General features: G+C 62.5%; 47 protein-coding genes, 2 tRNA genes, 2 rRNA genes and 2 pseudogenes (2 of these 53 cut by a window edge). 22 read left to right on the forward strand and 31 right to left on the reverse strand.

The features are described from left to right. The 4 genes from AC5QPF_RS11280 to rrf all read left to right on the forward strand — a co-directional run. Positions 1-5 (forward strand) — tRNA-Ile (locus tag AC5QPF_RS11280) (it extends 72 nt beyond the left edge of the window). Positions 6-28: 23 nt separating this feature from the next. Beyond that, positions 29-104: transfer RNA gene (locus AC5QPF_RS11285), tRNA-Ala, on the forward strand. A gap of 235 nt (positions 105-339) precedes the next feature. Next, a 23S ribosomal RNA gene (locus tag AC5QPF_RS11290) occupies positions 340-3230 on the forward strand. Between the two features lie 142 nt (positions 3231-3372). Then, positions 3373-3488: ribosomal RNA gene (rrf, locus tag AC5QPF_RS11295) — 5S ribosomal RNA — on the forward strand. A gap of 294 nt (positions 3489-3782) precedes the next feature. On the opposite strand, the gene AC5QPF_RS11300 is transcribed toward rrf, so the two are convergent. From AC5QPF_RS11300 to AC5QPF_RS11345, 10 genes are all read right to left on the reverse strand, one after another. Next, positions 3783-5135, reverse strand: coding sequence for a formyl transferase (locus AC5QPF_RS11300; protein ID WP_494963288.1), 1353 nt, complete (start codon positions 5133-5135; stop codon positions 3783-3785). Positions 5136-5141: 6 nt separating this feature from the next. Continuing rightward, positions 5142-6716, reverse strand: a complete 1575-nt coding sequence (locus AC5QPF_RS11305) for a membrane protein insertase YidC (RefSeq protein ID WP_494963289.1) — start codon at positions 6714-6716, stop codon at positions 5142-5144. A 120-nt stretch (positions 6717-6836) separates the two neighbouring features. Then, positions 6837-7064, reverse strand: a complete 228-nt coding sequence (locus tag AC5QPF_RS11310; RefSeq protein ID WP_494963290.1) for a hypothetical protein — start codon at positions 7062-7064, stop codon at positions 6837-6839. 11 nt (positions 7065-7075) lie between these two features. Further along, the gene (locus tag AC5QPF_RS11315) at positions 7076-8224 is read right to left on the reverse strand and encodes a CDP-glycerol glycerophosphotransferase family protein (RefSeq protein ID WP_494963291.1); all 1149 of its coding nucleotides are present in this window, start codon (positions 8222-8224) and stop codon (positions 7076-7078) included. A gap of 2 nt (positions 8225-8226) precedes the next feature. Then, entirely contained in the window at positions 8227-9006 is a 780-nt protein-coding gene (locus AC5QPF_RS11320; protein ID WP_494963292.1) for an NTP transferase domain-containing protein, read from the reverse strand. Next, on the reverse strand, positions 8997-9647 hold the full coding sequence (locus AC5QPF_RS11325) for a gamma-glutamyl-gamma-aminobutyrate hydrolase family protein (protein WP_494963293.1): 651 nt from the start codon (positions 9645-9647) through the stop codon (positions 8997-8999). Before AC5QPF_RS11325 ends, AC5QPF_RS11320 begins: the two co-directional genes overlap by 10 nt. After that, positions 9644-12700 carry a PEP/pyruvate-binding domain-containing protein gene (locus tag AC5QPF_RS11330; protein WP_494963294.1) on the reverse strand — a complete coding sequence of 1019 codons (3057 nt, stop codon included), beginning with the start codon at positions 12698-12700 and terminating at the stop codon, positions 9644-9646. Before AC5QPF_RS11330 ends, AC5QPF_RS11325 begins: the two co-directional genes overlap by 4 nt. Positions 12701-12768: 68 nt before the next feature. Continuing rightward, complete coding sequence (locus AC5QPF_RS11335) at positions 12769-14865, reverse strand: sulfatase-like hydrolase/transferase (RefSeq protein WP_494963295.1); 2097 nt, start codon at positions 14863-14865, stop codon at positions 12769-12771. A 528-nt stretch (positions 14866-15393) separates the two neighbouring features. After that, entirely contained in the window at positions 15394-15750 is a 357-nt protein-coding gene (queD, locus tag AC5QPF_RS11340; protein WP_494963296.1) for a 6-carboxytetrahydropterin synthase QueD, read from the reverse strand. A gap of 53 nt (positions 15751-15803) precedes the next feature. Continuing rightward, positions 15804-16883, reverse strand: coding sequence for a patatin-like phospholipase family protein (locus tag AC5QPF_RS11345; protein WP_494963297.1), 1080 nt, complete (start codon positions 16881-16883; stop codon positions 15804-15806). A 113-nt stretch (positions 16884-16996) separates the two neighbouring features. Here AC5QPF_RS11345 and AC5QPF_RS11350 point away from each other — a divergent pair, with 113 nt between their 5' ends. The 4 genes from AC5QPF_RS11350 to AC5QPF_RS11365 are packed head-to-tail and all read left to right on the forward strand — an operon-like array spanning position 16997 to position 19606. Then, positions 16997-17305 (forward strand): PepSY domain-containing protein, encoded by a 309-nt coding sequence (locus tag AC5QPF_RS11350; RefSeq protein ID WP_494963298.1) that lies wholly within the window; start codon positions 16997-16999, stop codon positions 17303-17305. Beyond that, a complete protein-coding gene (locus AC5QPF_RS11355; protein ID WP_494963299.1) occupies positions 17305-17619 on the forward strand; it encodes a PepSY domain-containing protein in 315 nt (104 codons plus the stop codon). Before AC5QPF_RS11350 ends, AC5QPF_RS11355 begins: the two co-directional genes overlap by 1 nt. Next, the gene (locus AC5QPF_RS11360; RefSeq protein WP_494963300.1) at positions 17619-18287 is read left to right on the forward strand and encodes a response regulator; all 669 of its coding nucleotides are present in this window, start codon (positions 17619-17621) and stop codon (positions 18285-18287) included. Before AC5QPF_RS11355 ends, AC5QPF_RS11360 begins: the two co-directional genes overlap by 1 nt. Beyond that, entirely contained in the window at positions 18284-19606 is a 1323-nt protein-coding gene (locus AC5QPF_RS11365; protein WP_494963301.1) for an ATP-binding protein, read from the forward strand. The genes AC5QPF_RS11360 and AC5QPF_RS11365 overlap by 4 nt, the downstream gene beginning before the upstream one ends. A gap of 99 nt (positions 19607-19705) precedes the next feature. On the opposite strand, the gene AC5QPF_RS11370 is transcribed toward AC5QPF_RS11365, so the two are convergent. Both AC5QPF_RS11370 and AC5QPF_RS11375 read right to left on the reverse strand, forming a co-directional pair. Beyond that, positions 19706-20461, reverse strand: coding sequence for a methyl-accepting chemotaxis protein (locus tag AC5QPF_RS11370; protein WP_494964158.1), 756 nt, complete (start codon positions 20459-20461; stop codon positions 19706-19708). Between the two features lie 150 nt (positions 20462-20611). Then, positions 20612-21853: pseudogene (locus AC5QPF_RS11375) on the reverse strand (cache domain-containing protein); the annotation flags it as partial. Positions 21854-22127: 274 nt separating this feature from the next. On the opposite strand from AC5QPF_RS11375, the gene AC5QPF_RS11380 reads away from it, so the two are divergent. Continuing rightward, entirely contained in the window at positions 22128-23447 is a 1320-nt protein-coding gene (locus AC5QPF_RS11380) for a Na+/H+ antiporter NhaC family protein (protein ID WP_494963302.1), read from the forward strand. Between the two features lie 79 nt (positions 23448-23526). Here the strand turns inward: AC5QPF_RS11380 and AC5QPF_RS11385 are convergent, their stop codons facing one another. The 3 genes from AC5QPF_RS11385 to AC5QPF_RS11395 form a co-directional block, all read right to left on the reverse strand. Continuing rightward, positions 23527-24546: a FecR domain-containing protein gene (locus AC5QPF_RS11385; protein WP_494963303.1), complete on the reverse strand. Its 1020-nt coding sequence runs from the start codon at positions 24544-24546 to the stop codon at positions 23527-23529. 188 nt (positions 24547-24734) lie between these two features. Beyond that, complete coding sequence (locus AC5QPF_RS11390; RefSeq protein WP_494963304.1) at positions 24735-26504, reverse strand: acyl-CoA dehydrogenase C-terminal domain-containing protein; 1770 nt, start codon at positions 26502-26504, stop codon at positions 24735-24737. Positions 26505-26531: 27 nt separating this feature from the next. Beyond that, positions 26532-28154 carry an AMP-binding protein gene (locus AC5QPF_RS11395; RefSeq protein WP_494963305.1) on the reverse strand — a complete coding sequence of 541 codons (1623 nt, stop codon included), beginning with the start codon at positions 28152-28154 and terminating at the stop codon, positions 26532-26534. 209 nt (positions 28155-28363) lie between these two features. Between AC5QPF_RS11395 and AC5QPF_RS11400 the strand changes: the two genes are divergently transcribed. Beyond that, complete coding sequence (locus tag AC5QPF_RS11400; protein WP_494963306.1) at positions 28364-30160, forward strand: PAS domain S-box protein; 1797 nt, start codon at positions 28364-28366, stop codon at positions 30158-30160. Between the two features lie 14 nt (positions 30161-30174). Further along, positions 30175-30801, forward strand: a complete 627-nt coding sequence (locus AC5QPF_RS11405; protein ID WP_494963307.1) for a response regulator — start codon at positions 30175-30177, stop codon at positions 30799-30801. Positions 30802-30859: 58 nt separating this feature from the next. Here AC5QPF_RS11405 and AC5QPF_RS11410 read toward each other — a convergent pair whose 3' ends face one another. Beyond that, on the reverse strand, positions 30860-31180 hold the full coding sequence (locus AC5QPF_RS11410; RefSeq protein WP_494963308.1) for a DUF883 family protein: 321 nt from the start codon (positions 31178-31180) through the stop codon (positions 30860-30862). A gap of 134 nt (positions 31181-31314) precedes the next feature. Between AC5QPF_RS11410 and AC5QPF_RS11415 the strand changes: the two genes are divergently transcribed. Beyond that, positions 31315-31581 (forward strand): hypothetical protein, encoded by a 267-nt coding sequence (locus AC5QPF_RS11415; RefSeq protein WP_494963309.1) that lies wholly within the window; start codon positions 31315-31317, stop codon positions 31579-31581. Positions 31582-31584: 3 nt separating this feature from the next. Here AC5QPF_RS11415 and AC5QPF_RS11420 read toward each other — a convergent pair whose 3' ends face one another. Next, positions 31585-32055, reverse strand: coding sequence for an LEA type 2 family protein (locus AC5QPF_RS11420; protein ID WP_494963310.1), 471 nt, complete (start codon positions 32053-32055; stop codon positions 31585-31587). Between the two features lie 125 nt (positions 32056-32180). Here AC5QPF_RS11420 and AC5QPF_RS11425 point away from each other — a divergent pair. From AC5QPF_RS11425 to zapE, 6 genes and pseudogenes are all read left to right on the forward strand, one after another. Continuing rightward, positions 32181-32687: pseudogene (locus tag AC5QPF_RS11425) on the forward strand (RNA polymerase sigma factor); the annotation flags it as partial. 4 nt (positions 32688-32691) lie between these two features. Continuing rightward, a complete protein-coding gene (locus tag AC5QPF_RS11430; RefSeq protein WP_494963311.1) occupies positions 32692-33567 on the forward strand; it encodes a FecR domain-containing protein in 876 nt (291 codons plus the stop codon). A 147-nt stretch (positions 33568-33714) separates the two neighbouring features. Beyond that, a complete protein-coding gene (locus tag AC5QPF_RS11435) occupies positions 33715-36156 on the forward strand; it encodes a TonB-dependent siderophore receptor (protein ID WP_494963312.1) in 2442 nt (813 codons plus the stop codon). A 126-nt stretch (positions 36157-36282) separates the two neighbouring features. Next, positions 36283-36582 (forward strand): hypothetical protein, encoded by a 300-nt coding sequence (locus tag AC5QPF_RS11440; RefSeq protein WP_494963313.1) that lies wholly within the window; start codon positions 36283-36285, stop codon positions 36580-36582. A 25-nt stretch (positions 36583-36607) separates the two neighbouring features. Next, entirely contained in the window at positions 36608-37756 is a 1149-nt protein-coding gene (locus tag AC5QPF_RS11445; RefSeq protein WP_494963314.1) for a PQQ-dependent sugar dehydrogenase, read from the forward strand. 173 nt (positions 37757-37929) lie between these two features. Further along, a complete protein-coding gene (gene zapE, locus AC5QPF_RS11450; RefSeq protein ID WP_494963315.1) occupies positions 37930-39039 on the forward strand; it encodes a cell division protein ZapE in 1110 nt (369 codons plus the stop codon). On the opposite strand, the gene AC5QPF_RS11455 is transcribed toward zapE, so the two are convergent. From AC5QPF_RS11455 to AC5QPF_RS11485, 7 genes are all read right to left on the reverse strand, one after another. After that, complete coding sequence (locus AC5QPF_RS11455) at positions 39036-39467, reverse strand: VTT domain-containing protein (RefSeq protein WP_494963316.1); 432 nt, start codon at positions 39465-39467, stop codon at positions 39036-39038. The two genes, zapE and AC5QPF_RS11455, sit on opposite strands and share 4 nt — an antisense overlap. 13 nt (positions 39468-39480) lie before the next feature. Continuing rightward, positions 39481-39849 (reverse strand): helix-turn-helix domain-containing protein, encoded by a 369-nt coding sequence (locus AC5QPF_RS11460; RefSeq protein ID WP_494963317.1) that lies wholly within the window; start codon positions 39847-39849, stop codon positions 39481-39483. Positions 39850-39931: 82 nt separating this feature from the next. Then, positions 39932-41173 (reverse strand): OprD family outer membrane porin, encoded by a 1242-nt coding sequence (locus AC5QPF_RS11465; RefSeq protein ID WP_494963318.1) that lies wholly within the window; start codon positions 41171-41173, stop codon positions 39932-39934. A gap of 115 nt (positions 41174-41288) precedes the next feature. After that, positions 41289-43076 (reverse strand): monovalent cation:proton antiporter-2 (CPA2) family protein, encoded by a 1788-nt coding sequence (locus AC5QPF_RS11470; protein WP_494963319.1) that lies wholly within the window; start codon positions 43074-43076, stop codon positions 41289-41291. Positions 43077-43209: 133 nt separating this feature from the next. Beyond that, positions 43210-43638: a DUF411 domain-containing protein gene (locus tag AC5QPF_RS11475; protein ID WP_494963320.1), complete on the reverse strand. Its 429-nt coding sequence runs from the start codon at positions 43636-43638 to the stop codon at positions 43210-43212. A gap of 149 nt (positions 43639-43787) precedes the next feature. After that, on the reverse strand, positions 43788-44648 hold the full coding sequence (locus tag AC5QPF_RS11480; protein ID WP_494963321.1) for a copper resistance protein B: 861 nt from the start codon (positions 44646-44648) through the stop codon (positions 43788-43790). Further along, the gene (locus tag AC5QPF_RS11485) at positions 44641-46362 is read right to left on the reverse strand and encodes a copper resistance system multicopper oxidase (protein ID WP_494963322.1); all 1722 of its coding nucleotides are present in this window, start codon (positions 46360-46362) and stop codon (positions 44641-44643) included. The genes AC5QPF_RS11480 and AC5QPF_RS11485 overlap by 8 nt, the downstream gene beginning before the upstream one ends. A 172-nt stretch (positions 46363-46534) precedes the next feature. Here AC5QPF_RS11485 and AC5QPF_RS11490 point away from each other — a divergent pair, with 172 nt between their 5' ends. Further along, positions 46535-47281: an SDR family oxidoreductase gene (locus tag AC5QPF_RS11490; RefSeq protein WP_494963323.1), complete on the forward strand. Its 747-nt coding sequence runs from the start codon at positions 46535-46537 to the stop codon at positions 47279-47281. Positions 47282-47296: 15 nt separating this feature from the next. On the opposite strand, the gene AC5QPF_RS11495 is transcribed toward AC5QPF_RS11490, so the two are convergent. The 4 genes from AC5QPF_RS11495 to AC5QPF_RS11510 all read right to left on the reverse strand — a co-directional run bounded on the left by AC5QPF_RS11495 (position 47297) and on the right by AC5QPF_RS11510 (position 52765). Next, entirely contained in the window at positions 47297-49375 is a 2079-nt protein-coding gene (locus AC5QPF_RS11495; protein WP_494963324.1) for a PAS domain-containing protein, read from the reverse strand. 56 nt (positions 49376-49431) lie between these two features. After that, positions 49432-50841: a GntR family transcriptional regulator MpaR gene (gene mapR, locus AC5QPF_RS11500; protein ID WP_494963325.1), complete on the reverse strand. Its 1410-nt coding sequence runs from the start codon at positions 50839-50841 to the stop codon at positions 49432-49434. Positions 50842-50970: 129 nt separating this feature from the next. Next, positions 50971-52404 carry a cytochrome c oxidase accessory protein CcoG gene (gene ccoG / locus AC5QPF_RS11505; RefSeq protein ID WP_494963326.1) on the reverse strand — a complete coding sequence of 478 codons (1434 nt, stop codon included), beginning with the start codon at positions 52402-52404 and terminating at the stop codon, positions 50971-50973. 121 nt (positions 52405-52525) lie between these two features. Beyond that, positions 52526-52765 carry a DUF3203 family protein gene (locus AC5QPF_RS11510; protein ID WP_494963327.1) on the reverse strand — a complete coding sequence of 80 codons (240 nt, stop codon included), beginning with the start codon at positions 52763-52765 and terminating at the stop codon, positions 52526-52528. A gap of 142 nt (positions 52766-52907) precedes the next feature. Here AC5QPF_RS11510 and AC5QPF_RS11515 point away from each other — a divergent pair, with 142 nt between their 5' ends. Beyond that, positions 52908-53450 carry an MgtC/SapB family protein gene (locus tag AC5QPF_RS11515; protein WP_494963328.1) on the forward strand — a complete coding sequence of 181 codons (543 nt, stop codon included), beginning with the start codon at positions 52908-52910 and terminating at the stop codon, positions 53448-53450. 557 nt (positions 53451-54007) lie between these two features. Here the strand turns inward: AC5QPF_RS11515 and AC5QPF_RS11520 are convergent. The 3 genes from AC5QPF_RS11520 to AC5QPF_RS11530 form a co-directional block, all read right to left on the reverse strand. Beyond that, entirely contained in the window at positions 54008-54907 is a 900-nt protein-coding gene (locus tag AC5QPF_RS11520) for a hydroxymethylglutaryl-CoA lyase (RefSeq protein ID WP_494963329.1), read from the reverse strand. Positions 54908-54929: 22 nt separating this feature from the next. Then, positions 54930-55328, reverse strand: a complete 399-nt coding sequence (locus tag AC5QPF_RS11525; protein ID WP_494963330.1) for a MerR family DNA-binding protein — start codon at positions 55326-55328, stop codon at positions 54930-54932. A gap of 197 nt (positions 55329-55525) precedes the next feature. Next, positions 55526-56176 (reverse strand): HAD-IA family hydrolase, encoded by a 651-nt coding sequence (locus AC5QPF_RS11530; RefSeq protein ID WP_494963331.1) that lies wholly within the window; start codon positions 56174-56176, stop codon positions 55526-55528. An 81-nt stretch (positions 56177-56257) separates the two neighbouring features. Between AC5QPF_RS11530 and lexA the strand changes: the two genes are divergently transcribed. Together lexA and imuA are read left to right on the forward strand one after the other, a co-directional pair. After that, positions 56258-56875: a transcriptional repressor LexA gene (gene lexA, locus AC5QPF_RS11535; protein ID WP_494963332.1), complete on the forward strand. Its 618-nt coding sequence runs from the start codon at positions 56258-56260 to the stop codon at positions 56873-56875. Then, positions 56875-57247: the 5' portion of a translesion DNA synthesis-associated protein ImuA gene (gene imuA, locus AC5QPF_RS11540; RefSeq protein ID WP_494963333.1), read on the forward strand. 245 nt of this gene lie beyond the right edge of the window; only the first 373 of its 618 coding nucleotides appear in the window; its start codon is at positions 56875-56877; its stop codon lies off the right edge, out of view. Before lexA ends, imuA begins: the two co-directional genes overlap by 1 nt.

The raw sequence follows: 57247 nt of genomic DNA on the forward strand, positions 1-57247 counted from the left end.
CACCAATTAAGTTACACCGCCTCAGTCTGGGGCCATAGCTCAGCTGGGAGAGCGCCTGCCTTGCACGCAGGAGGTCAGCGGTTCGATCCCGCTTGGCTCCACCATAATCTGCATCCTGTTGAAAGCTTAGAAATGAGCATTCGGTTCGAATGTTGATTTCTAGTCTTTATAGACTGGTCCGTTCTTTAAAAATTTGGGTATGTGATAGAAATAGACTGAACGACACTTTCACTGGTGTTGATTCAGGCTAAGGTAAAATTTGTGAGTGACTCTTAAGAGTTTTGCAAATTTTCGGCGAATGTCGTCTTCACAGTATAACCAGATTGCTTGGGGTTATATGGTCAAGTGAAGAAGCGCATACGGTGGATGCCTTGGCAGTCAGAGGCGATGAAAGACGTGGTAGCCTGCGATAAGCTCCGGGGAGTCGGCAAACAGACTTTGATCCGGAGATCTCTGAATGGGGGAACCCACTCAGCACAAGCTGAGTATCTTGCACTGAATACATAGGTGCAAGAGGCGAACCAGGGGAACTGAAACATCTAAGTACCCTGAGGAAAAGAAATCAACCGAGATTCCCTTAGTAGTGGCGAGCGAACGGGGACTAGCCCTTAAGTTGATTTGAGATTAGTGGAAGGCTCTGGAAAGTGCCGCCATAGTGGGTGATAGCCCCGTACACGAAAATCTCTTGTCAATGAAATCGAGTAGGACGGAGCACGAGAAACTTTGTCTGAATATGGGGGGACCATCCTCCAAGGCTAAATACTACTGACTGACCGATAGTGAACCAGTACCGTGAGGGAAAGGCGAAAAGAACCCCGGAGAGGGGAGTGAAATAGAACCTGAAACCGTATGCGTACAAGCAGTGGGAGCCTACTTTGTTAGGTGACTGCGTACCTTTTGTATAATGGGTCAGCGACTTATATTCAGTGGCGAGCTTAACCGAATAGGGGAGGCGTAGCGAAAGCGAGTCTTAATAGGGCGCTTAGTCGCTGGGTATAGACCCGAAACCGGGCGATCTATCCATGGGCAGGTTGAAGGTTAGGTAACACTGACTGGAGGACCGAACCGACTACCGTTGAAAAGTTAGCGGATGACCTGTGGATCGGAGTGAAAGGCTAATCAAGCTCGGAGATAGCTGGTTCTCCTCGAAAGCTATTTAGGTAGCGCCTCATGTATCACTGTAGGGGGTAGAGCACTGTTTCGGCTAGGGGGTCATCCCGACTTACCAAACCGATGCAAACTCCGAATACCTACAAGTGCCGAGCATGGGAGACACACGGCGGGTGCTAACGTCCGTCGTGAAAAGGGAAACAACCCAGACCGTCAGCTAAGGTCCCAAAGTCATGGTTAAGTGGGAAACGATGTGGGAAGGCTTAGACAGCTAGGAGGTTGGCTTAGAAGCAGCCACCCTTTAAAGAAAGCGTAATAGCTCACTAGTCGAGTCGGCCTGCGCGGAAGATGTAACGGGGCTCAAACCATGCACCGAAGCTACGGGTATCACTTAGGTGATGCGGTAGAGGAGCGTTCTGTAAGCCTGTGAAGGTGAGTTGAGAAGCTTGCTGGAGGTATCAGAAGTGCGAATGCTGACATGAGTAACGACAATGGGAGTGAAAAACTCCCACGCCGAAAGACCAAGGTTTCCTGCGCAACGTTAATCGACGCAGGGTTAGTCGGTCCCTAAGGCGAGGCTGAAAAGCGTAGTCGATGGAAAACAGGTTAATATTCCTGTACTTCCGGTTATTGCGATGGAGGGACGGAGAAGGCTAGGCCAGCTTGGCGTTGGTTGTCCAAGTTTAAGGTGGTAGGCTGGAATCTTAGGTAAATCCGGGATTTCAAGGCCGAGAGCTGATGACGAGTTGCCTTTAGGCGACGAAGTGGTTGATGCCATGCTTCCAAGAAAAGCTTCTAAGCTTCAGATAACCGGGAACCGTACCCCAAACCGACACAGGTGGTTGGGTAGAGAATACCAAGGCGCTTGAGAGAACTCGGGTGAAGGAACTAGGCAAAATGGCACCGTAACTTCGGGAGAAGGTGCGCCGGCGAGGGTGAAGGACTTGCTCCGTAAGCCCATGCCGGTCGAAGATACCAGGCCGCTGCGACTGTTTATTAAAAACACAGCACTCTGCAAACACGAAAGTGGACGTATAGGGTGTGACGCCTGCCCGGTGCCGGAAGGTTAATTGATGGGGTTAGCTAACGCGAAGCTCTTGATCGAAGCCCCGGTAAACGGCGGCCGTAACTATAACGGTCCTAAGGTAGCGAAATTCCTTGTCGGGTAAGTTCCGACCTGCACGAATGGCGTAACGATGGCGGCGCTGTCTCCACCCGAGACTCAGTGAAATTGAAATCGCTGTGAAGATGCAGTGTATCCGCGGCTAGACGGAAAGACCCCGTGAACCTTTACTATAGCTTTGCACTGGACTTTGAATTTGCTTGTGTAGGATAGGTGGGAGGCTTTGAAGCGTGGACGCCAGTTCGCGTGGAGCCATCCTTGAAATACCACCCTGGCAACTTTGAGGTTCTAACTCAGGTCCGTTATCCGGATCGAGGACAGTGTATGGTGGGTAGTTTGACTGGGGCGGTCTCCTCCTAAAGAGTAACGGAGGAGTACGAAGGTGCGCTCAGACCGGTCGGAAATCGGTCGTAGAGTATAAAGGCAAAAGCGCGCTTGACTGCGAGACAGACACGTCGAGCAGGTACGAAAGTAGGTCTTAGTGATCCGGTGGTTCTGTATGGAAGGGCCATCGCTCAACGGATAAAAGGTACTCCGGGGATAACAGGCTGATACCGCCCAAGAGTTCATATCGACGGCGGTGTTTGGCACCTCGATGTCGGCTCATCACATCCTGGGGCTGAAGCCGGTCCCAAGGGTATGGCTGTTCGCCATTTAAAGTGGTACGCGAGCTGGGTTTAGAACGTCGTGAGACAGTTCGGTCCCTATCTGCCGTGGACGTTTGAGATTTGAGAGGGGCTGCTCCTAGTACGAGAGGACCGGAGTGGACGAACCTCTGGTGTTCCGGTTGTCACGCCAGTGGCATTGCCGGGTAGCTATGTTCGGAAGAGATAACCGCTGAAAGCATCTAAGCGGGAAACTTGCCTCAAGATGAGATCTCACTGGAGCCTTGAGCTCCCTGAAGGGCCGTCGAAGACTACGACGTTGATAGGTTGGGTGTGTAAGCGCTGTGAGGCGTTGAGCTAACCAATACTAATTGCCCGTGAGGCTTGACCATATAACACCCAAGCAATTTGAGTGAGGCCGGAAGGCGCGCCAGATTGCGGTGTTGTGAAGACGAAATGACCGAAAGTTTGCGACTCACACATCACATACCCGATTTGTCGTAGCGTTGAAAGACGAGACGACAGCCAGAATTTCTTGACGACCATAGAGCGTTGGAACCACCTGATCCCATCCCGAACTCAGCAGTGAAACGACGCATCGCCGATGGTAGTGTGGAGCTTCTCCATGTGAGAGTAGGTCATCGTCAAGATTAAATTCCGAAACCCCTATCTGCTAATGCAGGTAGGGGTTTTGTTTTTTTGGGGAAAAAAGCTCGGCGTGAGACTTTGATCGATTTCCATTTGTGCCAAATCAGCGGCTGCCGGTTTCTATGCAATCAGCGTGTCGAGAGACCCTGCGTGCAGGTGTCCTGACAGCGACCATGGCCGTTTCCGTAGCGTGTTCCAGCTCAAGTACGCCGAGGAAGTGCAAATTGGGGATCTCTCATCGTCAGTGCTGGTTTGCCAGGACGCCTGCACGACGTCCGGCACCGCGATGGTTTTACTTAAAGGAATAGTGTTTCGAACGCGGCAAGCTGGATGCGTTCGTGCATGAAATGGTAGGTAACACTGTGTTCTTCGGCTTGGGGGCGGGCTTCAACGGTGGTAAAGCCCTTAGTCAGTTCGATTGCCTGACGAAGCACCGTAGCGCGTATCCACGGATCGAAGAATGCGTAGATGGCGCGGTAAAGTGATTTTGCGTGGATAGCTTTGCTATCCAGTCCGAACCTCAATGCTGGCAACCAGGCGGGGTGGATCACGTCTCCGTCATCGATGCCGGGCGCCATGTAGAAGCAGGTCGCCGATGTGCAGCCTTTCATCAACTGCGACCAGAGGGCGCAATCGGCACCACGCACTTCTGGCAGAAAGCCTGGATGCACATGAATGAACTTCAGGTGTTGCAACTCCAGCAAGCGTGCCGGCACGATACCGCCACCTGTGAAGAGGATCTGAGTTTCGGCCAGTGCTGTCAGTCGCTGATAAAGACGTTCATCGCTCAGGTCATCCACCAGCAATGGCTCAACGTCTGGGGAGTATTCGCGCAGGTCATGCAAGGCAAGAGCATCGTCGATGGCTTTCGGGGTAACACCGAACACGCCTTCTACTTCATTGCGAATGCAGCGATACAGAAACGTTTCGGTACGCTGGAGAACGTTGGACCAGTAATGGATGCTTTTTCGCTGCCTGGACTCTGCATAGGCCAGACGCATCGCTCCAGGTAAGAGTCGCCCTACAGGTTTTTTACTTGCAAGGTCTCGGGCGGAGATTAACTGGATGATTTTTTCCGGCTTCAGTCCCATGTCTTTAAGGGTCGCCAGGTAGGCGCGGGCGATAGGTCCTTCCCAGAACAACACAGTAATCGGGATGATGCCTTCGTTCGGAGCGGTAGTGGTGCTCTGGCGAGTCGCAGCAGGAGCCCCGTCACAAGTGTATTGTTCGAAAAGTGCTTGGGTGTAATGCTGCACCAAGGAATCCAGTTCCCCATAGTCCTCTATCTTTCGAGCCTTCAGTGAGTCCAGCAGCTTGAGTACGGCGTTGATCCGCTTGATTGCGCTGGAAAACTCCTGCGCTTGTAGCAGGCGTTTCATGTCCTTCAGCAGCAGTAGTAGCGCGAGTGCCGACGGCTCGGCTGCCAGGACATTGGTGCTGGCCCTTCCACCGCTGGCGAGGTAGCTGTCATAGAGGCAGCGTGAGATTTCCACGCGTCGAGAAAGAAAGGCCAGCAGTTCGAAATCCTCTATAGCCCACTCGGAGCGGCGTGCGCAGGCAATCACCTTCGCTTGCGTGTCGAAGTAAGTACCCTCGATCGGAGTCGTAGCTGCGCTGGGGAGATAGCGGCTGATATAGCTGTCGATCATTTTGCTTCAGGCCTTGGCTATTTTCTGATGAACAACCTGGAGGATGTTGGCGATGGTCCAGTACAGCACCATCCCGGACGGGAACGAGTAGAACAGCACGAAGAACCCGAGACCCATCAAGCTGGACGAAATGGCCTGCCGGGTTGCTGACTGGCCGTCGGGCACCGAAGCCAGCTTGATACTCAGCAGAGTGGTGAAGGCCATCAGCACCGGCAGAAGATTGAAATATGCGCCGAACAAAGGCAGGTCTACGCCAAGAGGGAAGAGTTGGTCGGGTTCGGCAAGCGTCCTGATCCACAGGAATGATGCATCGCGCAGTTCGAAGGTCTGTCCAAGCAAGTGGAACAGGGCGACGAACACGGGTACTTGAACCAAGACGATGAGCAAAGGCTTCAGACCGGCCAGCGGGCTGACCTGATGACTTTCGTAAAGCTGGAGGATGCGCTCGCTTTGTTCGCCCCCCTTGTAGTTTCTGCGGATTTCTTGAAGCTCGGGCTGGATTCGAGCCTGGATGGCTGCGAACTTTTTCTGCGAAGAGATGGTTTTCTTCGCCATGGGATACATGACGAGGCGAATCAGGAACGCCAGCAGGATGATGGATACCCCCCAACTGCCGACGAAGTGCTGGATGAACGTCAGTACATGCATGATGCCCAGGGTCAGTCCGCGCATCCAGTTCCACAGGCTTGAAAACAGGAGGCCGCCAAGGTCGGGTTCGCTGCTGATGAGTGCCTCGTAGGCTTTGCCTCCGCCGAACACGTTCCACTGGAAACGTTGCGGCGAGCTCGTCGCGCTGACAGGCAGGCGGATGCTGATAGAGGTGAGGAAGGAGGCAATCGGGGTTTCTTCTTCAGTCAACTGCGGCGCGCTGGCCTGCCAGGGTGCACCTCTGGCGTTATCGTTTGCGGCGCTGAGGATCATGGCCAGGTAGCGGCTCTGCAGGCCTGCCCAGGCGATATGGGGAGCTTGCGCGGAGGTGAAGCTCAGGACTTCTGCATCGCCCAGTCGATGAGTCTGTACACCGTCGCTGTCACGATAGGCCAGTTCCGTGAACGAATAGATGCTCTGGCCCATGCCAAGACCACGCGCGGGAACCTCACCGACGCCGGGTCCGACCTGAAGTTCAAGCAGGCTGTCTCTGCCAGCCTCGGCATTTTCCAGTTGCAACTCGACCGTAAGATCGGCCCGCCAGGCTTGTTCTCGCAGATGCCAGGTCTTGATCAGGGTAAAGGGTTGCCCTGGGTGTTCCAGCGCCAAAACTACCGTGTCCGAAGACCTTGAGCGTACTTGCCAGCCACCGGCCAATGTTTCCCACTCGTGCAGGTCCTTGCCGGCAAGTTTGCCAGTCAGGGCAAAAAGATGCCCATCGGCTGCCGCCATGTCCTGTATCTGTCCAGTGTGGTCGTGCAGTTGCGGCAGGCGCCATTGCTGCACGCTGGCGTCTGTGAGGTCGAAATGCAGGTCGAGACTGGCGTTGCCAAGGGTAACAGGCGTTGAGGCCGAAGCACCTGTCACGGGCAGGCACAGGAGGAGAAGCCATCCCAGCCATCGCGCCGGACTGGAGGTCTTGAACTTGAACATAAAGGGCTATCGACTCGGATCAGCGCCATGCTGAAAGGAAGGATGGAACAACGTCAGGCATCCATGCCCTGAGAAACTGTCCACTATGCCAGGAAGGCCTGGAGGACAGGCGCCGCCGACTCACTTCTTGTCGGCGTGCTCTTCTTTTTTCGCGACGTCTTTGCGAAGGCCGAGCAGGCGCAGCAAGCGATGCCAATAGAGCTTGAGAACCATGGCGACTGCAGCCAAAGCGCCCAAGATGCCTTGCAGCATGGCGCTACCAGTGCCCGGATCGAGGTAGGCGAATGCGTTGATCGGCAGGAGGATCAAGCAGGCCAGGGCAATCAGTGAAAAGTTGTTTTTATGCATGGAAGCGCTCCTTATCTATTTACGAGTGATGCCAGGTAGGCTGCGGCAATATCGCCGCTCCTGCCCGGATTGAAAATCCAGCGTTGGCGCGCCTCGCGCAGTGTTATCTGCCACTGCTGAGCGTCGCTGGCCATGTTTCTGGCGATGCTGCCCAGGTTGGCTAATTGATTCGTTGGCACGACGACACCCAACTGTTCGCGTACCTGTACCTCTATCGGCTCTATCTCCAGCCTGCTGTAGTCGGGGTTGAGAATTTTGCGTGGGACGTCGACGAAGATGACCGGGCGTTCGAGGCCGAAGGCAAATTCCAGCGCTGCACCGGACCAGTCGCTGATCATGAGGTCCGACTCCAGCAGTGAGGCGTGGCCGTCGCTGTCTTCATCCAGGCGAAACCGTGGCTCGTTCTGATAGTGGCGTGCAATGTCGTCGAGCGCTGCCCCGGCGAACTTGCGGGTACGTGGGTGTGGTCGAAGAGTCACGCGCAAACCGGCATCGATCAGTGGCGATATCGCAGCGATTCCATGCTGTTCGATCAAGCCATTGGCTCCCCATGTCGGCGCTACCAGGACCTGGACGGGAACCCCGATTTTGCACTTGGGGGCCTGCTTGCCACGTTCGATGATCGTATCCAGACGACCGTAGCCATGCTCCACCAGATTTTTTGCCGGCAGACCAAGCAGTCGTTCGCGGGCCCTGGTTTCCGCGACATGATGTGGGCCCACGCACAGCACTGAATCGAAATGATCGAATGCCGCCGCGCGGTAGATCATGTGAGTGCTGACGATGGAATGATGCAGGTAGCTGTAATGCACGGGAAACGGCGAGCGCTTGATATGAAAGCTCTGCAGGTCAGGCATGGTCATCAGCAGGACATCGACGTCCAAGGTGGAGAAAAACAGCGTGCGCATGCTGCCTTCGCCGATGTAGTAGCTTTGCATGCCGGCCGGAGGAGCGCACAGCAGCGGATCGTCGGCTGCCGACGTAACGTAGAGAACCGGCAGGTCGAACCTGTGCTGCAGCGCCTGGAACACGGGTTCGAACCAAGACCAGTAACCTTTGCCCTCTGAATAGAACACGATCTTCCGTTGCGCCCGGGGTACACGCTTGAATGCCCGCAGTCCGGTCCATTCGTGCTGCAGTCTGCGAAGTGCGGCAAGCATGCTCAGGCCTCGAGTTGAATGAACGAGTCCAATTGTCCGCTGCGCAGCATCTCGTGGTACTGATCCAGGTCTTCGACCGTATCGACTTCCAGCCAGCCGTTGTCGGTAAAGGCAGCGCGGGCGGTCCAGCCGCTGTCGATCAGGCTTTGCAGGAAGGTGGTCATATACATGTTGTCGAAGTCCTTGCCGTCACGCATGACGTTCCGATCCATCTGGTGCCAGGCTTGGCGGAAAGCCGCCACGTGGTCGCCGCGAATTTTGATCAGCCCCATGTATTGACCCTGAACTTCACTGTAATCCTTGGGTTTCCTGCCCAGTTCCACGATGCAGTCATTGTTGTCCAGCTTCAGCGTTTCGGCGTCCGCCAAGGGGTCTTCCATGCGGATTTCCCAGAACCGGCGCCATTCCCGATCGATGGCAATCGCCAATGGCGCATCGGTTGCCAGCAGGCTCTCCAGGACCGACGGTTGATAGATGATGTCACCATAGGCGATCAGAAGGTCTTGGCCTTCTACCATTCGGGCTTCAGCACAGAACAGCGTGGATACCATGTTGGTTTCGGCGAAGCGTGGATTGAGTACGACGTCGACACCCTGGTCCAGCAGGCGATCGGCACGATAACCGGCAATCAGGGTGATGTCGCTCAGTCCCTTGGCCCGCAGCACATCCAGTTGACGATGGAGTAGTGGGCGGCCTTGCAGTTCAACCAGGCACTTCGGACGGTCGTCGGTATAAGGGCGCAGGCGAGTGCCTTGTCCGGCCGCCAGGATGATTACGTGCATGATTGGTCCTTGCTTGAAAATAAATGGCGAATCAGGAAGACATCCTGCTCGGCGCAGGGGGACGGGCGCTCGGGGTGCCACATGAGGCCGATCCAGGGCAATGTTTCATGAATGAAAGCTTCGATGCTTCCATCGCCGGCCTGGACCATCGGGCGCAGGCTGGTTGCCAGTCCATCGCGCGCGATACCCCAGCTGTGGAAGCTGTTGGCCTCGTTGTAGCGATCGAATCGTCGATCTTCGGTCAAGGGGGAAACCGGGTGCAGCCCCCCGGCATGTCCGCTCAATGGCATCAGCTGCCCGCCGAGGAAATGATTGAGCATCTGCATGCCACGGCATACCGCCAGGACCGGCAGTTGGCTGGCGCTGGCCACGGCCAGCAGGCTCGTTTCGGTTCGGTCGCGTTCTGGCGAGGCGTTGCTTGCACCTGGCAGGTGGCAAAGATCATTGCCACCACTGAGAATCAGGCCGGAAACCGCCTGGCGCCGCAGCCATGCGTCCGGCCGTGTCAGCCCGTTGGGTACCGGTATCGGATCGATTCCAAGGTGTTCCAGCAGTGCCGCCCAGCGCTGATCGAGGCAGTCACGGGATTCGCCGTAGCTGGCAACCCGTTCGACTCGTTGGGTGATCGCGATGCGTATCATTGAATCACTCGGATCATGCGATTGCTGGCATCCAGTTCCAGTATCCGCGCGCTGGCCAACGTGCGGTACCGGGTCTCTCCCACGCCCAAGGCTGCGGGCAAGCCGAACTCGGCTGCGCGAATCGCCATATGTGAATTGGCCCCGCCGTACATGGTGATCAAGCCGGCTATCTGTCGGCCGAACAACCAGTCGTAGCCAGGATCGGCTTGAGGAATCAGGGCAATCTTGCCGGTCAGATCCTGTTCACTATCGCCTTCGTCGAGGTCGACGCAAGCTGCACGAATTTGTCCTGTACCCACGAAGTTGGGTTGAGTCGCGGGATAAAGGAATACGTTGAGGTCTTCGCTCGAACAAAGCAGCGGTGGCAGCTCGATCATTTGTTGCTGCTGGTGCAGGGCCCGGTTCCGGCGGCCGAGCTCCCGCAGGTATTCGCTGGTTGCGTTGGCTTGTGGGAGAGCGTCGTGGAGCGCCAGAAGGGTGTCGATATCGAGGTATGCCAGCTTTTCTCGGGGAATGCCCAATGGCTCCGCCCAGCCGACCAGCTCATCGAGTGCAAGCGACAGGTTGCGGGTAAAGGCGAACTTGGCGTATTCACGGCCTTCGATGGCCTGTCTCAGGAACAGCTCCAGCTCATCGGCCTCATAGTCGATGCCCTGCTCGGCGAGCGCTGCTACGAAACGCGGTCGGGCAAGTTGCCATAGCTGGCCGGCAGATGGTGTTGGTACACAGTGTTGCGTCGCTACACTATCGACGATCGGCCTGAGGTAGCGCTCGGGATCCGCGCGATAGCTGGGTGAGTTGATGTCGTAGGTGCCCGGACGAAGGTGTCCGTAGGTGTCGACGAACGTTTCCCAGCTCATTTCTCCCCGAGCACAGCGTTCCGCGTCATGGGTCAGCATATGGCTGACCGTGCGGATGGTGCTGAGGAAATCTTCCATTTCTGCTTCGCTCAATACGCCGCGGTTGACTGCAGAGCGCAAAAGCGTGACAGCAACGAATGCACTGCGTGCCAGATGAGCGAACGGCAGGGTGCCGTAAGTGCGGCAGTCGAACAACAAGGCCCGCACCTTTTCCAGGGCGGGCATCTCTCGCCCGCGCAGATGTGCGAAACGCTGCTCCAACTTGTCGATCTGCGCCAGGTCGCTGCCATTGCGTCGTATGGCGTTGATGCTGATGTCACGCAGACTGTCGCGCAGTTGATCTATTTCACAGCAGGAGAATCCACCTTCCTCTGCCAGGCGTTGGCGCCAGCGTTCGAAATCCAGCGCGAAACAGGTAGGTACCACCTCGAATTCGACCTTGTCGTGCAGGTAAGGGTGACGCTCAAGCCAATCGAGATAGAAGTCGGCCAGGCGAGCAGCCAGTCGCTCATCAAGGCATTGCGGAATGAAGGAGTTGAAGCTGGCACGAATGTCCACATAGGGATGCCCGGCGAAACTGATCAGCAGGGGCGAGGGGCGCACGTCACGGTAGCCATACTCGGCGCGTTGGGTTGCCCAGGTCTCATCCATGATCAGGTGTCGGTAGAGGCTGGAGGCGAGTGGCTGGGGCTTGGTGCCGATAATTTCGGCGGGGTTCCAGTCGGGCATGATACCGAACAGCGCACGCTTGCCGACGACAAAAGGCGGCGGTTTCTGTCGGGCGTTGAAGTGCTCCCGGGCGATGTCCAGGTGAGCGAACATCTCGACATCGCCTCCGTCCCACCTGGAGTGATCCACCGCGATGGGACGCACTTGAAGGATATGCAGCCCGGCATCGGCGGTAATGGCGAACTCGACATCCAGTGAGTCGTAGCCAAGCAGTGATTCAATTTCCCGAAGTGCCGGGAGCAAGGCGCGCAGATTGTCCGGGATATTGACGCTTGCCTCATCAGCGTTGCGCTGCATCACCAGGGTCTTGTGAGCATCGCTGGTACCGCTGGTGATGGACTCGGTGCTACCGCTGACATCGTCGTAGTTGATCTGGTAATAGGGCGCACCGCTGCTGAGGCTGCGGGTGAACGCTACGCCACTGGCGACCACGTTTTCCAGCATTGGCTGGACCAACACCTGATTTTCTGGGTTGGCGTCCGGATAAGAGGCGATTACGTGCTCGATGGCCGACTGCAGCGCTGGTGGTTGGCTGCCGTCGATATTGAGCAAGCTGGTATAAGCACCGGCATTGGAGTGGTTGAAACCGTCCTCCGACAAGGCACTGCTGCGAATGACCAGGCTCTGGCCACCAAAGTGGGTCTGGACATCGGTCAGGATCTTCCGTGCATCAGCCTGCCATTCGGCGACCGTGAAGCTGACCTGGTCCTCGATGCGACTGCACCTGACCATGCGCCGCAGTCGCCGAAGCGTCTGCGCCTTGGTGCCGAGAACGAAGTGGGCCAGGTCGCGTGGTTCGTTCAACTCTGCCCAGTCACCCTGAACGTCGACCGCTTTCACGAGCATGCCGTTGCAGCGCAACATCTCCACCAGGTCGGACAGATTACCCCGCTGGAACTGCTGGCGCAGGGTCGCCTGATTTTCAACCAGGAAGTCGATGGCCTTGGGGCCGAAATGAACGCAGCCCACGAACTCCGCCAGCGCAAGCGCCAAGGGAATATCAGCACCGAGTCGGGTGATGCTGTTTTTGTGCAGCGACACCTTTTCGCACCGTTGCAGATCGGCCTCGGTACGCCCCGTGAAGCGCGTGCGCCAATGGGTGTCCACGGCGACGCAGATGTCAGCCTGGCTCCTACTCAGAGCAGTGGTCAGGCTTCTGCGAAAGAGCACATCGGAGTAGGAAACCAGGCAATTTCTTTGGCCTGTGAGATCGACTTGCAGGAAGGAATAGGCTGACTGCGTGGATTGCCAGTCTTCGTTCACCCAGTAACGCAGTTCAGGATAGCGTTCTTGAATCGACTCTAGCTGGTAGCCGCCCACAAAGTGGGCGGTCTCGACGACTGCATCTGTGGCGTGGATCAACCAGTCGATGACACGGGTGTGTCCAGATGCGTTACGCAGCGCGGAGTGTTGATCGCCTTGATAAGGCCGACCAGCACCGAGAAAAATGACTGATGACTGCATCTGTATGTGCTCGCTCCTGTAGTGCTCGCGGTCCTGTGAAGAGCGCAAGCACGTTACGTTTTCAGGCTTTACCAGTTGCGTGCTCCTTCAGACCAGTAGCCGAAGCCCCAGCCATCGCGGACGGGATCGACGAGTTCCGGATTCAGGCTTTTCGCATATGCCCAAGACTGGGTTGGTCCGTGTGCCAGCAACTTGTAGTTGTTGCCGTCGGACAGGTAGATGTATTGCGGCACGCTTTCCTTGCTGTGTGCGGGGTCGAGCGGCAGTACCGGGATGAATTCCGGCGCAAGGCCGTTGATCCACTGCGCAGTGTCCTTGCCCCAGATGCTGTGCAGTCCGTCGAAGCTCTCGCTCGGTGGATAGCGGCCATGCACCTGATAATAAGCGTTCAGGGCATCCCTGACTTGCTCCAGGTCTCGCTTGCGCTGGTTGAACAGCGTCATCTCGTTGGTCAGATCGACTGCACCTGTGCTGCGCAGGGCGGCCGTGAAATCCGGATCACGAGGAATCTCGATAGTGGTATGGGTGTCAGGCATGAAACCGGAGTTTGCATCCTTGACGACGTCGATGAAGATTCCCGCAGGCTTGGTTTCCAGGATGTCCAGCCCGGCAAAAGAGTCGCACGAGTGTTTTGCGGGTGTTTGCAGGCACAGGGTTCTGGCCAGGTCACTCAGGCTCGCGAGCATGCTGTTGTAGGTCAGCGTCTCGCTTTCGTGGCTGCGGGTCTTGATCATCAGCAATGGACGGTACCTGTTGTAACCCCATTGCGGATGGTCGTTGATCATGAAATTGTCGGGCTCCGTAGTCATGTACGAAACCGGCGCGCCATGGTCGCTCTTGACCACGAACAAGGTCTTGTCATAAACCCCCAGCGCCTTGAGTTTCGTAATCAGTCGAGCCGTTTGCCGTAGTGCACAATGAGTCTCTTTCAGTACACCCTCATAAGTCTGATTGTCGGCGTACCATTGGGCGTCGGCGCTGCGGTAGTTGCAGTTTTCATCGAGGTCGACAGGAAAGTGGGTGTGCAGCAGGTGCAGGTAACGAACGTGGCGTTTTCCATTCTCCAGATGCAGGTTGTCGGTAAAGGTGACCAGGTCTTCACTGTGCAGAGTATCCAGTGCATCCCATTTCGCTCCCTTGTGTTCGAGGGTGCGCTGGCTTGTCGGGCTGAGGGTGGCTGCTGAAACCAGGTTGCCGATTTCCTGGCTGACGAAGCGGGCGGTCAATGCCGTTCCGATTCGTGCGGCGATATGGGGATACAGAATCAGTGCTGTGGCTGCGCGTTCAGAGAGGGTGTTCCCGCCCAGGGTCAGTGGAGTGATGCGGTCGCCCGGTCGCCAGTTGAAGGTGCTGTAGGCGCCGTAGGTCACGACGTCGGAGCCATCGTCCTGCTCATGCTGCAGGTAGTTGGATCGACCTGGTGGCAGCAGCAAAGGCTTGCCATCGGCATCCTTGAAGTCTTTGAAGTTGATGTTCCCGTACAACTCGTAGCGAATCGAAGCCCAGGTCGCCGGGGCCGCCGAAATGGCATTGTCGAAGAAAATGAAATCCTTGAGTTGCTGCTTGAGTTCGGGATCCTCTTCGAGCACTTGCTTTGCAACGTTGCCGGCAAGGCCATCGAAACTCAGGACGAGCAGGTTGTCCGAGGTGGACAAGCTACTGAAGCGGCTTAACGAGGCGGTTGAGGCCAGCAATGGCGGTAGAGCGCTATAAAGGGTGCTGACAGTCAGGATGAGCAGAAATACCTGGATTGCGGACTTCAACCGAGTAAATGTCAGCAGTGCCAGCAACAGCGAGGCACCTGCAACTATCGAAAGATTCTGCGAGTTGGTGAGCAAGTCTTCAGGTGCTTTCATCCCGGCCTGCTCGACGAGCGGCAGCATGTAGCCGGAAAAACTTGTCCAGAGCATCAGGAAGTACAGTGCTAGCGAAGCTAGCCAGCTCAGGCGGAACAGCGCGAGTACTGAAGCACAGGCAAACAGGAAAATGCTGCATGCCAGCGTGATGAGCAGGGAGCTGAAAAAGAAGTCTTGTATATTGAAATTGATGTCGTCTTTGGACAGATATACGACATACAGAGGTACCAGAAAGAATAGCGTAGCGGCCGTACAGAGAGAAAGCGCCGCTCTTTTATAGAATGGTTTGATATTTTTTATCGCAATCACGGTACTGATCAGTTCCTTTACAGGCGAAGCAAACGCTGCGCCAGAGATGGTCGCATTGTGGCGGGGCACAAAATGCGCGCGATTCTAGCATAATCGAATGGCAATGGAACTATCCGGTCACGCTGCTGTCTCGCGCTTCTGCGTGGCCTCTTCGTTGAGTGGGGGTGTCGATTCTGGCGCGACTTTTCGGCAGCTTCAACGTGTTTCGTGCAGTGCAATGCGTATGAAAAGAGTTGGTATTGGATGGTGTTCGACCTTTTGCAAGGACCGGCTCATGCAGTAGATGGAGCGTCCCTCGCGCGTAATGGCTGAAAACGACGCCGAAGGGAATAAGGGGAAGGATTACGCCTCGCCAAATGGGTACTTTTCACTATTCGAAATGTATATTCCAAAACGCGGTTGATGACGTCCTGGCAGGTGCGTGCACCACTGCAATTGGCGTTGCAACGGGTTTAACAGGAAGTGATAGGGTTTAAACGCCGCTGTTCATATCCTCAACTGCGGCGTCTGGCAATGCTGAAGTCGGGCTTAATCACCCTGATAGATACAGCCACTGGTGCAGGTCTCGTGAATACGAACCTTGCTCAATTCTGGCAACAGCGGCTTGACCTGGTCCCAGATCCATTTGGCGATCACTTCGCTGGTCGGATTCTCCAGGCCGGGAATGTCGTTCAGGTAGTTGTGGTCCAACTGGTCGTAGAGCGGCTTGAAGATCGCTTTGATCTCGGAGAAGTCACGAATCCAGCCGGTATGCGGATCCAGCGGCCCGGTCAGGTGCAGGGCGACCTTGAACGAATGGCCGTGCAGGCGACCGCACTTGTGGCCAGCGGGGACGTTCGGCAGGCGGTGTGCCGATTCGAAAGTAAACTCTTTGAAGATTTCCAAGGTATCTATAACTCTGAGAACCAATGCTGGGGCGCAGTTTACCAGCAAGGCCGTTACAAGGGTTGCAGATGGTCGCCCAAGGTGCCGCGTTCGACCATTTCGAGAAAATCATCGCCCAGTCGCCGGCTTTCGCTCATCGCCGCATGCCAGTAGCGCTGTCGTGCTGCGGCATCGCCCATGAAGCGCTTGAAGTCGCTGCGGTCCGGCAGCTTGCCATAGGGCAGGCGCGCCAGGTACTGCGGCGAGGGCGCCAGCAGCAGTACGTCGCGCAGGCGCTCGGCGTCGCCACGCCGCCAGGGCAGGGCCTTGTCGAACCAGCCGGGAATCACCTTGTCGGTAAAATGCGGGTAGAGCACGATATCGTCGCCGCTGTAGGGCAGGTCCAGGTGATAGTCGAGCAGCCCGCCATCGCGGTAGGTGCCCACGCCGGCGCCGGGGATGTCGCGCACGCCTTCCATCACCATGGGGATCGAACCGGACGCCAGCAGGGCGTGGCGCAGGTTCGCGCCGGCCAGCGGCAGGAAGCGCGACGGGAAGTCAGTCAGTGCCTGCAACGGCGGCGCACTGCGCGCGTCATGCAGGATCACCCGCTCGAAATGGCGGGCCAGCCGCGGACGGCCGATCAGGTTGTCGGCGATTACCGTCGACAGGCCGATACCCAGGCGCCCGCGACGATCGTCGGCGAGCAGGCCGTGGCTTTTCACCACGACGATGTTCAGGCGGTAGTCGGGATTGTCGAGGATCCGCGCGTCGCGGCCTTCGAGCAGGTCGTCGAGCATGCGCTGGCAGCTCAGTGACACCTCGGCCTGGGTTACGCCCTTGGCGAAGTCCTGCGCGGTGTACAGCTCGCCGAGGCGGCGAAGGGCCGTTGCGGGATCGGGCAGGCAGGCGCTGGCGAAGCGCCAGGAGCCGATGGACGCGCCGATCAGCGCGCGCTCCCGCGGCGCCCCTGGCAGCCAATCACCGAACAGCGCCAGGTCCAGCCCCTGGATGCCCAACGCCTTCGGTCCGCCTGCTGCCCCCGGCAGCACCCCGACGTCCGCTGCGCCCAGGCCACGCTGGCGAATCCGTGCCAGTGCTCGTTTGCCGGCCTTGAGAGTCAGGGCGGGGTATTTGCTGTGGATGGCGGTCATACGGCTCTCACTCTGCACTGCGCTATCATGGCGCCAGCTGTTTTCAGGTTCAATTAAGTTCGCCTCGGTAGACTTTCCACCGTACCCGATTGATCCCTGTGGAGGAAACCAACATGAAGACCCTGACCGCCCTGTTCGCAAGCGCAGCCCTGGCCCTGAGCGCCAACGTCGCCCTGGCCAAGGACGTACAGCCCGATGAAGTGGTGAAGCTGGTGCAGAGCAAGCAGATCCAGTCCCTCGACGAACTCAAACAGAAAGCCCTGGCCAAGCACCCCGGCGCCACCGTCAAGGACAGCGAGCTGGAAAACGAATACGGCCGCTATATCTACAAGGTAGAACTGCGTGACGCGCAGAACGTAGAGTGGGACGTGGACATGGACGCCAAGACCGGCGAAATCCTCAAGGACGCCCAGGACCACTGATGCCGCGCCTTCCGCACCTGGCCCGCTGGCTTGCCCTCGCGCTGCTGGCGGCCTGCTCGCTGGCCCTGGCCCGCGACCTCGACCAGGACGAAGCCCTGCATCTGCGTCAGGAGGGCGTCATCCTGCCCCTTGAACAGCTACTGCAGGCCGCCTTGGGTCGTTATCCCGGGGCGCGCCTGCTGGAGGCCGAACTGGAAGAGGACGATGATATCTATGTCTATGAAGTCGAACTGCTGACCCGCGAAGGCGTGGTCCGCGAGATCAAGCTCGATGCCGCCAAGGGCACGCTGCTCAAAGATGAGGAAGATGACTGATGCGCCTGCTGTTGGTCGAGGACAACGTCTCCCTCGCGGACGAACTGACCGCGAGCCTGCAACGCCTGGGCTACGCGGTGGACTGGCTGGCCGACGGTCGCGATGCCGTGTACCAGGGCGCCAGCGAACCTTATGACCTGATCGTGCTGGATCTCGGCCTGCCCGGCGTCCCCGGCCTGGAGGTGTTGCAACAGTGGCGCGCTGGAGGCCTGGTTACGCCGGTGCTGATCCTCACCGCGCGCGGCTCCTGGGCTGATCGTATCGAAGGGCTCAAGGCCGGCGCCGACGATTACCTGAGCAAACCTTTCCATCCCGAAGAGCTGCAACTGCGCATCCAGGCCCTGCTGCGCCGCGCTCGCGGCCTGGCCAACCAGCCGACCCTGGAGGCCGCCGGCCTGCACCTGGACGAAGGCCGCCAGTGCGTCAGTCGCGGTGATGAGAACGTGCAACTGACCGCGGCAGAATTCCGCCTGTTGCGCTACTTCATGCTGCACCCGCAACAGATCCTGTCCAAGAGCCATCTCGCCGAACATCTCTACAACGGTGAAACCGAGCGCGACTCCAACGTCCTCGAAGTCCACGTCAACCACCTGCGCCGCAAGCTCGGGCGCAGTGTGATCGAAACCCATCGCGGCCAGGGCTACCGGTTCGGCGGGGCGGTGGAGTGAAGTCGATCCAGTCGCGTCTCAGTCTTGGCCTGGTTGGCATGCTGGTGGTGGTCGGACTGGGCCTGGCCCAGGTCAGCCTGTGGCTGTTCGAAGTCGGCCTGCATCGCTACCTGGAAAGCGGCCTGCGCAAGGAAAGCGAGAACCTGCTGTTGGCGCTGGTTCAGGGTCAAGGCGGTGTCGAGCTGGACCAGCGACGTATCTCCGCCGCCTACAACCGGCAGTTCTCCGGCTATTACTTCCGCATCGACTTCGACGGCAAGACCTGGCGCTCGCGCTCGCTATGGGACACCGAACTGCCACGGCCGGATACCGCCGGCTTGCATGACGGCCTCGAACTGGGCCCGGAAGGCCAGCAACTCTTGGTCTTGCGCGCGGATTACCGGCGTCAGGGGCAGGCCATCTCCATCAGCGTCGCCCAGGACTACACGCCCATGCGCGACGGTTTCCGCCGCATTCAGCAGGTCGGTCTCGGCTTGGGCTTGTTGGCCCTGGTCATGGTGCTGATCCTGCAACGGTTGATCGTCAAGCGCTCGTTGCGCCCGCTGGAGCGCTCCCGGGAACAGATCGCCCAATTGCAGCAGGGCAAGCGCAGCCAGCTGGACAGTGAGGTTCCCAGCGAGCTGGAACCGCTGGTGGCGCAGATCAACCACTTGCTGGCCCATACCGAGGACAGCCTGCGCCGCTCGCGCAATGCCCTCGGTAATCTCGGCCATGCGTTGAAGACGCCGCTGGCGGTGCTGCTCAGCCTGGCTTCCAGCGAGCGCCTGCGGGAGTCACCGGAACTGGCTGCACAATTGCGCGAGCAACTGGAGCAGATCCAGCAGCGCCTCAGCCGCGAGTTGAACCGCGCGCGCCTGGCTGGCGACGCCTTGCCCGGAGCGCATTTTGATTGCGATGCGCAATTGCCGGGGCTGCTCTCGACCCTGGGCATGATCCATGGCGACGGCCTGCTGATCCGCCGTGACGTTCCCGCCGGGCTGTCATTGCCCTGGGACCGCGAAGACCTGCTGGAACTGTTCGGCAACCTGCTGGACAACGCCTGCAAATGGGCGGACAGCGAAGTCTGTCTAGGGATTCGCCAGACGCCAGACAGTTATCTGCTGTGGGTCGATGACGACGGCCCGGGCATTCCTGCTGAAGCTCGCCAAGGTGTGATGGAGCGCGGGGCGCGGCTGGATGAGCAGGTTGCCGGGCATGGCCTGGGACTGGGGATCGTGCGGGATATCGTCGAGGCCTGGCATGGCCGGATGGATCTGCGGGAGAGTCCGCAGGGCGGGTTGCGGGTGTATATCGAGTTGCCACGGCGGGCAGGGCGCTAGCCCCATCGGGGCCGCTTTGCGGCCCTTCCCACAGGAGTCATTGCAATCCTGTGGGGGCGAGCTTGCTCGCGAAGGGCTGCAACGCAGCCCCAGAAAACATCAAACCCGGAAATGATCCATCAGGCTCTGCTGCTGGTTCGCCAGGCTGTTCAGCGCCTGGCTCACCCGCGCCGACTCCTCGGCCTGGTGCGACAGCGACTCGGTCACATCACGAATGGTCGCCACGTTGCCACTGATTTCCTCGGCCACGGCACTCTGTTCTTCGGCAGCACTGGCGATCTGCAGGTTCATATCGGTGATCACTGCCACCGCTTCGCCGATCTGGCGCAGCGCGGTCACCGCCTGGCCGACCTGTTCGACGCTGCCCTGGGCCTGGCGATGACTGCTGTCCATCGCGCCGACCACTTCACGGGTACCGGCCTGCAACTGCTCGATCACATGGCGGGTTTCCTCGACCGATTCCTGGGTGCGCTGGGCCAGGTTGCGCACCTCGTCGGCGACCACCGCGAAACCACGCCCGGCTTCGCCCGCACGCGCTGCTTCGATGGCTGCGTTGAGCGCCAGCAGGTTGGTCTGCTCGGCGATCGAGCGGATCACCTCCAGCACCGAACCGATCTTCTCGCTGTTCTGCGCCAGACCTTCGACCTGGCCCATGGCAGTGCTCATGTTGGCCGCCAGCGAGTCGATGCTGTTGGTGGTCTGGTTGATCACCGTCAGCCCCTGGCGAGTTGCCTGGTCGACATCGCGGGCCGCCTGGGCCGCTTGAGCCGCGCTGCGAGCGACGTCATGGGCGGTCGCGCTCATCTCATGTGAGGCGGTGGCCACCTGGTCCACCTGGCGATACTGCTGCTCCATGCCGGCGCTGGTCTGGCTGGCGATGGCCGAGGACTTGTCGGCGGTGTCGCGGGCTGCATGCACCGAGCTCTTCACTTCGGCAATGGTCGGTTGCAGCTTGTCGAGGAAGCGGTTGAACCAGCCGGCCAGTTCGCCCAGCTCGTCCTGCTTGTTGTAGGCCAGGCGGCTGGTCAGGTCGCCGTCGCCGCTGGCGATCTCACGCAGGCGATGGGCCACGTGAAGGATCGGCCGGGTCACGCCACGGGCCAGCAGCCAGATCAGCAACAGGCCGACCACTGCGGCCAGCAGGCCCAGGCCCAGTTCGATCATGGCCCCGCTGGTGTTGCGCTGGTCGAGTTCCTGCTTGAGGGCTTCGGCCGGGCCGATCAGGGCGCTTTCCGGCACGTCCAGCAACACGCCCCACGGCTTGGCGTCCGGGGTCGGCGAGAACGAAGCGAGCACTTTGAGGCGGCCCTCATGCTGCAGGCTATGCAACGCGGTACCGTCGCCGAGCAGGCGCATCAGTTCGGCACCGGTGTCCTTGTCGACTTCGGTGTAGCGCTGGGCCAGCTTGCTGGCATCCGGGCTGTAGCCGGCGAGCAGCCCGGCCGGGCTGATGATGCCGATCTGCGTCTGGCCACCGTACAGGTTGGCGCCGGCCTGCTTGCTCATGGCCTGCAGGCTGTTCAGGTTGATGTCGATGGACAGGGTGGCGATCACCTTGTCGTTGACGATCAGCGGGAACACGATGCTGGTCATCAGCACCTGCTGGCCGGCGATTTCATAGAAGTAGGGTTCGGTGATGCAGGTCTTGCGGGTGGTCCGCGGGCACACCGACCAGGTGTTGGCCGGCTCGCCGCTCGGGCCGATGCTGGTGTCGGCCATGTCCCGCTCGGGCAGGGCCATGGAGGTCAGCTGGCCCGGGGTAGGTTGCGACCAGTACAGGGCGAAACGTCCGGTTTCGTTGCTGCCGATGGCTTCCTGGTTGGCGAACAGTTCGTCCTTGCCGTCCAGTGCGTTCGGCTCGAACACCAGCGACAGGCCGAGCAGGTCGGGGTTGGCCTGCAATGCCGAGCGCACCTGGCGGGTCATGTCCTCGCGCAGGTCGAAGGCATCGAGGAAGCGCTTTTCCGCCTGTTCACGAAGGAACAGCACCTGGCGCGAGAACCCGGCACCGTACTGATAAGCATCCATGAACTGACGGCGGATGTTGAGCGCCTGGACTTCGCCCTGGGACTCGATGCGGCCTTCGGCCGCTTCGGTGAGCATTTTCATGCTGCTGGCCTTGACCAGCTCCGTCGTGTGCTCCATGCGATACAGCGAAAGACCGACCAGCAGGGTGACGATGCCGGCGAGGCACAGTCCGGCGAGCAGGGTGATCTTCCATTGGATGGAAAGCTGTCTGAGCGACATTTGGCGAAATCCTTTGAACCAGAATAAAAAGACACTGCCGACTTTAACGGCCGTCTCGCTTGTTTCTTTATTCAAACAGTCAATTGAATTGCGCCGTTTTCGGTCATTCAGGCGACCCCTGCACCGGTAGGGGGCGTTGCGCTTTGACAACAAGGGAGGGCTGCTTCAGAGTGGGCGCCTTCCAATAAAACATACCGTCATTCGGCCAGTGCCTGAGGGCAAAACTGTCGCCGATGCTTTTGCTTTTCGTTTGTTTTCAAGGGGTTTCCAAGCAATGAATGCAGTAATTGCCGCGGTCGGCATCATGCTGGTATTGAGCCTGTCCCGCGTGCATGTGGTCATCGCCCTGATCATCGGTGCACTGGTGGGCGGGCTGGTCGGTGGCCTGGGGATCGAAGGCACGCTCAAGGCCTTCAACGGCGGGTTGGGTGGGGGTGCCACGGTGGCCTTGTCCTACGCCTTGCTCGGCGCCTTCGCTGTAGCCATCGCCAAGTCCGGCCTGGCCCATGCCCTGGCCGACCGTGCCCTGGCGATGTTTCACGGCCAGAGCGAAGGACAGGGCGCCCGGGTCAAGTGGCTGCTGGTTGGACTGATGCTGGTGGTGGCGATCTCCTCGCAGAATATCCTGCCGATCCATATCGCCTTCATCCCCCTGCTGGTGCCGCCGCTGCTCTATGTGCTGACTCGCCTGCAGATCGACCGGCGCCTGGTGGCCTGCGTCATCACCTTCGGCCTGATCACCCCGTACATGTTCCTGCCGGTGGGCTTCGGCAACATCTTCCTCAACGAGATCCTGCTGGCCAACGTCGCCCGCAGCGGCGTGGACATCAGCGGCGTCAACGTGACCCACGCCATGGCCATACCCGCCGCCGGGATGCTTGCCGGGCTGCTGATCGCGGTGTTCTTCAGCTATCGCAAGAAGCGTGTGTATGACCTGGAGAAGATCGAGCAGGTCGAGCAGGTGGCGGTCAGCTATAACCCGCTTACCCTGGTGGTGGCAGGGTGCGCCATCGCGGCAGCGTTCATCGTCCAGCTGTGGCTGGATTCGATGATCATCGGCGCCCTGGTCGGTTTCCTGATCTTCTCGGTGTCCGGCATCGTGCGCTGGAAGGACACCGACAGCCTGTTCACCGAAGGCATGAAGATGATGGCAATGATTGGCTTCATCATGATTGCCGCCTCCGGCTTCGCCGAGGTGATGAAGGCCACGGGTGAAGTGAAGACCCTGGTGGAAGCCTCTGCGGTATGGATCGACCACAGCAAGGGCATCGGCGCGTTGCTGATGTTGCTTGTGGGCCTGCTGGTGACCATGGGCATCGGCTCGTCGTTCTCCACGGTGCCGATCCTCGCGGCGATCTTCGTGCCGCTGTGCGTGCAACTCGGTTTCGATCCGATCGCCACCGTGTGCATCGTCGGCACGGCCGGAGCGCTGGGGGATGCTGGCTCGCCTGCCTCGGACTCTACCCTGGGCCCGACCTCGGGGCTGAACGTTGATGGCCAGCATCACCATATCTGGGACACGGTGGTGCCGACCTTCATTCATTACAACCTGCCTCTGCTGGCAGCTGGGTGGGTGGCGGCGATGGTGTTGTAAGGCGCTTGTTTCCCGGATGACACAAGACCCTGTGGGAGCTGGCAAGCCAGTTCCCACAGGGACCGAGTCGACTGTTCTGTCAGCCTTTCTTCGGCGGTGGCGGCGAGATCCGGTTCAGCACCGTGTCGCCGTTCTTGTCCTGGGTCAGGTACACCGGTAGCACCTTGGGCAAGGTGCGCACCAGGCGCTTGACGTCGCCGGTGTTGTAGATGCCGCTGATGCGCACGCTGCCGGTGCTGGCGTCGGCCAGGCGCAGCGGGCTGTCGAGGTAGCGGTTGATCAGCGGCAGGGCCTGGTCGAGGGTGAGGTTGTCGATCACCAGCTTGCCGTTGCGCCAGGCCAGGCTGGAGTCGTTGGCATAAGTCTGGTTCAGCCTCGGTTCGAGATCGCCGGCCTGGTAACTGGCCTGCATACCCGGGCCGAGACGGTAGCCGCTGCCCATCTTGAAGCTCTCGCTGCTGACCAGCACCGAGCCTTCCACCAGGGTCACCTTGACCTGGTCGCGGTACTTCCAGACGTTGAACTGGGTCCCGGTCACCTGGGTCTGGCCGCTGCCGGCACGGACCACGAACGGGTGCTGGACATCATGACGGACTTTGAAGAACGCCTCGCCCTTGCTCAGGGTGACCCGGCGCTCGTCCTTGTAATGCAGGTAGCGCAGCGAGGTGCCGAGGTTCAGTTCGACCTCGCTGCCGTCGCCGAGGGTGACGGTCATGCGGTGGTCGGTGCTTTCCACCGACTGGTAATCGTTGGGCAGCCAGCCCTGGTCCCAGCCGATCCAGCCGACCAGCGGCAGGGCCAGCAAGGTGATTACCGCCGCCGAAGCATAGTGCCGCACACGTTGTGGCCGGGGCCGTTGCTTGATCGGCAACTGCAGGATCCGGGCGGGGGCAGGAGAGCGCGGCAGGTGGTCGGCGGTTACCCAGATTTCCTGCATCGCCTGGTACTCCTGGCGGTGCAGAGGGCTTGCGGTCAACCATTTTTCGAACTCGGCATGGTCTTCTTCAGTACAGTCTTCAGCGTGCAAACGCATGCACCAATGCGCGGCGGCATCGGTGATGGCATTCAACTCGTCATCGCTGGGGCTGACCTGATTCATTGAAACTCCCGGTTTTGGCCATTCTACCCTTGCGTGGCAGGGCGCAGGAACCGAGATCATGGCGAATCACTATCAGTTGTGAGATTTATTTGCAGGAAATCCCCTGCAAAATCGATTTTTTCCGCACAAACCGACCAATGGTCGTGAAAAACCGGCGAGCCCGTTGCTCGCCGGTTTTTCACGAAGGCTCAGAAGTGCTCTGGATCAAGGTTGTACAAGGTGCTACTGCCGGCCTCGATGCTCGCCTGCAAGGACAGCACCCGCGGCAACAGACGGGCGAAGAAGAACGCCGCAGTCGCCAGCTTGGCCTCGTAGTAGTCCGGCTCGTCGGCGTGATGCGCTGTTGCGGTGGCGGCCATGCGCGACCACATGTAGGCATAGGCGACATAGCCGAACAGGTGCAGATACTCCACCGACGCCGCGCCGACCGCGTTGGAATCCTGCGCCACCTGATTGCGCAACCATTGGCTGGTGCTTTCCAGGCGGCGCAGAGCATCCAGCAGGGCCAGGGCGTGAGGCGGCTCGCTTTCGCAGAAGGCGCGGATTTCTGCTGCCAGCAGGGCCAGCGATTGACCGCCGTCGGCTACCACCTTGCGGCCCAGCAGATCCAGCGCCTGGATGCCGTTGGTGCCCTCGTAGATCTGCGCGATACGCACGTCGCGCACCAGTTGTTCCTGTCCCCACTCGCGGATATAGCCGTGGCCGCCGAACACCTGCTGGCCGAGCACGCAGCTTTCCAGGCCGGTATCGGTGAAGAATGCCTTGGCCACCGGGGTCAGCAGCGCCACCAGGCGTTGCGCGGTCTCGCGCTCGGCAGCGTCCTCGGCGTACTTGGCGGTATCCAGTTGCAGGCCGACATAAGTGGCAAAGGCTCGGCCGCCTTCGTTCAGAGCCTTCATGGTCAGCAGCATGCGGCGTACATCGGCGTGGACGATGATCGGGTCGGCAACCTTGTCCCGCGCCTGCGCGCCGGTGGCCGCGCGGCTTTGCAGGCGGTCGCGGGCATAGGCCACTGCGCTCTGGTAGGACGCCTCGGCGCAACCGATGCCCTGGATGCCGATGGACAGGCGCTCGTAGTTCATCATGGTGAACATCGCCGCCAGGCCGCGGTTCGGCTCGCCGACCAGGTAGCCGACCGCGCCGTCGAAGTTCATCACGCAGGTGGCCGAAGCCTTGATGCCCATCTTGTGCTCGACCGACCCACAACTCACCGCGTTGGCCACGCCGAGGCTGCCGTCGTCATTGACCACGTGCTTGGGCACCAGGAACAGCGAGATGCCCTTGGGCCCGGCCGGCGCATCCGGCAGCTTGGCCAGCACCAGGTGGACGATGTTCTCGGTCAGGTCCTGCTCGCCGCCGGTGATGAAGATCTTGGTCCCGCTGATGGCGTAGCTGCCGTCGATCAGCGGCTCGGCCTTGCTGCGGATGATGCCCAGGTCCGTGCCGGCGTGGGGCTCGGTCAGGCACATGGTCCCGGCCCATTCGCCGCTGTACAGGCGCGGCAGGTACAGGGCGCGCAGGTCGTCGCTGGCGTGGGCGTCGATGGCCAGGCAGCAGCCGGCGCTCAGCGCCGAGTACAGGCTGAAGCTGCAGTTGGCGGCGTAGAGCATTTCCTCGAACTGCACAGCGAGCATCTTCGGCATGCCCATGCCACCGTGTTCCGGATTGCCGGCGAGGCCAACCCAGCCGCCTTCGCGGTAGGTGCGCCAGGCTTCCTTGAAACCGTCGGGCGTGGTGACCTTGCCGGCGTCGAAGCCGACGCCCTGTTCGTCACCGCTGCGGTTGAGCGGAGCAATCAGTTGGCCAGTGATCTTCGCCGCCTCTTCGAGGATGGCGTCAGCGGTCTCGCCATCGACTGCGGCGGCCAGGGCCGGCAGCCGGGCCCACTGGGCCGGGCCCTGGAACACTTCATGGAGGACGAAGCGCATGTCGCGCAGCGGGGCATTGTATTCAGGCATCGTGGTTCTCGTATAAAGGAAGAGGGGTCAGAGCGCCTTGGCCCAGTCGCGCAGCAGGTACTTCTGGATCTTGCCCGTCGAAGTCTTCGGCAATTCACGGAAGACCACGGTCTTGGGCAGCTTGAAGCCAGCCAGGTGCTCGCGACAGAAGGCGATGATTTCGGCCTCGCGGGTATCCTCGAAACCGGCCTTGAGGGTGATCCAGGCACAGGGCGTCTCGCCCCATTTCTCGTCCGGGCGGGCGACCACTGCGGCTTCCAGCACCGCCGGATGGCGGTAGAGGGTGTCTTCCACCTCGATGGTGGAGATGTTCTCGCCGCCGGAAATGATGATGTCCTTGAGCCGGTCCTTGATCTCGACATAGCCGTCCGGGTGGCACACCGCCAGGTCGCCGGTATGGAACCAGCCGCCGCGGAAGGCTTCGGCGGTGGCCTCCGGGTTCTTCAGGTAGCCCTTCATCACCGTGTTGCCGCGCATGAAGATCTCGCCCAGGGTGTTGCCGTCGCGGGCCACCGGTTCGAGGGTCTGCGGGTCGGCGACCATCAGGCCTTCGAGGGTGGCGTAGCGCACGCCTTGACGCGACTTGATCCGGGCCCGTTCCTGCAGCGGCTTTTCATCCCACTCGGCATGCCAGGCGCACACGGTCACCGGCCCGTAGACCTCGGTCAGGCCATAGACATGCGTGACCTTGATACCCATCTCCTCGACCGCACCGATCACCTTGGCCGGCGGCGCCGCGCCGGCGACCATGGCGTTGACCGGGTGGTCGATGGCCGCCTTGGCCGAGTCCGGCATGTTGATCAGCGCATTGAGCACGATCGGCGCGCCGCACAGGTGGCTGACCTGGTGCTCGCGGATCAGGGTGAGGATCTTCTGCGGATCGACCCGGCGCAGGAACACATGGGTGCCGGCCAGCGCGGTGACGGTCCAGGGGTAGCACCAGCCGTTGCAGTGAAACATCGGCAGGGTCCACAGATAGACCGGGTGGTTGCCCATGGCCCAGGTCATCTGGTTGCCCAGGGAGTTGAGGTAGGCGCCGCGGTGATGGTAGACCACGCCCTTGGGGTTGCCGGTGGTGCCGGAGGTGTAGTTCAGCGAGATCGCCTGCCACTCGTCCTCGGGCCATTGCCAGGCGAATTCCGGGTCACCCTCGGCGAGGAAGGCCTCGTAGTCCAGCTCGCTGACCGCGCAGCCTTCGCCGTACTCGGGGTCGTCGACATCCACCACCAGCGGCGGATGGGCCATGAGCTTCAGGGCCGCAGTGATGACCTTATGAAACTCGCGGTCGGTGATCAGCACCTTGGCTTCGCCGTGCTCCAGCATGAAGGCGATGGCTTCGGCGTCGAGGCGCACGTTGAGGGCATTGAGTACCGCGCCGATCATCGGCACACCGAAGTGCGCTTCGAGCATCGCCGGGATGTTCGGCAGCATCACTGCCACCGTGTCGCCCTGGCCGATGCCACGGCCGGCGAGGGCGCTGGCCAGGCGCCGGGAGCGCTGGTAGGTTTCCTGCCAGTTGCGCCGGATCGAACCGTGGATCACCGCAGGGTAGTCGCCATAGACGGCTGCGGTACGTTCGATGAAGCTCAGCGGAGTGAGGGCAACGTGATTGACAGGGGCGGGCTGCAAACCCTGGGAGAAGATAGACATACAAGCGTGGTCCTGTGCAGGAGGCAGCCCACGCCGAAGCGCCTGCTGAAACCTCCGATGGCTGATTGTTAGCTCTGATCAGGTTTCGTGGAACGGGCTCACGGTGGTGCCCGCTCCGGTGATGCATTTTTTACGCTGTTCGCCATGTTACCTGGAAGATAGACCATAGCAATATGGTACAAATACTATAAAACGCCGGAGCCATTGCTGTGACCCTGATTCCCTCGGCCTTGCTCGACAAGGACCCGCAGCCCTCTTTGCTGCTTGATGCCGGTGCCGTGCTGCGCGCGGCCAACCCGGCCATGCTTGCCGAACTCAACGGCTGGCCGCCGCAAAGCCTGGCGCTCCTGCTGCCGGCCAACCATGCCGCGCTGGTCAGCGCCTGCCTCGGCCAGCAGCGGGCGATCAGCGATGTCGAGAGCCAGGCCGGCGAGCGCATCCTGCTCTGGACCTTCATTCCTGCGGGCGAGGGCCAGGTCATCGCTCGCTGCCGCGACGCCACCCGTGAACGCCGTGCCGAGCGCGAGGCGGCCCAGGCCCGACGCCTGTACCGGCTGATCACCGAGAACACCACCGACCTGATTTCCCGGCACACCCCGGATGGTTGCTTCCTCGATGCATCGCCAGCGTCCTACCGCCTGCTCGGCTACTGGCCTGAGGAGCTGCGCGGCGTCGCGGTGCAGTCGTTGCTGCATCCCCATGATTGCCGGCAGTACCTGGCCCAGGCCTCGGCGGCGCTGGAGCGTGACGGCTACCAGACCATGACTTGCCGGGTCCGCCACCGCGATGGTCGTGATCTCTGGTTCGAGATCGCCAGCCGCGCCATCCGCGAGACCTACACCGGCGCGGTGGTGGAGATCGTCAGCGTGTCGCGGGACATCAGCGTGCGCATCGAGGCCCAGGAAAACCGTCGGCGCCTGGCCGAAGTGGTGGAGGCCAACACCGACCTGGTGCTGTTCACCGACCCGGAAGGGCGCCTGACCTACCTCAATCGCTCGGCCCGGCGTGCCTTGGGCCTGACCGAGGTCGAAGTGGTGCCGCCGTTGCGTGAACTGCTCGACGGCGAGGCCCAGCAGCGCCTCGACGACGAAGGCTGGCTGTGTGCCGAGCACGACGGCGTCTGGCAGTGCGAGGCGCGTCTGGCGCCGTACGATGGTGGTGCGGCGTTTCCGGTATCGCTGGTGCTGCTGGCGCACCGTGCCGCCGGTGGCGAGCGCTACTACTCGCTGGTGGCCCGTGACATGACCGAGCGCGAGCTGCGCGAGACCCAGCAACGCCGCCACCAGGATGAACTGGCCCACACCGCGCGCCTGGTGACCCTGGGCGAGTTGGCCTCGGGCATCGCCCACGAGATCAACCAGCCGCTGGCCGCCGTGCTCAACTATGCCGCCGCCAGCCAGCGTTACCTGCATGCGATGGCGCGCGATCCGCAAGCTGCCGACCGGGTTGCCCAAGGCTTGCAGCGAATCAGCGAGCAGGCGACCCACGCCGCCGAGGTGATCAAGCGTCTGCGTGCCTTCCTGCGCAAGGAGCCGCGACGCCTGCAAGCCCTGTCCGTCGCCGTGGTGGCGCGGGAAGCGGTGCGCTTGTGCGCCTGGGAAGCCAGCCAGGCGCAGGTGACGATCGAGCAGCGAATGGCGGACAATCTGCCGCCGGTCTACGCCGACCGGGTGTTGCTGGAACAGGTCCTGCTCAACCTGCTGCGCAATGCCATCGACGCCAACCGTGAGCGCCAGCCCGGGCAGCCGTCGCGGGTACTGCTGTGTGGCGAGCAGGAAGGCGGGCGCTTGCTGGTGCGGGTGATCGACCAGGGGCCGGGGGTGGCGCCGGAGCAACTGGATGGCATCTTCACCCCGTTCACCACCAGCAAGCCGGAAGGGCTGGGGCTTGGCCTGAGCATGAGCCGCAGCATCGTCGAAGGTTTCGGCGGCACCCTCACGGCCAGTCCGGGAGAGGGCGGGGGATTGATTCTGAACTGCCGGCTGGCGCCGGCGGCGAGTGTTTGAACAAGGGGATTTGAATGCAGGATCCGAAGGTCTATGTGGTCGATGACGACCAGGGCATGCTCGACTCTACGGTCTGGCTGCTGGAATCGGTGGGCCTGGAGGCATTGCCCTTCACCAGTGGCCAGGCGTTTCTCGATGCCTGCGACGGCGACCTGCCGGCCTGCGTCCTGCTCGATGTGCGCATGCCCGGCATGGGCGGGCTGAGCGTCCAGGAAGCGCTGCGGGCGCGGGGTATCGACTTGCCGGTGATCTTCGTCAGTGGCCATGCCGACGTGCCGATAGTGGTGCGCGCGTTCAAGGCCGGGGCCTGTGATTTCATCGAGAAACCGTACAACGACCAGATGCTTCTGGACAGTGTGCAGGAGGCGTTGGGGCGTTCGTCGAAGGTCCAGGTCGGCAGCCGCCAGCGCGATGCGGTACAGGCGCGGATCGACAGCCTGACCCCGCGCGAGCGCGATGTGTTCGTGCCGTTGGTGCGGGGTTATACCAACCGGGAGATTGCCGAGCAGCTGGAAGTCAGCGTGAAGACGGTGGACCTTTACCGGTCGCGGGTGATGAAGCGGATGCAGGCCGAGCATTTGCCGGAACTGGTGGGGATGGCGATCGGGTGTGGGGTGGTGGATCCGTTGCAGCTGCGCTGAGTTCCGAGAGCCCTATCGCTGGCTTGCCAGCGATGAGGCCCTCAAGGGCAATGAAGATTCAGGACCTGCGCCCCAGCAACAACCCGATCACCAGCCCGAGCCCCGCCGAAATCGCCACCGTCTGCCATGGATGTCCACCAATGTAGCTCTCGGTGGCATCCACCACCGGGCGAGCCTTTTCACGCACGCTGCCCACGGCATGACTGGCCTGCTTCAGCTTCAGGCGTAGCTGCTCGCGCAGGGTCTCGGCGTCTTCGCCAATCAGCGCGGCGCTGTCGTTGAGCAGCTTCTCCGACTCTTCGATCAACGCCTGCAACTCGCTGAACGCCTGGTCCTTGATCTGCTCGCTGTCGCTGTGATGCGTGGTTTTCCTGGCCATCAATGCTTCCTCGGATGAAATGATCGTTCGTCCTGAATGGGATGCCCGCCGGTACGGAAAGTTGCAGTGGTTTGCCGGGCATCGGCGGCTACAGTGTAAGATAGCGCCCATTTTCACGTGGCAGGAATTACCCCATGAGTTTCAATCTGGCCAACAAGAGCTTCGCCGAACGGGCCGAGATCGAAGACGAGAAGGCCCGGCTGTTCGAGCTGTGGCAGACCAACCTGGCCAAGGCCAAGGGCGAGGCTGCCCGGCTGATCGGCGAGAAGCCGCGGCGCAAGGGCAAGTGGGCGGAATGGGTGCGCGCCGAACTCGATGGCATGGCGCCGCCGGAGTACGCCAGCATGGTGCGTGGCGAAGTCAACAAGCTGATGGCCGCGGCCAGCGCCAGCAAGGCCTGAGCCTCAGCGCGGCAATTCGAAGGTGCCGCGGTCACGGAAGCGCACGCTGCCGAAGGCACCGCCGGCCAGCTTGCCGTAGACCTCGTAGGGCATGCCGTCGAGGCTGCCCATCCGGCTCAGGCCCAGGGCTTGGCGCATGACCGAAAACGCCGTGATGCTCACCGGCACCACCAGCACCTCCTCGCTGAACCGCTCGATACGCCCATGCTGGTTGCTGACCCCGGCGGCCAGCGGCTGGCCATTCACTTCCAGGTTCAGCGCCAGGCCGTTGTAGTCGATCGGCGTTTCGTTGGGGTTCTGCACCCGCAGTTTCACCGCCATGCGCACTTCCAGATCCTGCCCGGGCAGCGGGTCGATGCCGATCACATTGATGGTCACGGGGTCGCGCCCCTGGAACAGCGCGCAGGACGACAGGGTCAGGACCAGCAGCAGGCCGGTGGCATTGCGCAACAAGCGGGAAAGGCGGGCGGGCATCGAGGTTTCTCCGGGAAAGCGGTGCCCTTGAGTGTGGCAAATGCATAGCGACGTTGAAAGTCGCACTCAAATTGAAAGATACTCCTTCTCATTCACGTTATCTTTCACCGGCGATCCTATCCCTCATGCTGACATCTCCCGTGTCCGGGCTGCTGGCCAGTTTCCAGGAACATTACGATGACCTGCTGCAGTTCCTGACCCGGCGCATGAACGATCGCCAGCGGGCGGCGGACGTCGCCCAGGAAACCTACCTCAAGCTGGTGAAGATCGACGAACAGGACGTGCCGGTGCTACACGCGCGCAGTTTCATCTTCCGCGTCGCCGGTAACCTGGCCATCGATACCTTGCGTCGCGATCAGCGTCAGGAGAGCAACCTTGGCGACAGCGATGCGGCGGTGCAGGTGGTCTGCCCGGCGCCGGCGCCCGAGGCGACGCTGCTGGCCCGCGAGCGCCTGGCGATTCTCGACGAAGCCCTCCTGCAACTGTCCGACAACGCGCGGCAGGCCTTGCTCCTCAACCGTGTCGAAGGCCTGACCCAGGCGCAGATCGCACAACGGCTGGGCGTTTCCGAGAGCATGGTGGCAAAATACATCGGCCAGGCCCTGCGCCATTGCCGCGACTGGCTCAAGCACAACCATGATTGAAGCCCGCATGTCCGAACCCTTGCCCTTTACCGACTTGTCCGACGATGCCCTCGACTGGCAGGTCCTGCTGCATTCGGGCACTGCCACGGCCGCCGATCGCGCCCGCTACCAGCGCTGGCGCGGGCTCAGCGCCGAGCACCTGGCCGCCGCCGAGGACGCGGAGGCGCTGTGGGGCGATATCGGTCAGACCGAGGCGGCCGCGCAACTGCCGGCGGCACCCCGGCGCCGCCGCCACTGGGGTTCGGCCATCGCTGCCTCGCTGGTGCTGGCGCTGGTCGGTTATGGCGGCTGGCTGCAGGCGCCGGCATTGCTGGCTGACTACCACACCAGCACCGGCGAGCGGCGTACCGTCACCCTGGAGGATGGCTCGCGGGTCACCCTCAACAGTGCCAGTGCGTTTTCCGTGAACTACAGCAACGAGCGCCGCACGGTTTCCCTGCGCGAGGGCGAGGCGCTGTTCGAACCCGCGGCTGACCCACGTCCTTTTGTGGTCGACAGCGGCGGCGAGGCAGTGCAGGGCAGTGGCGCGGTGTTCAGCGTGCGTCGCCAGGGCAGCACCACGGCGGTGGTGGTGACCCAGGGGGAAGCACGCGTTGGCCAGCGCCTGGTCCAGGCCAGCCCCGACGCTCAGGCACAGACCGCCTGGCAACGCGGCAAGCTGATCTTCAATGGTCGTCCGCTGCGGGAAGTGATCGCCGAGCTGGAGCGCTACCAGCACGGCCGCATCCTGATTTCCGACAGCCGGCTGGGGGCGATGGAGGTCAGCGGCGTGTTCGACCTCAACGATCCCCACGGTCTGCTGCGCACCCTGGAACAGCGCTATGCGCTGAAGGTCACCTACCTGCCGTGGCTGGCTGTGCTCTACTGATTCTTCACCCACAGGGTTCGGGCCGGCAAATTCCGGCGCATGAAAAAAAATTTGCAACCGCACTGCAAGTTCTTCGCAGCCCAATCGTCGTAGTAAGACTGATCAGCAAGCCATTCTCATTTACGTCATTTGTTCTGGAAGAAAACAGTGAAAGGTCCGTCCACGTCCTCAGCACGTTCCACCCGTTCCTTCAAGCGTGCCCTGCTGGCCTCCTCGGTGGCTGCCAGCTTGCTCGGCGCCGTCGTCGTGCACGCTGCCGATGCTGCCAGTCCCGCGCAAATCAGCGCCTCCCAGGCCCGCCAGGTCAGCCTCGACCTGCCGCCGCAGAGCCTCGACCAGACCCTCACCCAATTCGCCGACCAGGCCGACCTGCACCTGCTGTTCACCACCCGCGACGTGGCCGGCCTGAGCAGCCCGGGCCTGCGCGGCAGCTACAGCATCGAGCAGGCGCTGCAGCAACTGCTGGCCGGCAGCGGCATGAGCTGGCAGTTCAGCGATGCGCGCACGGTGATCCTGCGCAAGGGCGAGCCCCAGGCCGCCGTGGCCCTCAAGCCCATCGAGGTCAGCGTCGCCTCGCGTACCAGCACCTCGATCAGCGAGATTCCCGGCACCGTCTGGGTGGTCGAACAGGAGCAACTGAAAGAGCAGATCAGCAGCGGCGTCAGCCTCAAGGAGGCCATCGGCAAGCTGGTCCCGGGCCTCGACCTGGCGCCGGAAGGGCGTACCAACTACGGCCAGAACATGCGCGGGCGCAACGTCCTGGTGATGATCGACGGGGTCAGCCAGAACAGCTCCCGCGGTCTGTCCCGACAGTTCGACAGCATCTCGCCGTTCAACGTGCAGCGTGTCGAAGTGCTCTCCGGGGCCAGCGCCATCTACGGCGGCGGCGCCACCGGCGGCATCATCAACATCGTGACCAAGAAGGGCGAGCCGGGCCCTGCCCGCTTCGAAACCCAGCTTGGCGCCAGCAGCGGCTTCAACAACAGCGACGACCTGTCCACCCGCATCGCCCAGTCGGTGAGCGGCGGCAACGAGCGTATCAATGCCCGCCTGGGCGTTTCCGCCGAGCAGAACGAAGCCTTCTACGACGGCGCCGGCGAGCAGATCTTCATCGACAACACCCAGACCGACCTGCAGTACAACCGCACCATCGACGTGATGGGCAGCCTGGGCATGCAGTTCACCGATGAGCAGAGCCTCGACCTGCTGGCCCAGTACTACGACTCGGGCAACCACGGCAGCACCGGCATCTACTTTCCGCACCTGAACTACAATGCGCCGTCCGATCTGGAAGACGCCGAGCTGCGCAGCGGTCTGTCCACCGACCTGGAGCCGCGCACCCGGCGCCTGCTGCTGAACGCCAACTACCATCATGCCGATGTGCTGGGGCAGGATTTCTACCTGCAGGCCTCGTACCGCAAGGAAGACGACAACTTCTATCCGTTTCCCTACTACAACACTGGCAAGCCGACCGGCTCCAAGGGCGTGTATTTCGCCGCTTCGCAGCAGAACTTCGAGGTCTCCAGCCTCAAGGCGCTGTTCGCCAGGCAATGGGACACGCTCAAGCTGACCTATGGCGTCGACCTCGACCGTGAGCGTTTCAACGCCGAGCAGACCACCTTCGATGCGCGTACCTCGTCCGGCAGCGGCGGCCTCGACCTGGATGCGGCCAGCAAAGCGCCGCGTTATCCCAGCTACCGCGTCGACGGCCTGTCCGCCTATGCCCAGATGGACTGGCACCTCACCGACAACCTGACCGTTTCCGGCGGTGCCCGGCGCCAGCAGATGGACGTGGATGTCGGTAACTTCAAGGGCATTCCCGGTGGCAAGAATGACTACGAGGTCAACCTGTACAACCTCGGCGCCATCTACGACTTCAAGAACGGCCACCAGGTCTGGACCAACTACGGAGAGGGCTTCGACCTGCCGGACCCGGCCAAGTACTACGGCAAGGCCGGCCTGAGCGTCGACGACAACCCGCTGGCCGGGATCAAGAGTCGCCAGGTGGAAATGGGCTGGCGCTACGCCGACCTGGACTGGGACGCGCAGGCGGCGGTGTACTACATCTGGTCGGACAAGGTCATCACCACCGACTCGGCGACCCTGACCATCAACGTCGAGGACAAGAAGAGCCGCGACTTCGGCTTCGAAGGCGCACTGACCCGCCACTTCCAGAATGGCTGGGAAGCCGGCACCACCCTGCACCTGGTGCGCTCGGAGGAGCAAGATACCGATGGCGACTGGATCAAGCGCGACGCCCGCTACGCCTCGCTGTCCAAGTCCACCGCCTTCGTCGGCTGGAAGGATGACGGCCGCAGTGCGCGCCTGCAGGCCAACCATGCCTTCACCCTCAAGGACGACGCCGACCACAAGATCTCCGGCTATACCACCTTTGACCTGCTGGGCAGCCAGGAGACCGGCTTCGGCACCTTCAGCGCCGGTATCCAGAACCTGCTGGACAAGCAGTACAGCACCGTCTGGGGCCAGCGCGCGACGCTGTTCTACTCGCCGACCTACGGCCCGGCCTACCTGTACGACTACCAGGGCCGCGGGCGCACCTACACCCTGACCTGGTCGCTGGCCTATTGAGGCCCGGGGAAATCCTGTCCCTGTAACAAAATGAATCACCTGCGTCCTCCCTGACGCTTTCTGTCCGAACCTCTCGCGCCGTAGGCTATCCAACCGTTGGAGATGCCTACTGTGCGGGAGGTGACCATGTCGCAACGCATCCTGCCGATCCTGATCGGTGCCACCCTCGTCGTGCTTGCCGGTTCGGCCTTGGCCGTGGACGACAGTAATCCGCGCAACAGCCCGATCCGCGACATCAATCCCAACAGCCAGCAGGGCACGGTCCCTGATACACCGCCGGTGCGCGGTCCCTCCACGCAACCCAATCCGCGTCCGCCGACCCTGGAAAACCGTGGCATCGGCAACGGCGACAACCTGCGCCGCGAACAGCAGACGCCGCGCCTGGAACCCATCCGTCCACCCCGCGATTCACAGCGCGCGCCGTGATCGCCCCGCAGACAAGGAACCCCGCATGACTTCACGCTCCTGGCTCATTGCCCTCGGTACCGCCGCACTCCTGCCCTTGGTCGCCCAGGCCGCGCCGGAGCAGACCTTTCCCAGCGAGGAAGGCACGCTCAAGGTGGCGACCCTGGCCGAAGGCCTGAAACACCCGTGGGCCCTGGCTTTTCTCCCGGACAACCAGGGCATCCTGGTCACCGAGCGCCAGGGCAACCTGCGGGTCATCGGCGCGGAAGGCCGGGTCGGCGCGCCGCTTAGCGGGGTGCCGGAGGTCTGGGCCAAGGGGCAGGGCGGTTTGCTCGACGTGGTGCTGTCGCCGACCTTCAAGAAAGACCGCCTGGTTTATCTGTCCTACGCCGAGGGTGGTGGTGAGGGTGACAAGGCCGGCACGGCGGTGGGACGCGGGCGCCTGTCCAGCGACCTGACCCGGCTGGAGGACTTCAACGTGATCTTCCGCCAGGAGCCCAAGCTGTCCACCGGCAACCACTTCGGCTCGCGCCTGGTGTTCGACCGCGATGGCTATCTGTTCATCGCCCTCGGCGAAAACAACCAGCGCCCCACAGCCCAGGACCTCGACAAGTTGCAGGGCAAGGTGGTGCGCATCCTCCCTGATGGCGAGATTCCCAAGGACAACCCTTTCGTCGGGCAGAAGAACGTGCAGCCGGCGATCTGGTCCTACGGCCACCGTAACCAGCAGGGCGCGGCGCTGAATCCGTGGACCGGGCAATTGTGGACCCACGAGCACGGCCCGCGCGGTGGCGACGAGATCAATATCCCCAAGCCCGGCAAGAACTACGGCTGGCCGCTGGCGACCCACGGCATCAACTACTCGCTGACGCCGATTCCCGAGGCCAAGGGCAAGGACGTCGAGGGTACCGTGGCGCCGCATCATGTCTGGGAGAAATCGCCGGCCATCAGCGGCATGGCGTTCTATGACGGCGGGCGCTTCAAGCCGTGGGACCACAACCTGTTCATCGGCGCATTGGCAGCGCAGGAAGTGATCCGCCTGGAGCTGGATGGCGACAAGATCGTGCATGAAGAGCGCATGCTCGGGCAGTTGAATGCGAGGGTGCGGGATGTGCGGGTGGGGCCGGATGGGTATCTTTATCTGCTGACCGATGAAGAGGATGGGCAACTGTTGAAGGTCGGGTTGGCGGAATAGATTCTATGGTGCTCTCTTGGGCCTCATCGCCGGCAACGCCGGCTCCCACAGGGACGGCGTGCGCCGCGAACCTTGTGGGAGCCGGCGTTGAGGCCCCAGAGAACGACAAAAATCCCCACACTCCATAAGCTATTCCTGAGTTACCCTGTGCCCTTTTTCCCACGGGGCCCTTCATGTCCAGCGATACCCCCCTGGCGCTCTACCAGCAAGCCATCCGCGACCAGGGTTTCGTCGCCGACCCCGCCCAGCTCGCCGCTGTCCAGGCCCTGCAAGCCTGTTTCGACGCCGTGCAGCACGGCCAGCCTGTCCGGGGCGTCTACCTCTGGGGCCCGGTCGGCCGCGGCAAGACCTGGCTCATGGACCAGTTCCATCACTGCCTGACCATTCCCGCCCGACGCCAGCATTTCCACCACTTCATGCGCTGGACCCACCAGCGCCTGTTCCAGCTCAACGGCACCGCCGACCCGCTGCAGTCTCTGGCCCGGTCCCTGGCCGAAGAAATCCGCGTGCTGTGCTTCGACGAACTGTTCGTCAACGATATCGGCGACGCGATCATCCTTGGCCGTCTGTTCCAGGTGCTTTTCGAGGCGGGCGTTGTGGTGGTCGCCACCTCCAACCTGCCACCGCAGCAGTTGTACGCCGACGGTTTCAACCGTGAGCGCTTCCTCCCGGCCATCACCGCCATCGAGGCGCACATGACGGTGGTACCGGTCCACGGCGAGCAGGACCATCGCTTGCACCCCGGCGCCGGGCAGCAGCGCTACTGGGTACGCCAGCCGGATCAGCCCTGTGCCCTGGCCGCTGTATTCGACCAGTTGAGTGGCGATCTGCCGTCGACCCATGCCGACCTTGAAGTCGGCTACCGCACCGTGCAGGTGGTCCGGCGCAGCGCGAAGGTGCTCTGGTGCGACTACCCGCACCTGTGCGAAGAGCCCCTGGCGGCCATGGAGTTCATGGCCCTGTGCGAACAGTTCGAGGCGATCCTGCTCAGCGGCGTGCCGGCCCTTGGCGCGCCCATGCAGGCGGGACGGATCGCCCGCGGCACCGAGGACGGCGCCGAGCGCGTGGTGGCGGGGGACCGCGAGTTGCCGCAACTGTCGCCGAAGGACAATGGTGTGCGGCGTTTCATCGCCTTGGTCGACGAATGTTACGACCAGCGCGTGGCCCTCTACCTGGAAGCCGAAGTGCCGTTAGAAGCGCTCTACACCGAAGGCTACCTGGAGTTCCCGTTCCGACGGACACTCAGCCGCTTGCGCGAGATGCAGTTGCAGCGTTTCGGCTAGCTCAGCCAGCCCAGAGTGATCAGTGCGAGGACCAGATAGCGCAAACCCTTGGCGATCGTGACCAGCAGTACGAAGCGCCAGAACGGCTCGCGCATGATCCCGGCGATCAGGGTCAGCGGGTCGCCGATCACTGGCATCCAGCTCAACAGCAGCGACCACTGGCCGTAGCGGCGGTAACGCTGTTGGGCCTTGTCCAGTTGCGCGGCGGAGAAGGGGAACCAGCGCTTGTCACGCCAGCGCTCGACGGCCCGGCCCAGCAGCCAGTTGACGATCGAGCCGAGCACATTGCCCAGGGTCGCCACCAGCAACAGGCTTGTCACCGCCTGCGGCTCGTGCAGCAGCAAGCCGACCAGCACTGCTTCGGACTGCAGGGGCAGCAAGGTGGCAGCGCCGAAGGCGGCAAGGAAAAGACCCCAGTAGCTCAGCACGGCAAGGACGGTATCAGTGACGGAAGGGCTTGCAGGATACCGCCCGCCAGCTCAAAGGCGTACTCCCTTGCGCGCGTACGAAACTCCGGCAGAAATGCGCCTGGTCGCAGAACCCGCACTCCAGCGCGATCTGGCTCAGGCTCAATGCCGTGCGCCGCAGCAGGCGCCGTGCCCGCAGGATCCGCTGTCGATGAATCCACACCTGCGGCGACACCCCGGTACTGCGCTTGAACGCCCGGGAAAAATGACTGCGGGTCAGGCAGCAGGCCGCTGCCAGTGCCTGCACCTCGATCCCGCTGGCCAGGTGCTCGCGGACCAGACGCTTGACCAGTCGCTCACGTGCCGGGCTCAGTTGGCCGGGCGCGGAAGAAAAGGCTGTCATGAGGCGCTGTCCATCGTGGAAATCCAGCACCCATTGTTCGCAGCCGGACCGCGTCGCACGAGTTAATCTTTGTTAAGTCGCCTCAGAATCGCCCCGCCAGCGGGTACTCGACGATCAGGTAGACCCGGTCGATATCGTCGCCCGGCTGGGCGGCATTGCCGCGATGGCTGACATGGGACAGCGCCACCGACAGGTTCTTCGCCGTGCCGCCTTGCACCACGTACTTCAGGTCGATATCCCGCTCCCAGTGCTTGCCGCCCTGGCCGTACTGCAGGTAGGCACCGTCCGCCGGCGCACGGCTGCCGTCGATCCCGCGACCGCTGACATAGCGTCCCATCAGGCTCAGGCCCGGCACGCCGAACCCGCCCAGGTCGAGGTCGTAGCGCAGCTGCCAGGAGTGTTCGCCCGGGCCGTTGAAGTCGGCGTACTTGATCGAGTTGGCCAGGTAGATGGAGTCGCCGCCGACGAAATCGAACGGCGTGTCGCCCTGCACCTTCTGCCAGGCCAGGGTCAGCGCCTGGGCGCCGAAGCGGTACTTGCCGGCGAGGCTCCAGGCCAGGGTATCGATGGCCCCGGCGCTGGCCGCGCCGGTGTCGCGAGTGTCGTAGAGATTGCCGTCGAAGCGCCAGTCGCCAAGGTGGTAGTTGAGGTTGAGGTAGACCTGGCGCCAGGTGTCCTGCAACTGCCCGGCGAACAGCGCGCCACCCAGGGCGCCGCTGCCGCTGTAGGTCGCCCCGGCGAGGCTGATGGCATGGCCGCGGGTGCTGGCGCCGTAGCCGTCGAAGTCATCATGGCTGGCGCTGCTGTCCTGGTTGCTGAAGGCGGTGAAGCGTCCGGCCTGCAGGCGCCAGTCCGGCAGGTCGGTGTTTTCCAGCAGCCAGCCGGTGGCGTACTCCGGGTGCAGGCGCTTGTCGCCGGTGTCGAACACCGGGGTTTCCACGGTCATTTCGCCGTAGCGCAGCAGGGTGTTGCCGGCGCGCAGCTTCAGCGCGACACCGGCGCTGGAATAGGTGGATTCGGCGCGACCGTCGCTGTCCCGTGGCAGCAGGCCGGTGCCGGCATGGCCGCGACCGCCGTCGAGCTTGAGGCCGAGAAAACCGTGGGCATCGATGCCGATGCCAATCGTGCCCTCGCTGAAGCCGGAGCGTACCTCGGCGATGAAGCCCTGGGCCCATTCCTGGCGATAGCTCTGGCCGCTGCCGGATGGGGTGCGGTAGTCGTTGTGCAGGAAGTAGTTGCGGTTGAGCAGCGACCAGCCGGCGTCGTCGGCCAGGGCCAGGGCGGGCGCGAGGGCGGCTAGGCCGGCGAGCAGGCGAGGGGGCATGGCGGGTTCCGTTGGGTGAGGAGGTGTCACTGTGGGCAGGTCCGCGGTACGGGTCTTGTACCCATGTGCTGAATCACTATCGCAGGCAAGCCAGCTGCGCGTTTTGCATCGCCACTCAATCGACATCGGACTCGAACAACCTTTCCAGCTCCACCCGCGCCTCTTGCGCCGTCTGCATCACCTTGGCCTTGTCATCCCGCACCCGTCCCTGGGCCGCCAGCACTTCCTCGTCATGCCGGGTAAACCGGCGGATCCGTTCTGCCGCCTGCTGCTCGCTCAAGCCCAGCCCCACCAGGGCCATGCGGCTCATCTCCAGGCTGGAATGGAAGGTCTCGCGGATCGGCTCTGCACCCACGTCCACCAGCTTGTGCACATGCTGGCGGTTGCGCGCCCGGGCCAGCACCTTGAGGTGCGGGTACAACTGCTTGACCCGCTCCGCCGTGCGCGTGGTCACCTCCGGATCGTCGGTGGTGATGACGAAATACTCGGCCTCGCCGACCTTGGCCGCATGCAGCACCTCAGGACGCTGCGGGTCGCCATAGAACACCGGCGCCTGTTCGAACATGCGGGTCATCTCGATGGCGTCCACCGAGGTTTCCAGGGCGATAAAGGAAATCTTCTGCGCCCGCAGGATCCGCGCGACGATCTGGCCCATGCGGCCCATGCCGACGATCACCACCCGCGGCGCATCCGTGGCGATGGCCTTGTATTGCTCCGGCACGTCGCGGGTGGCCTGCGGACGCTTGACCAGCCGCGCGCAGCCCAACAGCAGGAGCGGGGTGATGGCCATGGACAGAGTGATGGTCATCAGCAGCAGGTCGTAGGTTTGCGCGTCGAACAGGCCTTGGTCGCGGCCCAGCTTGAACACCACGAAGGCGAACTCGCCACCGGCCGCCAGGACCACGCCCAGGCGCAAGGCATTGAGGGTGTTAAGGCCACCGGCGAAGCGCCCGACCAGCATCAGCAGCGGCAGCTTCACCCCCACCAGCAACAGGGTCAGGCCGATCACCAGCAGCGGCATGTCCACCAGCAGGCGAAGATTGGCGCCCATGCCCACGCTGATGAAGAACAACCCCAGGAGCAGGCCCTTGAAGGGTTCGATCTGCGATTCCAGTTCGTGGCGGTATTCCGAGTCCGCCAGCAGCAGGCCGGCGAGGAAGGCGCCGAGGGCCATGGAGATCCCGGCCTGCTCCATCAGCCAGGCGGTGCCGATCACCACCAGCAGGGCGGTGGCCGTGGAGACTTCCGGCAGGCCGGTGCGGGCCACGGTGCGGAACAGCGGACGCAGCAGGTAGCGCCCGCCGACGATGACGATGGCGATGCTGGCGAAGACCCGTAGGCCATGGCTGAGGCTGTCGCCGTGGCTGGTGTCCGGGCCGGTGGCGGCCAGCAGCGGTACCAGGGCGATCAGCGGGATCGCGGCGATGTCCTGGAACAGCAGGATGGCGAAGGCCAGGCGGCCATGGGGCGCGTTGAGCTGCTTGCTTTCCGCCAGGCTCTGCAAGCCGAAGGCGGTGGACGACAGGGCCAGGCCGAGACCGAGGACGATCGCCGCTGGCAGCGACCGGGCGAAGGCAAAGAGGGCGATGGCGCCGATCACCGCGCCGGTCAGCAGCACCTGCGCCAGGCCGACGCCGAACACCGACTTGCGCATCAACCATAGCCGTCGCGGCGACAGCTCCAGACCGATGATGAACAGCAGCAGGACCACGCCCAGTTCGGAAATATGCGCGACGCTCTGGGTATCGCGGATCAGGCCCAGGGCCTGCGGGCCGATGACCACGCCGGCGAGCAGGTAGCCGAGCACGGCGCCGAGTTGCAGGCGCTTGGCCAGGGGAACGGTAACGACGGCGGCAAGCAGGAAGATCACCGCGGTTTGCAGAAGGCTGCCTTCGTGGGGCATCGCTCGGACTCCATGAGCTGCAAGGGGGCAGCGTTGAAAAAGGAGTTGCATTCTGCAAGCGAGAGTAGACCAAGACAATCGAGGTGAGGGGAGACTGATTGTCCCCTGCAGGGGGACAATCAGTCAGGCGAACTCAGTACTCCGCCATCACCTCGTCCTTGCCATCGCGGGTCAGGCCGATGACCTGGTAGGCGTCCTTGTGGTCGCCCATCTCCATGCCGGGCGAGCCCATCGGCATGCCCGGCACGGCGATGCCTTTCAGGTCCGGGCGCTTGCCAAGCACAGCGATCTGCCCGGCAGGCACATGGCCTTCGATGAACTGACCGTTGATGACGCCGGTGTGACAGGAGGCGAGGCGTGGCGCGACACCGAGCTTCTGCTTGACCGCGCTCATGTTCGGTTCGACATGGTCGTTGACCGTGAAGCCGTTGTCGCGCAGGTGGGTGATCCACTCCTTGCAGCAACCGCAGCTCGGATCGCGGTAGACATCGATGGTCTGGCCGGCCTGGGCCAGGGTGCTCAGGGCCAGCAGGCCCAGGGCGATCAGGTTGTTTTTCAGCATGGGTTTGTTCTCCTTCGATGTTTCAATTCTGGGTTGGCGGTGTATTTGAAGGCCTCATCGCGGGCAACGCCTGACCCCACAATGTCTGCGACGACTTCGATCTTTGTGGGAGCGGGCGTTGCCCGCGATAGAGGCGCCGCGGATCCGGATCAGAATCTCAATCGAACCCCCGCTACCCAGCGGGTCTGTCCGATATCGCCATCTTCATCCTGGGCAAGCTCGGCGGTACTGCCATAAACCCGATTGAAGCTCACCCCCACATAAGGCGCGAACCCCGGCGTGATTTCATAGCGCAAACGCAGCCCCACCTCACTGTCCGACAACCCCGCGCCCTGGCTGCGACTGCGATCATCGCGTCCATGGACGTTCATCTCCAGGTTCGGTTCCAGCCGCCAGCGCTGGGTCAGCAGGATAGCGTAGGCCGCCTCCAGCCGCAGCGCGGTCTGTTGTCGCTCGCCCGCGTACAGCGTGGCTTGCAGCTCGAGGTTGTACAGCGGCGTACCCTGTATGCCGAAGGCTGCCCAGGTCTGCCCGCTGCCTGGCTTGAAGTCCTGGCGCAGCCCCGCGACCACCTCCCACCAAGGGCTCACCGCATGCCCCCACAGCGCCTGCAGTTCGGCCTTGTGCGTGCGCCCCTGTTCCCGTTCGCCTTCGCTACGCAGCCAGAGCCGATCGATATCGCCACCGATCCAGGCATTGGCATTCCAGTTCAGCGCGCTGCTGCTTTCGAAGTTCTGGTACTCCAGCTGCTCGACGGTCACCGCCCAGTTGATCTGCCGGTCATGCACCTGGTGCCCCGGCAACGGCGGGAAAGCGGCCTGGCGGTCGGCATCGGTGATCGGCTTGAGTGGCGTGCGTGGCTGCGCTGCAATGGCGGTCATGGCGCCGTGATCCATCGCGCCATGCCCCATGGCCGAATGGTCCATTTCCATGGCCCGTACTTCCTCGCTGCCCAGCAACAGCAGTACGGCAAGGCCGCCGAGCAGGGGCCGGTTGAGTCGTTCATTCATCGACGCGCACCTCGCGGAACATGCCGGTCTCCATGTGGTAGAGCAGGTGGCAGTGATAGGCCCAGCGGCCCAGGGCATCGGCGCTGACCCGGTAGCTGCGGCGGCTGCCCGGCGGCATGTCGATAGTGTGCTTGCGCACCTGGAAGCGGCCGTGCTCGTCCTCCAGGTCGCTCCACAGGCCATGCAGGTGAATCGGGTGGGCCATCATGGTGTCATTGACCAGGGTGATGCGCAGACGCTCGCCATAGCGCAGGCGCAGCGGCTCGGCGTCGGAGAAGCGGATGCCGTCGAACGACCAGGAGAAGCGTTCCATGTGCCCGGTCAGGTGCAGCTCGATTTCCCGCCCCGGCTCGCGGCCGTCGGGATCGGCAAAGGTGCTTTTCAGGTCGGCGTAAGTCAGCACCCGGCGGCCGTTGTCGCGCAAGCCGAGGCCGGGGTCGTCGAGCTTGGCGGTCGGCATCATGGTCTGCATGTCCACCAGCGGGTTGCCGGTTTCCGACGCCGGGTGTTGCTGCATGGCCGGCATGGCGTGGTTCATGCCGGCCATGTTGCCGTGGTCCATCCCCGCCATGGCGCCGTGATCCATGCCTTGCATGTTGCCATGACCCATGTCGGTCATGCTCAGTCGCGGCCGTGGATCCAGCGCTGGAACTGCCGCGCTCAAGCCGGGTGCGCGGGCCAGGGTGCCGCGGGCGTAGCCGCTGCGGTCCATGCTCTGGGCGAACAGGGTGTAGGCCGGCGCATCGCCGACACTGACCAGAACGTCGTAGGTTTCCGCCACCGCCAGGCGCAGCTCGTCGACCGTCACTGGCTGCACCGGCTGGCCGTCGGCGGCGATCACGGTGAGCTTCAGGCCAGGAATGCGGAAGTCGAAGTAGGTCATCGCCGAACCGTTGATCAGGCGCAGGCGCAGGGTCTCGCCGGGCTGGAACAGGCAGGTGAAGTTGCCGTCCGGGGCCAGGCCGTTGAGCAGGTAGGTGTAGGTGGCAGCGCTGACATCGGCGATATCGGTAGGCGTCATGCGCATTTTCGCCCACTGCGTGCGTTCGGTGACGGTGGCGTTCCACCCGTCGCGGGCGACGTCGTCGATGAAGTCGCCGACGGTGCGCTGCTGTCGGTTGAAGTAGTCGGCCTGTTTCTTCAGTTGCCCGAGCAGGGCTGCGGGTTTCTCGTCGCTCCAGTCGCTGAGCAGCAGCACGCAATCGCGCTGGTAGACGTGCGGCTCCGGGCTCTTCGGCTCGATGACGATGGCACCATAGACCCCGGCCTGCTCCTGCAGCCCTGAGTGGCTGTGGTACCAGTAGGTGCCGTGCTGGTTGAGGGTGAAGCGGTAGAGGTAGTCGCCGCCTGGCTCGATGCCGGCAAAGCTCAGGCCCGGCACGCCGTCCATGTTGGCGGGCAGGATGATGCCGTGCCAGTGCAGCGAGGTGTGTTCCTCCAGGCGGTTGCGCACCCGCAGGGTCACTGTGTCCCCCTCGCGCCAGCGCAGCACCGGGCCGGGCAGGCTGTTGTTGATGGTCAGGGCGGTACGCGGGGTGCCGGTGATGTTGACCGCAGTCTGACCGATGAACAGCTCGAAGTGCTCGCCGGTCAGTTCGGTGAAGTCGTGCGGGCCGCGGGCCCAGGCGGTCGGTCGCCAGAGCCCGAGGCCGCCGAGGGCGCTGGCGGCGGCCAGGCCCTTGACGAAGGTACGGCGTGAGGGAAGGTGCGGCATGAGGGTGTCAGTCCATCAACAGGGATGGGCTGACCTTAGTCTGATGGTGCTGACAGAAAACTGAGGTTTGAATTACAGATTTGTCAGCGAGAAAATACGCGACCGCCCGGTCGGCTGTTGCCTTCCGGTCGGGACACGGGGATTGAACGTTCGGGTTGCACCAGGAGTAGCAATGGACAAGGTCATCATCATTACCGGTGCCAGTCGCGGCATCGGCGCTGCCACCGCGCTGCTGGCCGCGCGCGAAGGCTATCGGATCTGCATCAACTACCACGCCGACGACGAAGCGGCGCAGCGCGTGCTGGCCCAGGTGCGTGAGCTGGGGGCGAAGGCCATCGCCGTGCGCGCCGATGTCAGTGTCGAGGACGAGGTGATCCATCTGTTCGACCAGGTCGACCGCGAGCTGGGCCGGGTCACCGCGCTGGTCAACAATGCCGGGACCATCGGCCAGAAAAGCCGGGTCGAGGAGATGTCCGAGTTCCGCCTGCTCAAGCTGATGAAGACCAACGTGGTCGGGCCGATGCTCTGTGCCAAGCACGCCCTGGCGCGCATGTCGACGCGCCATGGCGGCAGCGGGGGCGGGATCGTCAACGTGTCCTCGGTGGCTGCGCGCCTGGGCTCGCCCAACGAGTATGTGGACTACGCCGCTTCCAAGGGCGCGCTGGACACCTTTACCCTTGGCCTGGCCAAGGAAGTGGCGGGCGAGGGCGTGCGGGTCAACGCGGTGCGACCGGGGTACATCTTCACCGGTTTCCATGCCCTGAGCGGCGATGCGGATCGGGTCAGCAAGCTGGAACCGAGCATTCCGATGGGGCGTGGCGGGCAGGCCGAGGAGGTAGCAGAGGCGATCATCTGGCTGCTGTCGGACAAGGCGTCGTATTCGACCGGAAGCTTCGTTGATCTTGGCGGTGGGCGCTGAAGCAGGCAAGCCAGCTCACAGCGTGTCGTGTGGACCGGCAAGCATCTGCTCCACCTGCGACACCAGCGCCTCCAGCCCGAACGGCTTGGTCAGCACGCTCATTCCCGGCGCCAGGAGCCCGTCGCTCAGCGCCGCGCTTTCGTCGTAACCGGTGATGAACAGCACCGGCAGCCGTGGGTGTACCTGGCGTACCGCCTCCGCCAGTTGCCGGCCATTCAAACCGCCCGGCAGGCCGATGTCGCTGATCAGCACGTCCGGCGCCGGCCCGTTCTGCAAGGCCGGCAGGGCGGCGACCGCGCTTTCGTAGCGCTCGACCCGGTGCCCTGACTCCTCCAGCACCTCGGCAATCACCATGCGCAGAGTGGCCTGGTCCTCCACCAGCACTATCCGTACACTCTGGCCATGGAGAATGGCCGGCAAGGCCTCTGGGCGGGGCTGTACCGGTGCCTGAGGCTGGTGGTGCCGCGGCAGATACAGCTCGATCCGCGTGCCGTGGCCCGGCGTGCTGACGATGCGTAGTTGTCCGCCAGACTGACGCACGAAGCCGTAGGCCATCGACAGGCCGAGCCCGGTGCCCTGGCCCAGCGGCTTGGTGGTGAAGAACGGATCGATGGCCCGTGCCGCGACATCGGCGGTCATGCCCACGCCATTGTCCTCGACACTCAGGCGCAGGTAGTCGCCAGCCGCCAGGTCCAGCGGTCGCCCGCCGTCGTGGTTGAGGACGATGTTTTCGCTGTGGATATCGATCATCCCGCCTTTGGGCAGCGCATCCCGGGCATTGATGCACAGGTTGAGCAGGGCGCTCTCCAGCTGTGGCGGGTCGATGAAGGTCGGCCACAGGTCGCTGACGAAATGGCTGCGCACTTCGATGGACGGGCCGACGCTGCGGCAGATCAGCTCCTGCATGTCGCGGATCAGGCTGTCCACATGGGTTGCCTGGGGTTGCAGGGTCTGCTGGCGGGAGAACGCCAGCAGCCGGTGCACCAGCGAGGCGGCGCGTTGGGCCGATCCGTTGGCAGCATCCAGCAAGGGTCCGAGGTCATCGTGGCGTTGTTGTTGCAGGCGCTGCTGCATCAGTTCATGGGCACCGAGAATGCCGCCGAGCAGGTTGTTGAAGTCGTGGGCGATGCCACCGGTGAGCTGGCCCACGGCTTCCATCTTCTGCGCCTGGCGCAGGGCTTCCTCGGCACGCAGCAGGCGCTGTTGTTCCTCCATTCGCATGCTGATGTCGTAGGCGAACAGATAGGCACCGCGCAGTTCGCCGTTGCCGTCATGCAGGGCGTTGAAACGCAGTTCGTAGTGCCGCCGGCGATCAGCGTTGCCGAACTCGGCATTCTCGGTGAAGACTTCGCCGGTGAGGGCACGCTGCCACAGGGCCAGCCCGCGCGCGCAGTCTTGCGGGTTACCGCGCAAGGTGTCGGCAACGCTGTCGCCGATGCGTGGCACGTGGTCGTAGAGGTAGTGGAAGTCTTTCAGCGATTGCTGGTTGATTGCCTGCCAGCGCAGGTCGCGGTCCACCACCTGCACGCAGGCCACGCTGCTGTCCACCAGCATGGCGAACAGCTGGCGCTCGGCCACCACGTCGAGGACGCGCTGTTCCAGTTGTTCGTTGAGCTTTTGCAGGGCGTCTTCGGCGCGATGACGCTCGGTGACGTCCTTGAACAGCACGGCCACCTGACGGCGCTCGGCCGGTTCGACACGGAAGGTGGTGATCGACAGCACCCGGCCGGTGGCGACCAGTTCCTGCTCGAAGTGCAGCGGTTCGCCGGTGCGCAGTACCGCGCCGTAGCGGGCGATCCATTCGTCGGCCTCGTCGGGCACCATTTCCCGCAGCTTCTGTCCGACCACATCGGGAATTCCGGCATGCCGTGCATAGGCGGCGTTGGCCACCACGTGGATGTAGTCGCTCAGCGGGCCATGGGGGCCGTCGAAGAACTCGATGATGCAGAAGCCTTCGTCCATGGTGTCGAACAGAAAGCGGTAGGTGTCCTCGTCCAGCGGACGCTGCTGCAGCAACTGGTGTTCGAGGACGGCATTGCGTTGCTGCAGTTCGTCCAACTGCAGGCGCAATGAATCGAGTTCGCTGGAGGGCATGGAAAGATCCGGACACAAACCAATTTCGCCACTTTAGACTGACGCCCGGCTGGCGGCTAGAACGAACGCACGATCCGTCCCAAGGTTTCCATGGCTTTTTCCGATTGCTCGTTCCACGGAGTGCCGTAGTTCAGGCGGATGCAGTTACGGAAGCGTCGGGTCGGCGAGAAGATCGGCCCAGGCGCGATGCTGATGCCTTGGGCCAGGGCCATCTGGAACAGTTTCAGCGAATCCATGCCCTCCGGCAGTTCCAGCCACAGGAAGTAGCCGCCGGAGGGATGGCTGACCCGCACCGAGGCAGGGAAATGCCGGCCGATGGCCGCGAGCATGGCGTTCTTCTGTTCTTCCAGGGCGTAGCGCAGACGGCGCAGATGGCGGTCGTAGCCGCCGTGCTGGAGGTAGTCGGCGATGGCCGCCTGGGCCGGCATCGAGGCGCATAGCGAGGTCATCAGTTTCAGTCGCTCGATCTTCTTCGCGAAGCGCCCGGCGGCGACCCAGCCGATGCGGTAGCCCGGGGCCAGGCTCTTGGCGAACGAGCCGCAATGCATCACCAGGCCCTCGCTGTCGAAGGCCTTGGCCGGTTTCGGCGCTTGCTGGGCGTAGTACAGCTCGGCGTAGACGTCGTCCTCGATCAAGGGCACCTGGTGCTGGCGCAGCAACTCCACCAGCGCCTGCTTCTTGTCCTCCGGCATGCTCGCGCCCACCGGATTCTGGAAGTTGGTCATGCACCACACCGCCTTGACCGGATGCCGTTCCAGGGTCTGTGCCAGAACCCCGAGATCGATGCCATCGCGCGGGTGCACGGGGATTTCCACTGCCTTGAGCTTCAGACGTTCCAGCACCTGCAGGCAGGCGTAGAAGGCCGGCGCCTCGATCGCCACCAGATCGCCCGGTTCGGTCACCGCCTGCAGGCACAGGTTCAGCGCCTCAAGGGCGCCGTTGGTGATCAGCAGTTCCTCCATCGGCAGCATCAGCCCGCCGACCATGTAGCGCAGGGCGATCTGCCGGCGCAGTTGCGGGTTGCCCGGCGACAGGTCGGTGACCACCATGCGCGGGTCCATGTCGCGAGTCGCGCTGGCCAGGGAACGGGCCAGGCGTTGCAGGGGAAACAGCGTCGGGCTGGGAAAGGCCGAACCGAAGGGGACGGTGTGCGGGTCCTTGATCGATTCGAGGATGGAAAACACCAGCTCGCTGACATCCACTTGTGTGGATTCGCCAGCCGGCTCGCCGATCTGCGGCTCGCTGAACGGCCGCGGTGCGTGGGTATTGACGAAGTATCCCGAGCGCGGTCGTGCGCGGATCAGCCCGCGGCGCTCCAGCAGGTAATAGGCCTGGAACACCGTGGATGGGCTGACCCCGTAGGTCTGGCTGGCGTAGCGCACCGACGGCACACGCTGTCCGGGGCCGAGGACCCCGGTGTAGATAAGCTCGGCGATGTCGTCGGCGAATTTCTCGTAGCGTTTCATTGTCATTCTGGCTGTTTCGAAGTGCACGCGGGAGAGCTTCAAGCTTCAAGCCTCAAGCTGCAAGAGAAACAAGCCCGCAGCGCGGAGTGCTCTTTCTTGTCGCTTGAAACTTGTAGCTTGCAGCTGCGGTTAACGGTTCAGCGGCGCGACGAATCGGCTGCGGGCGACGCTGCGGATATCCGGCTCGTCGCTGTCGATCAACTCGAAGTCCAGCTCCAGGGAACTGCTTTCGGGACGCTCGGCGAGCATCGCCACCGACACCGGCAACTCGGCCATTTCCCCGGCCGGGATGCTGAAGCGGGTCTTGCCGTGCAGTTCGAAGCCCTCGGCATTGAGCAGGCGCAACTGGTATTCCTGGGTCTGCTGGGTCTTGTTGATGACCTTGAGGATGTAGATGTTCTCGATCTGGCCCTGGGCGTTCTCGCGGAACAGGCCACGGTCCTTGATCACGTCCATGGACACCATCGGCCGCTCATGCAGGGCGATCACCAGAGCACCGATCATCGCCACCAGCACGGTCACGTAACCGAGCAGGCGCGGGCGCAGCCAGTGGGTCTTGCCGCCCTGCAGGGTGTGCTCGGACTTGTAGCCGATCAGGCCGCGGGGGTAGTTCATCTTGTCCATGATGCTGTCGCAGGCGTCGATGCAGGCGGCGCAGCCGATGCATTCCATCTGCAGGCCGTCGCGGATGTCGATGCCGGTGGGGCAGACCTGCACGCACATGTGGCAGTCGATGCAGTCTCCCAGGCCCTGGGCGCGAGGGTCGGCTTCCTTTTTGCGCGGCCCGCGGGACTCGCCGCGGCGCGGGTCGTAGGCCACGGCCAGGGTGTCTTTGTCGAACATCACGCTCTGGAAGCGGGCGTAAGGGCACATGTGCATGCACACCGCTTCGCGCATCCAGCCGGCGTTGATGTAAGTGGCGCCGGTGAAGAACAGGATCCAGAACAGACTGACGCCGCCGGCCTGCAGGGTGAACAGTTCCTCGGCCAGAGGGCGGATCGGGGTGAAGTAACCGACGAAGGTCAGGCCGGTGAGGATGCTGATGGCCAGCCACAGAGTGTGCTTGAAGGCGCGTCGGGCCAGCTTGTTCGGCCCCCACGGCGCCTTGGCTAGCTTCATGCGCTGGTTGCGGTCGCCCTCGGTGACCTTCTCGCACCACATGAACAGCCAGGTCCAGGTGCTCTGCGGGCAGGTGTAGCCACACCACACCCGCCCGGCGAAGACGGTGATGGCGAACAGGCCGAAGGCGCAGATGATCAGCAGGGCGGAAAGGAGGATGAAGTCCTGCGGCCAGAAGGTCGCGCCGAAGATGTGGAACTTGCTTTCCGCCAGGTCCCAGAGCACGGCCTGGCGGCCGTCCCAGTCCAGCCAGGCGGTGGCGAAGAACAGCAGGAAGAGAAAACCTGCGCCACCCAGGCGCAGGTTGCGGTACAGACCGGTGAAACTGCGGGTGTAGATGTGTCCGTCACTGCTGGCTGCCCTCTTATGGCCGCTGCTGGCGGCCTTTTTGTTCTGGGAGGGCTCGACCACTTCAATGATCTGGACGGGGATGTGTTCGCTCATGGTTCGTCGCTCATCAGGCCTCGATCAGGCCTGATCACTATGGCGACCCATCTGTTTGCATAACAGGTTCAGGTATTTCTGTAAAAACCGTATCAGATTGCCGGGTGAATCGCTCCAGGCCTTAGATTATCGAGCCTGGCGCGCTGCTCTTCAGATGCCTGCGACCATCCACCGCACCGGCCACGGTGAGTGCGTCGGCCTCGGTCTCGGTGATCGGCACGCGCTTGCCGGCCAGTTCGGCGACCGACATGCGCAGGTGTTCATCGGTCAGCACCTGTACTTCCTCGGCGGCCCCTTCAATGTTCAGGTCGTCTCCGATCAGGGTGCAGCGGCGGGTCTGTTCGTCGATCTGGATAGGCATGGCGGTGTCCTCGTGATAAGGGGGCTTACCGCTTGTGACCATGGCGCGGGGCGGGTTACCGCCGGCAACCGATCAGCGGTCGCGTTGCACTTTGCCGAGTCGCTCGTTGTCCATGGTTTGACTTTCCTGACGGATGACAACCATGGACGCCTGGTGGCATGAAGCGTGGGTGACGCTGATGGCGGAATTCGCCGATATCACCGATGCCAAGCAAGTAACTCAGGTTTCGGTGCGTCTGCTGATGGCCGCGCTGCTGGGCGCGGTACTGGGCTTCGAACGGGAGATGAAGGGCAAGGCAGCCGGGGTGCGCACCCATATGCTGGTGGCTATCGGCGCGGCGCTGTTCGTCCTGGTGCCACGCATGGCCGGGGCCGACGATGCGGCGTTGAGCCGGGTGGTGCAGGGGATCGTCGCCGGTATCGGTTTTCTTGGCGCGGGAACCATCCTCAAGGGCCACGACATGGTTGCCAGCCACGTCAAGGGCCTGACCACCGCCGCTGGCCTGTGGATGACCGCCGCCATCGGCGTGGCTGCGGGCATGGGGCGCGAGGCGACCGCGCTGTTGAGCACTGTTCTGGCGCTGGCGGTGTTTTCGGTGATGCCTTGGGTCGTGGACCTGTTCGAGGACAAGGAGCACAAGCAGGAGAGGGACGCGAAGGGCGGAGACAAAGGCGGGGAAATCTAGGACCGGAATGCACTGAGGGGAGCCGAAGCTCCCCTCAAAGATTGTTGCGTGCTCTTTTTTTGTTATTGGAGGGCGGTCTATTGTTGTTTTTGGCAACCGTTGCCTCTTGGTGCTGTTTTGTGCGATCCCCATCCGGGATCAAGAGCAAACGTATTTTTTTGAGCGCTGATCGACCTTCATCAATCTGATCCAACCTGACGGGCGCTACCTTGAGGTAGTTTTATTGTTCTCTGCCTGGTTGCGGGGCACGCCCCCGAAAAGCCATCCACTTCAAAAAAATCAGTTAGCTTCGTCTCTGCCGTATTGTTTTTGTTATGTCAGATCCGGTACGTCTTGTTTTTATTGGGTTTGCCGCATTTTTTATTCTTGTTGTGCCAGAGATATAGCAGGTGCCGTGCCAACTTTTCAAAACCCAATGAAACCGGGGGTTTGGCAGGGTTCGTAGAAAATCCGGGCCGGGAAAATCCGCTGATTTGTTTCCGTGTTACCCGGATTTTCCCTGGGAAGTGTGAAGGCGGTAACACTTTGTATCCGTGTGGGGGTGTTACCGCGAGCATTCAGCAGGCGTTACGGGCGCGGGCCACACGGGAGCCGGTCGCGCGGCCGAGCACCGAACTGATGCGCTGGCCGGCGGCAATCAGCTTGTCCAGGTCGATGCCGGTGTCGATGCCCAGGCCCTGGAGCATGTACAGCACGTCTTCGCTGGCGACGTTGCCGCTGGCGCCCTTGGCATAGGGGCAACCGCCCAGGCCGGCGACCGAGCTGTCGAACACGTTGATGCCTTCCAGCAGGCTGGCGTAGACGTTGGCCAGGGCCTGGCCATAGGTGTCGTGGAAGTGCCCGGCCAGTTGCGGGCGCGGTACCTGGGCACCGACCACGTTGAACAGGTGGCGGGTAGCGCCGGGCGTGCCGGTGCCGATGGTGTCACCGAGGGACACTTCATAGCAGCCCATTTCATACAGTTCGCGGGCTACCGCAGCGACCTGGGCCGCGTCCACATTGCCCTCGTAGGGGCAACCAAGCACGCAGGACACATAGCCCCGCACACGCACCCCGTGCTGGCGTGCGGCGTCCATGATCGGCACGAAGCGTTGCAGGCTCTCGGTGATGGAGCAGTTGATATTGCGCTGGGAGAAGGCTTCGGAGGCGGCGGCGAACACCGCGACTTCCTTGACCCCGGCGCCCAGGGCGTCCTCGAAGCCGCGCAGGTTGGGGGCGAGGGCGGCGTAGGTCACCCCGGCCTTCTGCCGGATGCCGGCGAAGACGTCGGCGGAACCGGCCATCTGCGGCACCCACTTCGGCGAGACGAAACTGCCGACTTCGATGTAAGACAGGCCGGCGTCAGTGAGGTCATCGACCAGGCGCACCTTGTCGGCGACGCTGATGGGGTTGGCTTCGTTCTGCAGACCGTCGCGGGGGCCGACTTCGACCAGACGTACTTTGGCGGGCAATGGCATGGCGTGGGGTTCCTGGTGGGGCTCAGTGGCCGTTGTTCTTGTTCAGGGTGGCGGTGAGGGCCTGCATGCAGCGTTCTTCGGCGGTATCCAGTTCCAGTTGCATCTGCTGGATGTCGAGCAGTTGCTGTTCCAGCTGGGCGCGGCGCTCGGCGATCTTCGCCAGCATGCTGTTGAGCTGTTTGGTGTTGCCGCTGGACGGATCGTACAGCTCGATCAGTTCGCGGCATTCGGCGAGGGAGAAACCGATGCGCTTGCCGCGCAGGATCAGCTTCAGGCTGACCTTGTCGCGGGCCGAATAGATGCGTTCCAGACCACGGCGCTCGGGGCTGAGCAGGCCTTGTTCCTCGTAGAAGCGGATGGCCCGGGTGGTGATGTCCAGCTCGCGGGAGAGGTCGGAGATGCTGTAGGTCTGGGTACTCATGGATGGGGCTCTTGGAGGCAATGAGGGTTAACCTAAAGCCAGGTTGACGTTTACGTCAAGGTGATTGAGCAGCGTGCAGAAAACAGTCGAATGGTCGACGCGGACCTTGTGGGAGCGGGTTCACCCGCGATTGCGGTAGTGAATTCACCGACGCCATCGCGGGTGAACCCGCTCCCACAAGGTCCGCGTCGCTCTTTCTAGAGGCTTTTGATGATGTCCCACAACCGCGGGTCCTCGAAATCCGCCACCACCAGGCTTGCCCCCGCCGCCATCAACGCCTCCACGGACTGGCTGGTGCTTAACCCCACGGTAAAGATCCCCGCGCCACTGGCCGCCTTCACCCCCAACACCGAATCCTCGAAGGCCAGGGCGTTACCGGCCTGCGCACCGAGGCGCTGCAACCCGGTCAGGTAGGGCAGCGGATCCGGCTTGGCCTTCTCCAGTTCCTCGGCCACCAGCACATGCTCGAAGCGTCCCTCCAGCCCCAGCGCCGCCAGCATGTGCACGGCATTGGCCCGCGGCGCGTTGGTCACCACCGCCATGCCGATGCCGTTGCCTTGCGCGTACTCCAGCAGGCGAACCAGCCCGGGCGTCGGTTGCAAGGTCGGCGACAGGGCACGGAACCGCGCTTCCTTGCGATCGGCGAAGGCCAGGTGCTCGCTCAGCGGCTGATCGGGGAACAGGTAACGGCACAGGTCGGCATTGGCCCGTCCGCTGATATGCGCCTCGAATTCCGCCTCGGTCAGGGTGCGGCCGTCTTCGTGCAGCAGTTGCTGCATGGCCAGCAGGTGCAGCTTGTCGGTATCGGCGAGGGTGCCGTCGAGGTCGAAGAGCAGGGCGTCGAGCATGGTTCGCTTCCTTGGATCGGTAGCTGGCTATCATACCCGTCGATCAGCGGGGCTGGTCAGCGGGATACGAAAAGAGTACAAATGTACCCCATGACCAGACTCTCTCCCAAACGCAGCGCCATCCTCACCTTCATCCGCGATCGCATCACGGGAGAAGGGCGGCCGCCGAGCCTCGCCGATATCGCCCAGGCCTTCGGCTTCGCCTCGCGCAGCGTGGCGCGCAAGCACATCCAGGCCCTGTGCGAGGCCGGCTTCATCGAAGTCACGCCGAATCAGGCGCGCAGCATTCGCCTGGCCGGGCCGTTGCGTCGTCCCGAGGTACTGGAGATCCCGGTGCTCGGCCAGGTCGCCGCGGGCCGGCCGATCGGCCCGGACGTGGATATCCACGAGCAGCTCATGCTGGATGCGCACCTGTTCAGCCGTACCCCCAGCTACCTGCTCAAGGTCCGCGGCGACTCGATGATCGACGACGGCATCCTCGACGGTGATCTGGTCGGCATCCGCCAGCAGGCCGAGGCTCGCGACGGGCAGATCGTCGTCGCCCGCCTCGATGGCGAGGTGACCATCAAGCGTTTCGAGCGTAGCGATGGTCACTACCGCCTGCTGCCGCGCAACCCGGCCTATGCGCCGATCATCGTCGGCCCGGACCGCGACTTCGTCATCGAAGGGGTGTTCTGCGGCCTGGTGAGGCGTGACTGATGGGCGCGGTGGTCAGCCTCGACGGGCTGCTCGACACCCGCCGGGTCTGGAAGGGGCGGCCGCTGGTCGAGAACCATGGCCTGCAACCCACCGGGCATGCCGCACTGGACGCGGTGCTGCCGGGCGGTGGCTGGCCGCCGGCGGCGCTTAGCGAACTGCTCGTGTCCGCTGAAGGTGGTGGTGAGCTGCAACTGCTCTGGCCGAGCCTGGCGCGCCTGAGCCAGGCGGGTGAGCGGGTGGTGCTGGTGGCGCCGCCGTTCATCCCGTACCCGCCCGCCTGGCAGGCAGCCGGGGTCGACCTGCGCGGGCTGATGGTGGTCGAAGCCGACGCCGGCCAGAGCCTGTGGGCTGCCGAGCAATGCCTGCGTTCCG

Source organism: Pseudomonas sp. Con_6 (assembly GCF_059379395.1).

Coding starts and splice junctions, on each gene's coding strand:
- AC5QPF_RS11300 (WP_494963288.1), bottom strand. CDS start 5,135: ATGATCGACAGCTATATCAGCCGCTATCTCCCCAGCGCAGCTACGACT.
- AC5QPF_RS11305 (WP_494963289.1), bottom strand. CDS start 6,716: ATGTTCAAGTTCAAGACCTCCAGTCCGGCGCGATGGCTGGGATGGCTT.
- AC5QPF_RS11310 (WP_494963290.1), bottom strand. CDS start 7,064: ATGCATAAAAACAACTTTTCACTGATTGCCCTGGCCTGCTTGATCCTC.
- AC5QPF_RS11315 (WP_494963291.1), bottom strand. CDS start 8,224: ATGCTTGCCGCACTTCGCAGACTGCAGCACGAATGGACCGGACTGCGG.
- AC5QPF_RS11320 (WP_494963292.1), bottom strand. CDS start 9,006: ATGCACGTAATCATCCTGGCGGCCGGACAAGGCACTCGCCTGCGCCCT.
- AC5QPF_RS11325 (WP_494963293.1), bottom strand. CDS start 9,647: ATGATACGCATCGCGATCACCCAACGAGTCGAACGGGTTGCCAGCTAC.
- AC5QPF_RS11330 (WP_494963294.1), bottom strand. CDS start 12,700: ATGCAGTCATCAGTCATTTTTCTCGGTGCTGGTCGGCCTTATCAAGGC.
- AC5QPF_RS11345 (WP_494963297.1), bottom strand. CDS start 16,883: ATGACCGCCATCCACAGCAAATACCCCGCCCTGACTCTCAAGGCCGGC.
- AC5QPF_RS11350 (WP_494963298.1), top strand. CDS start 16,997: ATGAAGACCCTGACCGCCCTGTTCGCAAGCGCAGCCCTGGCCCTGAGC.
- AC5QPF_RS11355 (WP_494963299.1), top strand. CDS start 17,305: ATGCCGCGCCTTCCGCACCTGGCCCGCTGGCTTGCCCTCGCGCTGCTG.
- AC5QPF_RS11360 (WP_494963300.1), top strand. CDS start 17,619: ATGCGCCTGCTGTTGGTCGAGGACAACGTCTCCCTCGCGGACGAACTG.
- AC5QPF_RS11370 (WP_494964158.1), bottom strand. CDS start 20,461: ATGGAGCAGCAGTATCGCCAGGTGGACCAGGTGGCCACCGCCTCACAT.
- AC5QPF_RS11380 (WP_494963302.1), top strand. CDS start 22,128: ATGAATGCAGTAATTGCCGCGGTCGGCATCATGCTGGTATTGAGCCTG.
- AC5QPF_RS11385 (WP_494963303.1), bottom strand. CDS start 24,546: ATGAATCAGGTCAGCCCCAGCGATGACGAGTTGAATGCCATCACCGAT.
- AC5QPF_RS11390 (WP_494963304.1), bottom strand. CDS start 26,504: ATGCCTGAATACAATGCCCCGCTGCGCGACATGCGCTTCGTCCTCCAT.
- AC5QPF_RS11395 (WP_494963305.1), bottom strand. CDS start 28,154: ATGTCTATCTTCTCCCAGGGTTTGCAGCCCGCCCCTGTCAATCACGTT.
- AC5QPF_RS11405 (WP_494963307.1), top strand. CDS start 30,175: ATGCAGGATCCGAAGGTCTATGTGGTCGATGACGACCAGGGCATGCTC.
- AC5QPF_RS11410 (WP_494963308.1), bottom strand. CDS start 31,180: ATGGCCAGGAAAACCACGCATCACAGCGACAGCGAGCAGATCAAGGAC.
- AC5QPF_RS11415 (WP_494963309.1), top strand. CDS start 31,315: ATGAGTTTCAATCTGGCCAACAAGAGCTTCGCCGAACGGGCCGAGATC.
- AC5QPF_RS11420 (WP_494963310.1), bottom strand. CDS start 32,055: ATGCCCGCCCGCCTTTCCCGCTTGTTGCGCAATGCCACCGGCCTGCTG.
- AC5QPF_RS11430 (WP_494963311.1), top strand. CDS start 32,692: ATGATTGAAGCCCGCATGTCCGAACCCTTGCCCTTTACCGACTTGTCC.
- AC5QPF_RS11440 (WP_494963313.1), top strand. CDS start 36,283: ATGTCGCAACGCATCCTGCCGATCCTGATCGGTGCCACCCTCGTCGTG.
- AC5QPF_RS11445 (WP_494963314.1), top strand. CDS start 36,608: ATGACTTCACGCTCCTGGCTCATTGCCCTCGGTACCGCCGCACTCCTG.
- zapE (WP_494963315.1), top strand. CDS start 37,930: ATGTCCAGCGATACCCCCCTGGCGCTCTACCAGCAAGCCATCCGCGAC.
- AC5QPF_RS11460 (WP_494963317.1), bottom strand. CDS start 39,849: ATGACAGCCTTTTCTTCCGCGCCCGGCCAACTGAGCCCGGCACGTGAG.
- AC5QPF_RS11465 (WP_494963318.1), bottom strand. CDS start 41,173: ATGCCCCCTCGCCTGCTCGCCGGCCTAGCCGCCCTCGCGCCCGCCCTG.
- AC5QPF_RS11470 (WP_494963319.1), bottom strand. CDS start 43,076: ATGCCCCACGAAGGCAGCCTTCTGCAAACCGCGGTGATCTTCCTGCTT.
- AC5QPF_RS11475 (WP_494963320.1), bottom strand. CDS start 43,638: ATGCTGAAAAACAACCTGATCGCCCTGGGCCTGCTGGCCCTGAGCACC.
- AC5QPF_RS11480 (WP_494963321.1), bottom strand. CDS start 44,648: ATGAATGAACGACTCAACCGGCCCCTGCTCGGCGGCCTTGCCGTACTG.
- AC5QPF_RS11485 (WP_494963322.1), bottom strand. CDS start 46,362: ATGCCGCACCTTCCCTCACGCCGTACCTTCGTCAAGGGCCTGGCCGCC.
- AC5QPF_RS11490 (WP_494963323.1), top strand. CDS start 46,535: ATGGACAAGGTCATCATCATTACCGGTGCCAGTCGCGGCATCGGCGCT.
- AC5QPF_RS11495 (WP_494963324.1), bottom strand. CDS start 49,375: ATGCCCTCCAGCGAACTCGATTCATTGCGCCTGCAGTTGGACGAACTG.
- mapR (WP_494963325.1), bottom strand. CDS start 50,841: ATGAAACGCTACGAGAAATTCGCCGACGACATCGCCGAGCTTATCTAC.
- ccoG (WP_494963326.1), bottom strand. CDS start 52,404: ATGAGCGAACACATCCCCGTCCAGATCATTGAAGTGGTCGAGCCCTCC.
- AC5QPF_RS11510 (WP_494963327.1), bottom strand. CDS start 52,765: ATGCCTATCCAGATCGACGAACAGACCCGCCGCTGCACCCTGATCGGA.
- AC5QPF_RS11515 (WP_494963328.1), top strand. CDS start 52,908: ATGGACGCCTGGTGGCATGAAGCGTGGGTGACGCTGATGGCGGAATTC.
- AC5QPF_RS11520 (WP_494963329.1), bottom strand. CDS start 54,907: ATGCCATTGCCCGCCAAAGTACGTCTGGTCGAAGTCGGCCCCCGCGAC.
- AC5QPF_RS11525 (WP_494963330.1), bottom strand. CDS start 55,328: ATGAGTACCCAGACCTACAGCATCTCCGACCTCTCCCGCGAGCTGGAC.
- AC5QPF_RS11530 (WP_494963331.1), bottom strand. CDS start 56,176: ATGCTCGACGCCCTGCTCTTCGACCTCGACGGCACCCTCGCCGATACC.
- lexA (WP_494963332.1), top strand. CDS start 56,258: ATGTACCCCATGACCAGACTCTCTCCCAAACGCAGCGCCATCCTCACC.